We start from the raw sequence: 42,192 nt of genomic DNA, 5'->3' as shown, positions 1-42,192 counted from the left end.
ACGAAGACGCGGCCACCCGCTACGATTACTATCACGACGGCAACGGGCACGCCAACGTGGTGCCCGTTGCCATTGGGCAACTGAAGGTCGACGCGGCGGTTACCGACGTGCTGTGCTTCGGCGGCAGCACCGGTGCCATTCAGCTCACACCCAGTGGCTTGCCGGGGCCTTATTCCTACCTCTGGAGTGACGGTGAGACTGGTAAGGATCGGTATGGGCTGAAGATTGGCAGCTATAAGGTGAAAGTCACGGATGTGCCCACTGGCAAGTCCGTGGAGTTGACCAGAACCATCCTGCAGAACTCGCGCCTGGAGGTGCTGGTGCGCAAGATCGAAAACAACGTCACGCTGGAAGTCAGTGGGGGCGTCGCGCCCTATACGTTCCTGTGGGACGATGGCCCCACCACGGCCACGCGCCCCAACCTGGACGAAGGCACGTACTACTGCGTGGTCACCGACGCCGCCGGCTGCCAGGCGCAAACCATCGAAGTAGAAATCATCGGCTTCCGCTTTTACTGGAGCGGCAACCCCATCACGCTCTCGCTCGACGCCGGCGACGACTACCGCGCGGATCCTACCACCAAACCGGACCTGACGTTCCTGTGCGAGGTGTGGCTGGAGCCGGTGTACGGCAGCAATGAGTTTATTCAGATCGGTACCGTGCTGGAGCAGCCGGCCGACGCGGACGGCCGCACCGTGTTCCAAGTGGAAGAGCTGCTCGACGACTACCTAGGTTGGCACGTGCCGGCCGTAGGGGACGTGTACGTGCGCCTGGCCACGCCGCTGTTTCGCCGCTTTTATTTGAAGTATGCCGAGTTGTACGGCGACCCGCCCGTGCGCGCTGCCACCCAAGTGCTCACCCAGCATATGGTGCTGCGCGGCGGCCTGAGTAGCTACGAGCACGTGGCGCAAACCTACCAGGACGTGTACCGGCCGGCCGTGCAGCCATTTCTCACCTGGCAACCCAACCAGAAGCCAGTGGCGCTGGATCAGCCGGAGTACTTGTACTTCCTGGTCGATAGCGCCGCCACGTCGCTGCAGCTGTGGGTGCGCTGGTTCTACGACGATGGGACCAACGCGGAGCGCAACGTGGCCACGCACACCGGGCTGAGCCGCTACGAGGTGCACTGCCTGCCGGCGGGCTACCTGCAGTTAGGGCTTAACAACGCGGAGCAGGCTGACCGCCACATCGAGCGCTACCAGGTGTGGGTCACCGATAGCGACGGCGTGCTGCGCAGTGAAGTGCGCCATTACCTGCTCGACCGGCGCCCGGTGCTGCAGCGCCGCTACCTGGTGTTTGCCAACTCGCTCGGCGGCATGGATACGGTGGCCATGGTGGGCGAAGGCCAGCTCGACGTGGAAGTCACCGGCGAAGAAGTGCAACGCTCGCCGGTGCCGTTCCCGGATCCGCTCGATGGCGACCAACTCGTGCTCGACCGCACCCTGCGGCCGGTGCTCAAGCTAGGTTCGGGCGTGCGCGACAATGCCCGCGAGTGGATGGCCGTGCAGCAGGAGTTGCTGCTGAGCAAGCGGGTGCTGCTGCTGTATGGCACGCGCTGGGTGCCGGTGACGGTGAAGGCCCAAACCAGCACGCTCAAAAAAGACAACGACTTTCTGCCGGCGCTGGATATCACGCTGCAGCTGCCGCGCGAGCGATTCTACACGCCACGCTTGGGGGCCGCGGCCGTCACGCGCCAAGACGTACTGCTGCCATGATTGGACTCAAAACTGCCCGCGGCTGGCTCGACCTGGCGCCGGGTACCATCGGCATCGAAATCGGCAATCCGTTCTTCCGCTACGATGCCGTGCCAGGCGTCACCACGTACCCGTTCAACTTGCCGCTCACGCCGGGCAACCGCCGCCTGCTGAACGTGCCGCACGTGCGTGCGCTGCAGGGCGAAGCGGTGGCCCCGGAGCCGGTGGAGTTTTACCTGGATGGCGTGCTCTGGCGCGTCGGCAGCCTGCTCTACCAGGACTGGCAGCCCGATAAGAACACCTACACCTACCAGTTCGCCGCCGGCGCCGACGACTTGCAGGCCCGCATCGACGGCGTCACGCTGGCCTCCCTGGACCTAGGTACCGTGCCGCTCATCGATAGTCCGCTGCAGCCGGACTATGCCCTGCGCAAAGTGTACAATCCGGACTTCTACGGCGACAAGTATCCGGGCTTTTCCGGCTACCTAAACGACGGCCGTGAGCTCACGCCACAACCTAGGTTGGTACCGTTGCTGCGGCGCGTGCTGCAGCAGTTCGGCTACAGCCTGTCGGGCGAGTGGCTGCTGCGGCCAGCGGTGCAGCAACTCATGGTGTACTCCGACCGCGCGGCCGAGGACGACGGTGGCCGGCTGGCTAGCCTCGCGCTCAGCCAGCACGTGCCGGCGAGTCTGACCGTGCCGGAAGCGTTGGTGGCGCTGCAGAGCTACTTGGCCCTAGGCTACAACTTCGACCCGGTGCGGCGCGAGATGCGCATCATTCCGCTGCGGGACGTGGTGGAGGATGACGCCTACCTGGTACGCCAGGCGGGCGCCCTCACGCGCGCGCTGCCGGCCGGCTACCAGGGCTATACGCTGAGCCTAGGACTGGAGAGTGACGATGAGCTAGCCAAAACCATGGACACCAACTGGGCCTCGCTCGTGCTCGATGCCGGCAAGACGGAAGTGAGGACGGAGGCTGGCACGCTGCAGTCTATCAACGGCGTGCCTTCGATCCGGACGCGCGGCGCCACGCCCCGCTTTGACTTAGGGGATGACTCCCGCTGTGGGCTGCGCCTGCTGTTCGATCGGCCGGATCAACTGGCCGGCGACCTGGTGCTGCGCTGGGCCGGCGACAACGGCCTGTATGCGCAGTGCCATAAGCCCTGGCTCGACTTCCTGAAAACGGCCGGCACTGAGGAGCGCACCATGCCCTTCCGGGTGGCCGACTTGCTGGCGCTGAACCCAGCCCGCAAAGAGATGGTGGGGCCACGAAAATATTTATGGGAAAAGATTTCGGTAACCGTGTCGACGTCGACGCGCCTGGAGTCGGCCCGCTTTACCTATCGAAATATCCGCCGATGAGTGTCGACAATACAGCCCAGCAAGAACTGGAGCTAGCCACCAAGTGGCTTGATATCACCATTACGAACTTCATCGAAAACATGCGCAAGCTGCGCATTGAGGACACCGGCACGCTCATGGCCAGCTTCCAAAAGCAAGTGGTGGGCTCGGCTGAGGGCCGGCTGCAAATGCGGCTGAGCTACGCGCTGTATGGCAAGTTCGTCGACATGGGCGTCGGCCGCGGCATGGGCGCCGGCGTCACCAAAAAGGACGATGGCTACGACCGCATCCGTATGAGCCGCGGCCGGCTAAAGCGGTATGCGCGCAAGAAGCGCAACTGGTACGCCACCGAGATGAGCTACCAGACCCGGCGCCTCAGCGAGCTGATGTACGAATTACACGGCAAGCTCCTGCTCACCACGGTGAACTCGGCCTTGCCATCAGAAACCACTATCACCTTCTAAGTGACCCTATTTATGGATGCTACTGCTAACCAATTTCCTAGTTCCCTCAGTGACTTATGCTTTGCCCAGGCCGTGCTGACCAATAAGCTGCGCCGGCAGCGACCTGATTCTGATGATTTTAAGCAATGCCAGTTAGAGCTGCAAGTTATCACGGGCAAAATCACCACTATCAGACGCGACCTCGGTAACCTAGATACTCTATAAGCGATGGCTACCGAGAAAGAAACCAGAGAAGTAGAGATTATTCTCAATGCGCAGCAGGCCAACGCCAGTCTCAAAGACATGGCGGCTGGTGCCGCGTTGATGAATAATCAGCTCAATAAAATGAGCGCCGATGATCCGCGCCGGGAGCAACTGAAGCAAGATTTTCAGGAGCTGAAGCAGCGGATCAAGGAAACCCGCGACGAAATCAACGGCACCGTGCTGTCGCAGGAGCAGCTGCGTGCGAAAACCGAGCAGCTCAATCAGGCCAACGCCGCCACCGTGCAGCAGGGCCAGAAGCTGACGGCCTCCTACAAAGAAATAAAGGAGGCGGCCGGCGTGCTCGAGAAGCAGCTGGAGGAGTTGTCGGGGGACGATCCGGACCGGGAGAAACTCATTGAGGACTATCAGGAGCTGAAAGCCCGGATGGTCGAGATGAAAGCGGAGTTCACCGAAACGGCAAAGTCGGCCCATGAGCTTCAGCTTGAGCAGCTTTTGCTGGCCCAGGCCAACAAGGAGTTGGTCGAAACGGGGCAGCAGGCCGGCGCGTCGATGAACCAGATGAAGGCCGCGGCGTCCATCCTGGAGCAGCAACTGAATGAGATTTCGCGCGACGATCCGGGCCGGGCGCAACTGATCAAAGATTATCAGTTGCTGCAGCAGCAGATGGAAGCGGCTAAAGACGAGGTCAAAACCTACGTTAAGTCGGAGCAGGAACTGCGGGAGGAAACGGCGCGCCTGAATCAGGAAAACCAGCAGGTGATCCTGAATGGGCAGAAGGTATCGGCTTCGTTCAACGAAATGGATGCGGCGGCCAAAAAGCTGGAGGCTCAGCTGAAGGACTTGTCGGCTGACGATCCGGACCGCAAGAAGCTATTGGCCGACTACCATGAGTTGCAGGAGCGGCTCGGCTTGGTGAAAAAAGAGCTAGGTGAAACCGCCAAAGAAGGCTTCACCATGAAAGATGCGCTGATGTTCGCCGGCGTGGACCTAGGTTTAGAAGCCGCGGTCGACCTGGTGAAGGAGATGGGCGCGGCGATTGCCGAAACCGTCAAGGAGTTCGGCACCCTGCGCAGTGAGATCAACAGCCTGACCGGCGCCACTGGCCAGGAGCTCGATGATCTGACGGCCGGCATCGCCGCGGTGGCCAAGACCTTCGGCAAGGAAAACCAGGAGGTGCTCACGGCCAGCAACGCGCTGGCCAAGCAGATGGGTATTTCCCAAAAGGAGGCCCTCGACCTGATTCAGAAAGGCTTCGTTGCCGGCGCTGATGCCAACGGCGAGTTCCTCGACCAGGTGAAGGAGTACCCGGCGCAGTTCAAAGCCGCCGGCGTGAGCGCCTCGGAGTTCATTGCCATCGTCAGCAAGTCTCAGACGGATGGCGTGTTCTCGGATAAAGGCGCCGACGTGGTGAAAGAGTTCGGGTTGCGGATCCGGGAGCAGACCAGCGCCACCAAGGATGCGATGTTCGCCGCGTTTGGGCCCGAGTTTACCAACACCTTGTTGGATGGGGTGAACAAGGGTACCATCACCACAACGGAGGCTCTGAAGCGCATCGCCACCGAGATGGATGAAACCAAGCTCACGGCCTCGCAGGCGCAGACGGTTATCGCCGACGTGTTCGGTGGTCCGGGCGAAGATGCCGGCCTCGACTTCATCAAATCGATGAAGAACGTCGGCGTTGGCATCGACCAGCTCATCGACAAAAATAACGTGTACGTGCAGCGCCAGCAGGCACTGCTCGACTCCAACAAGGAGCTAGCAGCGGTGCAGAACGACCTGGCCAAAGAGTTCGAGGGTGGCACCGCCATCATCGACACGCTCAGCAACAAGGCCATGACCGTGCTCTACTCGCTGCTAGGGCAACTGGTGGTTATCTTCAAGGAGCTATTCCAGCCGGTGCGCGAAATATGGGATGCGTTCCTGGACCTAGGGGAGTCGATGGGCCTCTTCTCGAAAGAGGGCACCTCGGCCCGCGGTGTGGGCGAGATGCTCGGCAACGTCATCCGGGCGCTGCTCACGCCCACGCGCCTGTTGTGGGGCGCGATTGCCGACGTGGTGAAGGCGATCGTCGACTGGGCCAAGCACTCGGAATCGGCGCAGGGCTACATTCGCCTGATGATTTCGCCGGTGCAGGCGCTGTTCGATTTGCTCCGAAACGGGCCGGCGTACTTCGCCGGCTTCTCGGCCGCGGCAGAAGCTAGCTTCGGCGCCATCGGCCGGGCCTGGCAGCGCATTAAGGACCGTGACTTCTCCGGCGCGAAGGATGAATTCATGAACATCGGTAAGAATGCCGGCGACGCTTACTCCAAAGCTTTCGCCGACGCGCTGGCCAAGAAGGTGACGGTGGCCGCTCCGGAGCAGGCTGCTGCAGCCCCGGATGCGCCCGAAAAGCGGGCCGCTGGGGGCGATGGTACCACCGCAAAAGACCAGGCCGATGCGGAAAAAGCGGCCGCTAAGTTGCGTAAGGAAGCCCGCGACAAAGCCGACCAGGAGCACCTGGATGCGCTGAAGGCCATGGGTGATCAGGAGCTAGAGTATCGGGATGTATTGGCTAACCGGGCCACGAGTGACGCCGAGAAGCAGCGCGAGCAGGAGCGCCAGAAAATCTACGACGATGCCGATAAGAAGTACCAGGCCCTCACCGGCAAGGAGATCGACTATCAGCAGCGCGTGCAGTCCATCGTCGATGAGCAGCAGCTAGCTCTGCGCACCCTTGCGGCCAAGTACACCGAGGAGGAGGAGAAGCGCCGGCAGGAAGCCATCGATAAAAAGATCGAGCAGAACGCGGCCGACGCCGAGGTAGCCGCCGCTGAGCTAGGGGTGAAGCTGGCTAACGGCGTAATCGATGAGCAGGCGTATCAGGATGCCATCTACCAGGTGCAGCTGGAGGCCTCGCGCCGGGAGCTAGAGCTGGTGAAGCAGAAGTCCGGTGCCGAGTCGGCCGAGTACAAGAAGGCCCTCTCGAACAAGCTGAAGGAAGAGGCCGATTATGCGGCCAAGAAAAAGAAGCAGGACGATGACCTAGCCAAGTTCGAGAAGGCGTTGTCGGCGGTGAAGAAGGTGGTGAACTCGCAGGAGGTCGACGCCCTGGGCGAGATGCTCGGCAAGAAAAACGCCATCTACAAAGCAGCGGTCGTAGCACAGAAAGCTATTGCCATTGCTGAAATCGGCATCGGCCTGCAAAAGCAGTGGGTGGCCAACGCCGAAGCCGGCGCCAAGATATCGGCAGCCTTCCCGCCGGTGAGCATTCCGCTGGGCACAGCCTACACCTTCGGCATGAACGCGCTGGCTGCCGCCGGCGCGGCTGCCTCGACGGCGAAGGTGCTGGGCTTCCGCACGGGCGGTGCCACTAGTGCCGCAGCCATGGGGCGCGAGATTGGGCTGAGCGTAGGTACTAACGGCAAGCTGGTCGACTCGGATGGCTACGCCGTCGCCGGCGTCGTGCACGAGAATGAGTACGTAATTCCGGCTTGGCTGCGGCAGGACCCGACTGTGGTGCAGATGGAGCAGTACCTGGAGGCACGCCGGGTGCGCGGCTTCGCTAGTGGCGGCGCCACGTCGGGCGACTCGTCGGCTGCGGTCGCGGCGCTGCCGGCGTCGTCAGAGGTGGTGGACTTACTGCGGCAACTCGTGGCTAACCAGCAGCAACAAGACGCGCGCATGGATGCCTGGGCGCGCGAGCTGAAGGTAGTGCAGAGCCTCTACGACTTCGACCAAGACTACGGTACCTATAAGAAGGTGAACAATGAAAGTGGAATTCGGAAATAATTATGAATTAAAACAGGCGTTGGCTGTTGTCCATGCCTGCATCAACCTGTATGAAGCTGCTTTACAGCAAATGCAATAAGAAAAGGTCAGAAGGAAGACACTCAGTTATACCGTAATTTCCAATGTCTAACATCTTGGCGGTAAGATTTAGCATCATAGGCTTGATCTGATCCGTAGTATGGAGAACGTTCCGGAACATTCTGCCGCGATTTAGCAGCACGCTTCTTCTCAAATAACCATCGGGTGTTGAAGCTAACTTTGATGGCCTCTTTTGGAAAAGGCATCTGCTGGGATTTAAGATCTGTGACAAACTGATTAATAGCTGCTTGACAATCGCCACAGGTGCCTTGTGGCCCCACCATCTCTACTCGTAACTCATCCCCCTTTTCAGTTACGAATTCTGTTGCATAATTACCTCCAGACTTCAGATTTTCTTCTACAACACGCCGAGCCTCTTGTTCTGCTGTCGCTAGCTCGTCTTTCTCTGCAGCATTTGCTTGCTTTCTATGCTTCTCCTTTGTTTTCTTAGTTGCAGTAGAGCTATTCTGTATGTCTAATCGTATGTTATCATAATTCTGCTTAATCCTCGTTTCTTCAGTTGAAAGAACTTGGTTCACCTTATCATTGAAAAAGGAAATGTACTCTTGCTTCAATCTTGCGACGATCCCACCGAAGCACTCTAGGATTGGGCGTAAACCAAGCATTTCTGAGTCTTCACTGTTGTAGTGACTTGGCTGATTTGATTCGCGAAGCTTAGCATATTCTCCTACAACGGTCTGAAGCAATGGATCTCTATCTGCTCTCCGGTCTGCTATTTTTTTAGGAGCGATTGACTTCAATAGACCACGCTTACCGGAGAATATAAAGATGCTCAAGTAAGAAGCATCGCGCTCGTTTGAGTCTGCAGTACTGATCAAAGAATTTAATACTGTCGCCTTACGTTCCTGCATTCTACGATCGCTTTCGCCCATCACCTCTCTCTGGATAACTACAGCTGTCGAGGGAGTACTGAAAGACCGTTTCTGAATGGCGTCTTGTATTTTTCTTTGCTGAATTGTACTGGGTCTGTTGTCAACTATTGCTCTCTGATTAGAGGAGGTAGATTGCAGTGCAACAGCTCTGCTGCCAATTGGGGCCGCATTTGTTTTGATACTCCTCATAGTTAGTTGCTGCAAAAATTATGTGAAGCTATAAGCAGAATGCTGGGTATTGTATGCTGGTAAGGTACTGATTTTCAATGAAAGGAGTGTTGTTTAATTCTTTTTCTGGTGCGTTTCATTAACAGCTTAGTTAACAAACTGAGCTGGCTTATAAATCTGTTCGAATTAGAGTTCTTTTTTGAACGGTTTTAGCACCCGCCTAAACGGCCCCGAAAACGCGGTTTTTCGGGGCCGTTTTTTGATAAGTAATTTGAACACGGGAACGTATGCCTTCCGCAAACAGCCGTTTGTAACTGGTTTGTTCGCCTAGGCTCAGGCATGACTGCTATTAAGCGTGCACGGCTGGAGTTTCCGCACAGCCCGTCCTAACGCGTAGCCCGCGCTAAGCCAGAGAATGGCGCCCGTGCCCCAAGCTACCCCAGCTTGCCACATAGTAGGGGGCAGCAGCAGACAGCCTAGCGTCCACAGGACCATGGCGCCGCCCGTCAGGTAGTGGCCGCGGTAGCGAAAGAGGCGGGCCAGGGGAAAAAAATGCAGGCCCACAATCAGCGCCATGGCGGGCAGCACGTACTGCGCCAGCCCGTGTTGAGGCAAGAGCTTATTCACCAAAAAAATGGCACCTCCTTCTCCCATGCCCAAAAAGGCGAACAGTCGCCCTTGGCGACGCGCTTGCGCCGCTTCTTCAGGGCCGCGCGTTTGCGGTCGCCAGGGCTTGGTCTGGCGCAGCACCCAGCCAGCGGTGCCTACCAGCGCGAGCATTGCCAAGCCGAGTGCGAGGCCGGTGGGGAGTGTGAGCCAGTGGGTAGCGGCGAGCCCGAGGGCGAGCCAGCCGCTGCCAAAAACGACAAGAAAGAGGGCGCCCGTCGCGCGACGAGCTAACGCCTCAGCAGTAGAGGGGGACATGAGGGCAAAGATAGGCTCCTACTGTCGAGATTAGCAGCCCACATGAAGTAAGTTTCTAGAGCCAGGAGCAGATTCCGCTAAGACCGCTAGCGGCTGCTTCCAGCTACTTTCTGGAGGTGCGCAAAAAACGGTGTCCTAAATAGGCCCGAAAAACGGCGTTTCCAGCTTGATTTCGCAGGGGCTAAAACTGCGTAGAAACCGTTCGATATTTCAGCAGGTTGATAATTGTAAAGGTTCCTTTTATGCGCAGGGTTCATTACGTTTGTAAACAGCCATTCGCTATCTCGTTTCTGAAATTTGGATTTTTCTTATGTATATGAGTAAATCAAAGGCAATCTCGTCAGTCAAAACAGGCAATACCATACAATCAGTTTATATAGAAGACTTGTTTGGGTACTATACTTATCACTTACGAGTTGATAGTAGTAATAATCTTTATATTATATACGGAGATAATGGTTCTGGTAAAACAACAATATTAAAACTCGTATTTTATATTCTGTCCACAGATTCTTCAAAGGGGTATAAAACAGCACTAGCAAATACTAAATTTAAAAGCATAGTGGTGACCCTAAGTAATGGGATAGAAGTCTTTGCTAAAAGAAATGAAAGTGCAAAGGGCGGTTTTTTATATGGAATAAGATCAAATGGCAATACTTACGAATGTAATGTTGGTGTTGAGATGGAGGGTGGTAAGCCTAATGGAAATATTATAGTCAATCGCGATGAAATAATAAACAATAAAGGGTATGCAGCTTTAACACAAAGAATAGATGAATTAGAAATGTCTGTTTATTTTCTTAAAGATAACCGTGAAGTTATGGCTAGCTTTAAGAATCAGTTGAGAAGTAGATACAAAAGAAATAGAGCGATCTTTGAGCAAGGATTAGATTATGCTATTGATGGAGAGTTGTTGAGAAGGAAGGCTAATTTAGAAGATGCTAAATCAGAAATAGACAGAGCGTTTGAAAGATTTTCTGATTGGATTAAATCTCGCGTCTTTAGATTTTCTAATATAGGTGAAAAAAATAATAAGACAATTTACATGGAGCTTATTAAATCAATAGCTGATAGTAATAATAACGAAGATGACAGTGAAAATAAATTTGATAATAAGGCTAATATATTAGAGCAATTAAAAATCTTATCGGTTAGAAATAAGGAGCTTTCAAACTTTGGTTTAATATCTGATTTTGATTATGAGTCATTGGCGACAGTGCTACGTGGAATTGCTAGTCCTAGTAAATTAGATATAATTAGTAAAGTTTTATCGCCATTTATAGATGGTTCTAATGCAAAAATACTCGCATTAGATGAAATTTATAATGTTATTATATCATTTATAAATTATGTAAATGAGTATTTTCATGATAAAGAAATTCGTTATAGTTTCCATGAAGGATTTTGGATTACTCACAAGAATGGAGAAAATGTTCCATTTAATGAATTGTCATCAGGGGAAAAGCATTTATTGCTGTTATGGGTAAATACTATAACAGCAGATACTGCTACTATATTTATTATAGACGAACCTGAAATTTCGTTAAATATAAAATGGCAGAGAAGATTATTGAGTAGCTTATTGCATTTTAGTTCAGGGAGAGATATACAGTTTGTTGTTGCTACACACTCTGTAGAGTTATTAGCTAATAACATGGATAGTGTGGTCAGACTTGTTAATGAGCATGTGTAAATTATGTTGAATACTGATTATAAAAGAACGCCAAACGAACTAATAGCTAGATATACATTAGAGCCTTCTATAAAAGATATATTTGTTGAAGGAGATTCTGATAGAGCTATTTTTGTAAACTATATTAAACGTAGGAACCTTTTGTATAATGTGTATACAATTGACACGATTGACACGCGTGATTTAAAAATTATTTCATTAGGCAATATAGGTCATAAAAATCGTGTGGAGTCACTCTCTTCTTTTTTTGAAGAAAAGTTGGGTATTAGAAAAATATGTTTGTTTTGTATTTCTGATAAAGATTATGATTTTTTTTATGAAGATACAATAAATAATAGCTATTTATTAAAAACTGATTTTTCGAGCATTGAAAGCTATTCTTTTAATGTAGAGGTTATGCAAAAATTAATAAATGCAAGTTTTTTCAAATCAGCTTTTTTAGCTAATGAATTTATAGGTAAAATAATCCCCGCTATTAAGTTTTTATATTTGGTTAGATTAGTCAGATATCAAATGAATTATACATGGGCTAAAGTTGAGGTTGAAAAGGCAATCGAGATAGATAAAAAAGGTAATATCTCTTTTGATTTGATGGGATACATACTCAAGCTTGCAAGCCGTAATCATGAAGTTTATTCTCGTCAACAAGAGTTTATAGAAAGGTACAATGGATTAGAACATATTTGTTTGAATTTTGATTACAGAGATAGTATGCATGGGCATGATTATACTGCTTTATTGAATTATTATTTCCAAAGATTAGGAAGAGAAAAAGTTACTGTTGATTTTTTTGAAAAAACTGTAATAATGAATATCGAGGCAGAAGATTTAGATCATTATCCTTTGTTTATAACTCTTGCTCAATGTTAGAGTAATAGCTCGTATGAAAGCTGCCATATACGCCCGGGTGAGCACCCGCGACAAAGGTCAAGATAACGAGAACCAGCTGCGTGAGCTACGGGTCTTCGCCGAGCGGCTAGGATACACCGTCTATAAAGAGTACACCGACCAGGACAGCGGCAGCAAAGCCGAACGGCCGCAGTTCAAGCAGATGTTTCTCGATGCCCACCAGCGCCGCTTCGAGGTGGTGTTGTTTTGGGCCCTCGATCGCTTCAGCCGGGAAGGCGTAGCAGAAACCTTAAGCTACCTGCAAAACTTATCGGTTTCTGGAGTGCAATTCAAAAGCTTCACGGAGCAATACTTGGATAGTACCGGCATCTTCAAAGATGCCATCATCGGTATCTTGGCAGCCATTGCTAAGCAGGAGCGTGTGCGCTTGAGCGAGCGAACCAAAGCAGGCCTGGCGAGAGCGAAGCTGAAAGGATCGAAGATCGGCCGGCCGGCTGTTGATGCGCCACTGGTGGCGCAGGTGAAGCGACTAAAGGAGGCCGGCACCTCTGACCGGGCCATCGGTAAGGCACTCGGCATATCTGCCGGCAGCGTGAAGAAGTACGCTAGCAACTAATAACAAAAAAGCCCCTTCACACAGCGTAGAGGGGCTTTTGATTTGTTTACAATACGTCGTAAATCGCCGCGGCGGCTTCGTCGAGTTCGGCCGTGCTCAAGCTTTCTAGGTATGCCTCCGTCTGCTCGATGCTGCGGTGGCCCAGCATGGCTTGCGCCGTGTACTTGTTCACCTTACCAGCATGGCCCGCCAGCGTATGCCGGGCCGTGTGGCTGTGCAAGCTCACCGAGAGACCTAGGTGCCGGGCAATGACCACCAGGCGCCCGTTGACGCGCGCCGTGGCATTACGTCGGGCAATCCAGCGGCCCGCTTTGTCCAGGCTGAAGTAGTCCTCCGGGAGCAGTGGGAACACCAGGTCACTACCTACTTTTAGGTAGGGCGTGAGCAGTTGCCGCAGGGGCTCCGTCAGCGCCACGTCCTTGTACTTGCCTCGCTTCACGGCCTTAAACTTCACCCGCCCTAGCTGCCAGTCGATATCCCGCCAGCGTAGCTCCAGCACGTTGCTGATGCGGCACCCGTGCAGGTGATACTGGCACAAATACACGGCTCTAGCTAGCTGCTGCTTCTCGGAGCTAAGCGGCAAGTCACGGAACTGCTGCAGCTGCTCCCGCGTCAGGTGGGTGCGGGACTTGGCTTGGTCAGCCGCGTTCTTGGGCGCCAGGTCGTTGAAGGGATTCGGCAGTAAGGTAGGAGCGCCCTTGTTGAGCATCGCGCGCAGCGCGTTCAGCCACGTGGCCGCACTAGTGGGCGCGTAGTGCTCGGCGAGCCAGCCGGCGAAGCTGCGCGTCTTGGCCTCGGTGAGTTGCGAGAGGCGCACCGGGTGCTCGGTGCACCAGCGCTTCCACACGGCGATGGCCGAACCGTGGCCCCGATACGTGGCCTCGTTGCCGGCCGCGTAGTGCTGCTCCCGGACGCTGCTGAGCAACTCACTCACGAGTGGATCCACGCCAGGCGTCGGCTTGTTGGGCATCATCGCCTGGCGTACATCCTTAGCCGTGATGACCTGGTCAGGTGTAGCCAGTGCCAGCAGCTGGTCGAGGGTGGTGCGCGCACGACCTTCGAGCGACTTTAGGCTGGCATTAAGGTCAATGCTGGCCTGGCTGGTACCGCGGCATTTGCCGGCTTTTGGATTCCACTCACTAGGTAGTAAGCGGATTTTGGTGGAGTACTCGCTGCGCTGGCCATGAATGGTGATGCGCATGGAGATCGGCGCTTTGCCGGCTGCGTTGGCTTTGTGCTTTTTTTGCCAAAACAGCAGTTCCATCGGAATAGAATGTGACATTTTCCCGTGCCGCAGGAATAGGGCGGCCGGGCGTTGCAGAAATAAGTAGGGTGGCGCATAAAATAGATAGCGTACTAGTCCATAACAGCACGAGAATATGCAGTTAGGGAATAGACACTCGCTAAAAAGGGGGTGTCTCGACAGTAGCCAAAAAAGGTGTGTTGCTACTGCTATATAGACGACTGAGCGACCAGGAAGGGTAACCGTAGAGGTAACCGCGCCTGGGGCTCAGAAACGCATTTGGTATGGAAAGGGCGGAAAAAGAAAAAGCCCCAAACCAGCCGAAAACTCAGCTAATTGGGGCCGCAAACCACTTCAGGTTACCTTTGCACAAATATACACTGTTTCGTCTTTCCCATGTTGTTGTTTCCGGGTCGTTTTGCTAGCTTTTCCTCTGCTTTGCTCATCGCATTAGCTAGCTGTAGCAGTCCGGGCGAGCCTGCCAACGACCATCGTGTTTTTCGCTACAACCAGCCTGAGGCGCTAACTTCTCTGGACCCTGCCTTTGCTAATAAGCAAGCGAATATCTGGGCTGTTACGCAGCTGTATAATGGCCTCGTAGAGCTAGATGACCAAATGAAGCCCGGTCCGGCCATAGCACGCCGCTATGACGTCTCCCCCGATGGCTTACGTTACACTTTCGTACTACGCCCCAACGTCTACTTTCAAGATTCAGAAGTATTCCCAACGGGTAAGGGCCGGCGTGTGATAGCGCAGGACTTTGTCTACAGCTTCAAGCGCATTCTCGACCCTGCCACAGCTAGCCCCGGCGGCTGGGTGTTTCGGGGGAAGGTGCTGGAAAACACAAAAGGAGAAATTAGCGATACTGCTTTTGTTGCTCCCAACGACAGTACTTTACGCGTTTACCTTAAAGAGCCATTTATTCCATTCCTGGGCATTCTGACGATGCCGTACGCCTACGTGGTGCCGCGTGAAGCGGTGCAGCGCTACGGCAAAGACTTTCGAGAACATCCGGTGGGTACTGGGCCGTTTCAATTTAAGCTGTGGGATGAAGGCAATGCTATTATCTACCATCGCAACCCAAACTATTGGCGCCACGACGCGCAGGGTAAATCGCTACCCTACTTAGAAGCGGTACAAATCAGCTTCATCCAGGACCGCAAGACGGAGTTTTTGACCTTTCAGCAGGGCAAGCTCGACTTCCTGTCGGGCATACGCGAAGGCTCCCGCGACTTGATTCTGTACCCTGATGGGACTGTGCGGGAGGACTTCAAGGGAAAGTTTCGGTTTGAAAAGGTGCCCTATCTAAACACCGAATACCTAGGTTTTCAACTTGATCCGGCCAACTTGCGTGGCAACGGCGCCAACGCAGCCTTGCGTGACAAACGGGTCCGGCAAGCGTTGAGCTACGCCCTTAATAAGCCCGAGCTGATCGCCTACTTCCTGAACAACGTGGGCGTGCCGGGCCTTTCGGGCTTTGTCCCCTCCTCGTTGCCGTCGTATAGCGCCAAGCTGGTGCCGGGCTACACGTACCAACCTGATAAGGCGCGCCAACTGCTGCGGGCCGCTGGTTACGGGCCAGGTAAGCCCCTTAGTCTGCGGCTATCGACGGTGCAGGAGCGTAAGGAGATTTGCGAGTACTTGCAGAAAAAGTGGGCCGAGGTAGGAGTGCAGGTAACCATTGATGTAAACCAAGCCGCTGCCCACCAGGAAATAGTAGATAATGGCCAAGCGGCGTTCTTTACCAAGTCGTGGCTGGGCGACTATCCCGATGCTGAGAACTACCTAGCGCTCTTTTATAGTCCTAATTTCTCGCCCGCCGGCCCAAACAAGACGCACTTTAAAAGCGCCGCCTACGATAAGCTCTACGCACAGGCTAAGCTGGAGCAAGACCCGCAGAAACGCTATGCCCTCTACCAGCAAATGGACCGCATTGTGGTAGAAGAAAGCCCCGTTATTCCCCTGTATTACGACCAGGTAGTGCGCCTAACCCAGAACAATATCCACGGCCTCACGCCAAATCCAATGAACCAGCTCGTACTGGAACGCGTGCGGAAGGAATAACAAATCTGCTTTATGAGAGCCTACAATAAGAAAGCCCTTCTGCTTAGAGCAGAAGGGCTTTCTTATTGTAGGGAATCTAGGTTTTACTTGTTGCCTTTGGGCTTGGCTTGACCTGGTTTTTTAGCTTCGGCTTCGCGTTCCTGGGCTGCTTTCATGGCCTCAGCAAGGCGGGCTTGGAAGCCGCTCGGTTTTTTATCCTTGTTCTTAACCTTGTTGGCTTCGAGCTGGGCACGCAGTTTGGTATCATCCACAAAGTTGCGGGTGATGAACTGCTGACCGAAGGTGATGACGTTTGACACAAAGTAGTACCAAGTCAGGCCCGACGCGTAGCTGTTCAGCACAAACAGGAAGATAATCGGCATCAAGTAGCTGTAGAACTTCATGGGGCCCTGCATGGCCGTGTTCAGCTGGTTGCTCTGCCAAGTCATGAGTAGGGTAGAGGCCGTCATCATCAGGGTGAACATGCTTACATGGTCGCCGTACCACTTTAGGGTGAAGGGAAGCTTGATGAACACATCGTAGCTGCTTAAGTCTTTCGCCCACAAGAAGTGCTCTTGGCGCAGCTCAATTGAGTTCGGGAAGAAGCTGAACATGGCGAACAGGATGGGCAGTGTGAGCAGCGTGGGTACGCAGCCACTCAGTGGGCTTACGCCCATCGACGAATAGAGCTTCATCGTTTCGCTCTGCACCTTGGCCTGGTCGTCGCCATATTTCTCTTTAATCTCATCTAGCTCCGGCTTCAGCACCTTCATGCGCGCCTGCGACACATACGTTTTGTACGTGAGCGGCCAAGTCACCAGCTTAATCAACAGAACAAGCAGCGCGATGATGATGCCGTAGGAGCTGATGAACTGCTCCAGGAAGTGGAAAACTGGAATAACGATGAAGCGGTTGATCCAGCGGAACAAGCCCCAACCTAGGTACACGTTGCGGTCAAACTCGGGCGCGACGTCCTTGAGGATATTGAACGAGTTCGGGCCGAAGTAGAATCGAAAGCTAGCCTTGCCCTGCTCCACATCGGCAGCAGGAATGGTTAGCGTGCTGGTCAGCGTTTTGATGAAAGTAGGGTCCTCGTCAGTGATAACCGAGTTGAACTGACCGTTAGAAAACTGCTTTTCGGCAATGATGCCAGCCACGAAGAAGTCGTGCTTGTGCGCGGCCCACTTCAAGGGATCAGCCACTTTCACTTCCTCAGGTTTCTCTGAGGCTTCCGCAATTTCGCCCCGGTCGCCGCTAGCTAGGTAGTGGTTGATGGTGCTGTGGTTACGGTTTTGCTTGCGGTCCTGCTCCGTTTGGCGCACGCGGTCGATAAACGTGAACGTTAGTGGCTCCTGCGCCAGCACTGCATTCAAGCCTGTGAAATGCAGGTTGTAAGCAAGCTGAAAGGAATTATCAAGCAGCGTGTATACCTGCTCAATGCGGCCACCCGCCACGTCGGCGGCGAAAGTAACACGTTGGCCTTTCTGTTCGCCTTCAGCGACAGGCTGAGCGTCGCCAGCCGGTTGGAAATACAAGTCTGAAAGTCGAACGGTGCGGCCGTCGGTTGTCCGGAAGCGTGTATCGAGTTGAGCGCTCTGGCGGTCGAGCAAGTCGAACGGTTGGCCGAAGAACGTCTTGTACTTGTTCAGCCGAACTGCTTCGATGCGGCCTCCTTTGGTCGAAAACGTAACGGTGAGGTTCTCGTTTTTGAGCTGCACTTGCTGCGCCGTGCCTTGCGCGGCCGTGGCAAACGTGCCGAGGGTGCGCGCTGCCGTCGTAGAATCGAGAGGGGCGGCGGCCACTGGCGTAGCGCTTTTCGCAGCAGCGGTAGTCGTGGTGGGTTTGGCGGCCGGTTTGTCTGTCGGCGCTTTAGGCGCAAAGAAAAACAAATAGGCGAGCAGCAGGGCCGAAATTAGAAACAGGCCGGTTGCTTGGTTCTTGTCCATTGACGGGAACTGACAGGGAGAAAGATGACGAAGCGTTAACGGCTTCAGGAAGTGGAAATAAAAATAGAACCGCCTCAAAAAACAGGCGAGCCAACGGCAAAGGTAGCGTGTGGCAGAGGAAATGTTGAATGTTGAGTGCTGCGTGTTGAATAATAGACAACTTGGCAGGTAAATTATCTTGGCGCGCAACTGCTGCTATCCAAGAAAAGAACGTCAATCCAACGCTAGGAAAAATCTCGCCTGTGCTGGTAACTCTGCCTACTAGGTTACCATTGCACGCGGGATTCCTCCTAGCGTCGGACTGACGTTCTGTAGGAGCTCAGCTCGAATTAAGTGTTGGGTAGCATTTTGCTCTTACCCATTGACACGCAATACTTCCTAAATTTCGTTTTTGTGGTGCTGAATGGCTGCCCGCACGAAACGCACAAACAGCGGATGCGGATTCTGCACAGTGCTCTTGAGTTCGGGGTGAAATTGTCCGGCTACAAACCACGGATGGTCGCGCAGCTCAATCACTTCTACTAGGCCCGTATCGGGGTTCACGCCCGATGCCAGCAAGCCAGCTTCTTCAAATTGGCCTAGGTAGTCGTTGTTGAACTCGTAGCGGTGCCGGTGCCGCTCGCTGATGTGGTTGCGGCCGTAGGCTTTAGCCGCTTTTGAGCCCTTGCGCAGCTCGCAGTTATAAGCACCTAGGCGCATAGTGCCGCCTTTCTGGGTGATGGCTTTCTGTTCCTCCATCATGTTGATGACAGGGTGCGGGGTCTGGGCATCCATCTCTGTGGAGCTAGCTCCTGGCAACTGAAGCACGTTGCGGGCAAATTCTACCACGGCACATTGCATACCTAGGCAGATGCCAAAGAACGGAATGCCCTTTTCGCGTACGTACTTGATAGCCGCCACTTTGCCTTCGAAGCCCCGCTCGCCAAAACCTGGTGCTACCAGCACCCCATCCACGCCGTGCAGCAGCTGGGCCACGTTATCCACGTTGATGTGCTCGGATTGAATGCTGCGCACCGTTACCTTGCATTCGTTGTAGGCACCGGCATGAATAAACGACTCGTTGATGGATTTGTACGCATCGGGGAGCTCCACGTACTTGCCCACCAAGGCGATGGTCACTTCCTCGGTCGGGTTCTTCAGGCGACCTAGGAAGTCTTTCCACGATTCTAGGTCAGGGGAGGGGGTGCCACCCGAGAGTTTCATCTTCTTGATAACTCGGTCGTCGAGCTGCTCCTTGAGCATGAGTAGCGGCACCGAGTAGATGCTGTCGGCGTCCAAAGACTCGATAACGGAGTTAATCTTCACGTTGCAGAATAGCGCAATCTTCTTGCGCATCTCCATCGGGATGGGGTGCTCGGAGCGGCACACCAGAATGTCGGGTTGCAGACCAGCTTCGCGCAAATCGCGTACGGAGTGCTGGGTAGGCTTAGTTTTCAGCTCGCCGGCCGCGGCTAGGTAGGGCAGCAGCGTGAGGTGAATCACGAGCGAATCATTCGGGGGTAACTCCCAGCGCAGCTGGCGCACGGCCTCCACGAAAGGCAAGCTCTCAATATCGCCGATGCAGCCGCCGATTTCGGTAATTACCACATCAAACTCGCCGCCCTGCCCGAGCAGCAACATGCGGCGCTTAATCTCGTCGGTGATGTGCGGTACTACCTGCACCGTTTTGCCTAGGTAAGCGCCCTCACGCTCCTTGCGGATAACGTGGTTGTAGATGCGGCCGGTCGTAACGTTGTTGGCCTGCGAAGTGGGGGTGTTTAGGAAGCGCTCGTAGTGACCTAGGTCGAGGTCTGTTTCGGCGCCGTCGTCGGTTACAAAGCATTCGCCGTGCTCGTACGGGTTCAGCGTGCCAGGGTCGATGTTGATGTAGGGGTCAAACTTCTGAATAGTGACCCGGAAGCCACGTGCTTGCAGCAGCTTGGCGAGAGAAGCGGAAACAATTCCTTTTCCGAGAGAGGAAGTCACCCCGCCGGTGACAAAAATGTACTTGGCCGTTGCAGCCGCGGAAGTTGGAGTTCGGTCTGGCATAACGGGAAACAAAGGTACGAAAAGAAGTCGGGCCTTTCCCGTTTTACTTGCCAAGCTTTTGGCAGGACGTCGTGTAGCCAGGCTAGGTTGGCAGTTTTAGCAAGGCAGTTGCGAGTGGTCAATAGTTGTGGTAGAGGGTGTCCGCGTTGATTCGGGAGTGAAAAACGGTAAGCCGCTTGGAGCGGGCTTATACCTGTACTATCCGCCAGGAACTGAGCGTAATGCCGCTAGCCCAAGTGGTTGCACGATCCTGGTCTGGAATGCCGGGGCTAGCGCGCCAAAACCTAGGTAGAAGTTGATGAGCCTAGGAAAAGCTGCTCGAATCCTTGCGATACTTGGGAATGACAGCGCTGTTCTAAACTTTTCGGGGCAGCAGCTTTCTTTCTAACCTGCGGCGGCTGCATCTTGCAACATATGCTGCTTTCGTTTTTTCGCCGTCTGTCATTGCTAGGCTTCCTGTTGGCCACCACCCTCACCTTTGCCGCCAGCGGGGGCGATGAGGAAGCCGAAACTTCCCTAAATCGTGGTCGTGGGCCGCGCTGGCTAAACAAGCTGATCACCGAGTCGCCGGTATTGCGTCAGCATTTTGTGGGCGTGTGCATCACTGATGTGGCCAGCGGCGAGAAGCTGTACGAGTTCAACGCTGATCGTTACTTCACGCCTGCCAGCAACATGAAGCTATTTAGCTTCTACACCGGGCTGCACATGCTTGGCGACTCGTTGCCTAGCCTGCGCTACGTAGTGCGCCACGACTCGCTGCTGTTCTGGGGTACCGGCGACCCCACGCTGCTGCACGGCGACGTACCAAGCCGCCGCGCTTTCGACTTCCTGAAAAACCGGCCCGAAAAGCTGTTCTATTTGCCTGTTCCGTGCGTTGATGCGTTTGGGCCGGGCTGGGGCTGGGAAGATTATAACTACTACTACTCGCCCGAGCGCGGACCTTTCCCGGTGTACGGGCACACTGTTCGCTTCTACGGTGGGCCCGGCAAACGGCCACGTGTGGGGCCGCGCTTCTTCAACCCGATGGTAACAGCGGCCTTGCCCGGTACTACCGACCCGGAGCATGTGCGGCGCGCCGTCACGGAAAACCAGTTCACGTATTTCCCAGCTACCAAAAACTGGGTGGATGAAACTCCCTTTCGGACTAGTCCGGCGCTGTTGCAACAGTTGCTTCAAGATACACTACGGCGCGCCGTAACGGTGCTGCCCTGGCGCATGCCACGTCTCCAAGATTCGGTTCGCATCCTTGCCGGCTTACCCGTCGATTCGCTCTACCGGCGCATGCTGCAAGTGAGCGACAACTTCCTGGCCGAGCAGCTTCTACTGATGTGCTCCAGCAAGCTAGGTTTCGATTCGCTCGATACGGGTCGTGTGATCCGGCTCATGCGTCGTCAGTCCCTCGCCGACCTGCCCGACGCGCCACATTGGGTAGATGGCTCTGGCCTCTCACGCTTCAACCTCGTGACGCCCCGTACCATGGTGGCGCTGCTACTCAAGCTGCACCAAGAAGTGCCTGAGCCGCGCCTGCTGAGCGTATTGGCGGCGGGCGGCGGCCATGGTTCCTTACGGCGCGTGTACCACGATAAAAACGGCACCTGGTTTTGGGGTAAAACGGGCACACTTAGCAACAACCACAATGTATGCGGCTACCTGCGCACGCGCAAAGGCCGGTTGCTGGCGGTGAGCTTCATGAATAACAACCACGTTGTGACGACCACAGAAGTGCGCAACGAGATGGAGCGGGTACTCGGGCAAGTGCGGGAAAGGTTATAAAACAAAACGGCTCCAGCAGAAAGCTAGGGCCGTTTTGTTTACTAATTGTTGTAGCGCGTGGCTACTTAATAAACTGAGCTAGGGTAGTGCGTAGCTCATCGCCGTGCAGGTTGTGGGCTACAATCTTGCCGCTCGGGTCTACCAGAAAGTTTTGTGGAATCGCTTCGATGTAATAGAGACGGGCAGCTGCATTATCCAAACCTTTCAAGTCGGATACCTGGGTCCAGAGGACACGGTCATCTTCAATCGCTTTTACCCATTTGTCACGGGCTTTTTCGCCATCTAAGGATACACCTAGGATATCGAAGTTTTTGCTCTTGTACTCATTGTACACTTTAATCACATTCGGATTTTCGGCCCGGCAGGGGCCGCACCACGAAGCCCAAAAGTCCACCAGCACATACTTGCCACGGTAGTCCGCCAAGGACACTTCTTTGCCGTCAGGCGTTTTCTGCGAAAAGTTAGGTGCCGTTGCGCCAATAGAAATTGCCTTGATTGCTGCTAACTTCTCTCCAAACTTCTTCCCATCTGGACTACTTTGAATCGCTGGGGTTAGTGTCTGGTAGAGCGGAGCTACTTCCGCATACTTAGGTGCCGGACCTGCTACTTGTGTCAAGGCATCAAGACTGACAAAAGAACTAGGATTAGCCTTGATATAAGCTGTGAGAAGTTGATTGGTCTCATCAGTTCTTGCCGTGCGAAGAGCAACAAACTTATTTTTGATCTCCGGCGACTTGCGCTCCTCTGCGGTGGCGCTCTGCCACACGTTTTTGTTGAGGTTATGATACTTCTGATCAATGGGTTGCAGCGACGCTTGCAGCTTCTGGTACTCAGTCGTAAGCTTCGAACCGGTAATAGTGGCCGTTTCCAGTGAATCGGCGCCCATTAGAATAATAGGGCCTTTTTCCAGAAACAAGCGGACATGGTCCTTGCTGTTCTCTGCCTTAAGATAGTCACTGTCACTCTTCTTACCGCTTCGAAAAAGCAGCAACGTGGCTACTTTCGGAGTATCCGTAGTGCCTTTCAGCTCAAATTGGCCATTCCGCACCGCACTCGAATCCATAATGCCATCATGCTCCAGGTAGACTTTGGCCGGGGCGTTTGCCTTCCCAACTTGCCCCTTGATGGTGAAGGCAATAGGCGCCTGAGCATGGGCCATTACGGCAGTAATTAGTAAGCCACCAAGCAGATAATTCTTCATATACGTTTAGGTTAACTATGGAATCACTACGCAACTAGAAGCACTCTAAATCAAGTCGATATGACCCTGGCAGCTATTTAATAAACTGCGCCAGCGTCGTCTTGAGCCCGTCGCCGCGCAGGTTCGTGGCCACGATCTTGCCGCTGGGGTCCACTAAGAAGTTCTGCGGAATGGCTTGCACGCTGTAGCTCCGAGCGGCGGCGTTGTCCCAACCCTTTAGGTCGGATACCTGGGTCCAAGCGAGCTGGTCGTCTTGGATGGCTTTCAGCCACTTCTCGCGGGCTTTCTCCGTGTCGAGCGACACGCCTAAGATGTCGAAGTTCTTGGCTTTGTATTCGTTGTAGACTTTCGTGACGTTGGGGTTTTCCTGCCGGCAAGGGCCGCACCAGCTCGCCCAGAAGTCAACCAGCACATATTTGCCACGGTACTCGTTTAGGCTGACGGGCTTGCCCTCGGGCGTATTAAGCGTGAAGTTGGGCGCTTCGGCTCCGATGGACACACTCTTCAGCGCAGCTAGCTTTTCTGCGTACTTCTTGCCCTCGGGGCTAGCCTGCAACTCCGGCGACAACTGCGCGAATAGGGGCGCTATTTCCTCGTATTTCGGTACGGCGCCACCCATATCTTGCACCGCATTGAGGCTGATCAAAGAGCTAGGATTGGCGCGAATGTGAGCTGAGTACACTTGGTTGCGCTCCTCCGTGATAACCTTATCCTGCTCGTCGATGCGCTTCTCGAACTCGGGTGATTTGCGTTGTTCGGGGGAGGCGGCGCGGTATTCCGCCATAAGGGTATTCATCTTCGCATTACTCGGTTTGAGGGCCGTTTGCAACTGTGCAAACTCGTTGGTCAGCGCCGAGCCTTTCACCTTCGCATTCACCAGGGAATCGGGGCTAGTGAAGGTGGTTTTGCCTTTGTCGAGGAAGAAGTTGACGCGGTCGGCTTGCCCGGTGCGCATCCGCATGCGGTTGCCTTTCTGCACCAGAACCAGGCGCGTCTGGCCGGGTTCCGTGAGGGTGCCTTCCAGCTTAAACTTGCCATTCTTCACCGTGGCCGAGTCGGCAAAGCCTTTGCCGCTGCGCCACAAATAAACCTTGGCGGAGTTGTCCAGCTTACCTAGCTTGCCTTGCAGCGTGAACGGTACGGGCGCTTGCGCGTGCGCCGTCCAGGTGGTAGCCAGCAGGCAACCGAGCAGATAATTCTTCATACGTGTGTTGGTTGAGGATGCGATTGTGACAGAAATATATTCAGATTGTTACTCAGCACAATAGCGCATCCTCAACCAACTGCTACTTGATGAGCTTGGAAAGTGTGGCGTGCAAATCTTCACCGCGCAGGTTGGTAGCCACAATCTTACCGCTCGGGTCGATCAGAAAGTTTTGGGGAATGGCCTGCACGCGGTAAAGCAGCGCAACCTGGTTTTCCCAGCCTTTGAGGTCCGATACCTGCGTCCAAGCTAGCTTGTCGTCCTGAATAGCCTTAAGCCACTTCTCACGCGCCTGATCTTTATCAAGCGACACGCCTAGGATGTCAAAGTTTTTGTCTTTGAACTGGTTGTAAACTTTGATGACGTTTGGGTTTTCAGCTCGGCAGGGGCCGCACCACGAAGCCCAAAAGTCAACCAGTACGTACTTGCCGCGATAGTCCGCCAACGATACTTGTCGCCCATCAGGGGTTTGCTGGGTAAAGTTGGGCGCCTGCTGCCCCACGGCAACAAGCTTAATCCGCTCTAATTGCTCTCCGTAGGCTTTGCCAGCCGGAGTGTTACGAACGGCAGCGGAAAGAGCATTATAGAGCTTCGTTGTCTTCTCATAATCAGGAACTTGTCCAACTGCCTCTTTTAGCGAGTCCAAGCTTGCGGGCACGTCAGGATGGGTCGTGACATATGTAATCAGCCGCTTCTTGCGCCTTTCTTCATACAGGAATGCTAGTTCCCCTTTGTGCTTCGCGACAGCTAACACGATAGCCTCCTTCTGTTCTTCAGGCGACTTGGTACTATTAGCGGCGGTAGCCTCCTTCACAACTTGCAGCAGCTCTCCATATTTCCGGCCATCTACGCTATTGCGAAGCTCCGGGCTCAGCGCGTCGAACAGCGGAATTATCTCGGCATAATTCGGATTTGGATTAGAACTACTCATCCGCTGCACCCAATCCAGGCTCACATAGGAGTTAGGGTGAGTTTTGATAAAATCTATTGTCCGACGGTTACTCTTTTCCAGAAGCGTCTTCCGCTTTGCTTGCAACCGACTTGCTAGCTTCGGAGATTGAGCCTGTTTAGCTGCTTTCTCCTTGGCTTCCAATTTCATAAACTTGGCATCTAATGGTTTGCCAGCCGCCCGAAATTTCTCGACTTCTGCTGTCAGAGGTGAGCCAGTGATAGTTGCGTTCTGTAGGGAGTCGGGGCTGGTAAAGGCTGTAGTTCCTTTTTCTAGGAAGAAGAAGGTGCGATCTACAGATGGTCTACCCCAGGCCTTATAAAGATCGCCGCCTGGTATTAGAAGGAGCATGACCTGCTTAGGCGTGTCCGTAGTGCCTTTCAACTCAAACTCGCCGTTGTGTAAGGGGGCAGAGTTGTCAAAGCGGCCATCTAGTAGCAAGAAAACTCTGGCCGGCGCATCGACCTTTCCAATCTTACCCTTCAGCACAAAGGGAATAGGCGCCGGAGTCGGCATCTCTACCTTCTTATTCTGGGCCTTCGCTTCATACGAGATAGGAGCCTGAGCTTGCGCCACGAATGGGGCAAGCAGCAGCAAGCGGAGCAAGTGTTTTTTCATGTGCTTTCAAGGTGGATGGTGTGCCTGAAAGTAAATGAAAAAGAGATTGTTAGTTGATGCGCTGCCTGAAATTCATTGTACGCACCACGTGACGCGTTTTGTTGATCTTTCGTTGCTATCAGTACACTTAAATAGGTTATTTTAATCTCGAAAATTGGCTTTTGGTGAAGGTTACTCATCACTTGCCTCAACCGCCTCGCGAAATAATTCAGGTTGTGCTTTGCTCAAGGTTAGATGTTGCTCGGAGGTGAGGAAAATGTAGCCTTCACCACCTAGACACTCATAAAACTTGCCGACGGCGTGTTGCTCTTGTGTAGCGCGCTGGATCAGTTCAACAAAAGCAGGGTCTAGCCAATCTGAGTCTGCCTTTAACTGGGTGCGATACGTGTGATTGTTTAGATCGAAGCTAAACGGAATAGTCGTCGGCAAGGACTGATCGAAGGTGAAACCATCTTGTACGTGCTCAGGAGCAAAGCCCCCACGCGAAATGACTGCTAGCTCCTTCGTATGCCGCACGTAGACGTGCGGAGAATCCGCCGACTCCCAATCGAAAGCGTGAACGACGTGCGGAAAACTCATCAGCACCTCGGCAAAACTTATTTTTGCTCCGCTTAATGCTTTGCGGCGGCCCTGCGTAATCTGCTCCGGCGAGAGATGCGAGAACAGACCTAGGTGCTGATACCAAGTCACGAGCTTTTCAATATTCGGTGAACTGAATCGGTTGTCGTGCGACTCAATGGAAACAAGGTCTTGATTGTTGCCCAATAGTTTGCGCTGTTGCTCCGTCATAGCAATCAGGCCTAGGTATTCGTCGCCGTGCACGGATTGCGCGTCAGGCTTATATGCCCGGTAGAGCCGCAAAGGAGAATTTTGGTCTGCTAGCCAACGATTAATACTTCGGTAAAAATTCTCTCCTACTTGAGCACCAAGGGACGGAGCAGGATCGGTGCCGTCTTTACGAATAAAGTCTTGCCAAAATGTATTTTCATAATGCCGACCATTGGCTTGGAAGCTCAGCGTGACGTTTTGCTGGCGCAGATCAGAGCCCATGTCTTTCTCTGTTACTGTCACGCGCAAATCGGTGTAGCGGAAACCAGGTAGAATGGCCGGTAACTGCGCAAAGATGTGCGGGTACAATCGTTGCGGCTCGTGGCTCAAATGACGCAAATCGAGTACTTGGCCACGCTGACAATAAGCTAGGACCTCGAATGGCTTCTTGAGTTCATAAGGACGATAGTCCCGGAGCAAGCGTTGATGCTGAGTAGCACTGAGCAATCCAGCTTGTCGTAAGCTGTCTAACCATTGCAGTTGCTTTACTTTGTTTTGGTCGTAATTGGCGCGGTACTGCATTTCGCTGGCCGCCTTTGTGCACACCTGCTCCTCAGTGATCAACTGACCATTACGCAGCAGTTCTTGCAAGTGCTGGTAAACTGCTACATCTATAAGTCCTATCTCTCGTAAGTCGCGGGCCGTGCGGGTACGGGTTTTACCGAACACACTGCGCTGGTTGTTGATCCAATGATGACTTGCCGGAAGGCCTCCGATAGGCGGATAAATAGTCCAACCTCCTTGAAGCAAGGAATCTTCGGCTTTAATAGCATTCTCAATCTTAAACCTAGCAGGAAGCTGTCGGTAGTACCACTGTTGAAAAGCGACGGTATCACCTTTGAACCGCGCAAGTGCTTGCCGGTATTTGTCAAAAATCGCCGAAGATTTTTGAGTATCAACGTAGCTAGAATCGCCGGTTGCTGCGGCTACTTCCACGTCAAGCTCCTGGGTTCGATAGTTAAACTCGGCTTTGAAGGCTTCTACGCAGAAAGCTAGGATAGCAGCAGGGCTGTTGCTTTGTTGCTCCGTAACAGTTTGGTGAAGTTCGTCATACTCTTGAATGCGTAGATCCCCATGCCGAATGCGGCGGAGCAGTTCGTCCCGGCCTGCTAACGATAGAAGGTGTCGCTGATAAAGCTGCTCCGCTATGGTGGAAGCACCCACGGATTGGACCGGAGATGTTTTTGTACAAAACCAAACAGCTAGGGCTAGCAAAAAAGCTAGCCCTAGCATGAATAACGCTTTCACTTTGGAGCGTATTTAAGAAGTTTAAATGCTTAATACAGCACCCGGAACTTAATGGTATGCTCTACGTGGCGTAGCTCGTCGATGAGCTCCGGCTCGTATTGCTTGTCGATGTCGGTAATCACGTAGCCGATGTGCTCGTTGGTTTTGAGGTACTGACCTAGGATGTTCACGTGGCGGTTGGCCAGCACGTTGTTGATGCGGGCCAGTACGCCGGGCACGTTGGCGTGGATGTGAATGAGGCGGTGGGCCTGCTGATCGGGCAGTTGGATGTTGGGGAAGTTGACGCTCTGCTGGGTGTTGCCCGAGTTGATGTACTGCATGATGCGCTCGGGCACAAACTCGGCAATGTTGCGCTGGGCCTCGGCCGTGCTGCCGCCGATGTGGGGCGTGAGCAGCACGTTGGGCAAGCCGCGTAGCTCGCTCTCAAACGCTTCGGAGTTGGTTTTGGGCTCGTAGGGGAATACGTCCACGGCGGCGCCACCTAGGTGCCCCAAGCGCAGGGCGGCCGCCAGGGCGGGCACATCCACCACGTGGCCGCGGCTATTGTTGAGGAAGATGGCGCCCGGCTTCATCAGGGCAAATTCTTCGGCCCCGAAGAGGTTGGTGTTGCTGGGGCGGCCATCCACGTGCAGGGTCACGATATCTACTTGCTGCAACAGCTCGTGGAGCGTGCGCACCTTGTGGGCGTTGCCGAGCTGAAGCTTTTCGGCAATGTCGTAGTAGAAAACCTGCATGCCGAGCGCCTCGGCCACCACCGAAAGCTGGGTTCCGATGTTGCCGTAGCCGATGATTCCTAGCTTTTTGCCCCGCACCTCAAATGCACCCTTCGCCGACTTATCCCATTCGCCTTGGTGCATCTTCTCGCTTTTCTCGGGTAAGCGGCGAGCCAGCGCAATGATCTCCGACAAAGCTAGCTCCACCACCGAGCGGGTGTTAGAAAATGGCGCGTTGAACACGGCCACGCCCTTTTTCATGCAGCCCACCAAGTCGATCTGATTGGTGCCGATGCAGAAGGCGCCCACGGCGATGAGGCGGTTGGCGGCGTCGAGTACGCGCTGCGTGACGTTGGTTTTGGAGCGAATACCGAGGATGCTCACGCCTTCGATGCGCGCTACCAGCTCGTCTTCGTCGAGGCCACCTTGCACGATTTCCACTTGGTAGCCTTCCTCGCGGAACAGCTTTTCGGCGGTGGGTTCAATGTTTTCGAGCAGCAGCACGCGGATGCGGTTCTTCGGATAGGAGAGCGTCATGGGGAGTTTATTCTGGTACAGAAATTCGTCGAAAGAAGGCACCACTTCGTCGGCGCGGGCCACCACGGCGTCGCGCGTCACGTTTTCGGTGAAGGCGTAGAAGCGGTTGGCAAGGCCCGCTTCGCGGATCTGATAGTCGGTGTAGCCGTCGCCGAGCACGTACACATCGCCGGGCAGGTTGAGCTGGCGCAGCTGCTCGATTTTGCCCCCGTCGCGGCTGAGCACGTTGCTCGGGTCGAAGCCCGTGATGTTGCCGGCCTCGTCGTAGGTGAAGGTGTTGGCCAGCACGTAATCGGCGGGGATGCCAAAGTCGGCCACCACCGGCTCGATAAACTCGCGGAAGCCGCTGCTCACGATGTATATGCGGCCCGGAAACTGCGCAAAGAAGTCGCGGTTGCGCACAATGCTGTCCGACACTTTCGTCTTGAGCTGGGCCACCAGCAGCGGCAGATGCTCGCGCCGGGCGCTCAGCAACCCTAGCCGCCGCCGTAGCGACTCCGAGAAAGAAATACTGCCATTCATGCCCGAGTCGGTGAGGGCGCGGATGTCGCCTACCACTTTTTGGCGGTCGGGATGGCCTTGCAAAGCAATGTCGGCTAGCTCATCGAGCCCTTCTACTTGGGTGAAGGTGCTGTCGAAGTCAATAATGAGGTACGGAAGGTCACGTTTGGCCATAGCGGCCGCAATATCGGGCGGAAACGATGGGTTTGGAAAGACCTTTTTTACTTTGTTCGGTAAAGGTTAAGCAGTTGAGCTGCTTTTGTCCTGGCTATCTTCACGCGTCAAGCTCCTCTTTTAGCTCTCATGAAGCTTCCTCTTTTCGCCGCTGCCAGGTGGTGGCTGCCTTTTAGCTGTTTGTTGCTAACGAGCTGTGCGCTACACCCTTCCAGCGGCCGCTTGCGGGTAGAAGCCGGCTACTGCGACCCGCCCCAGGTGTACCGTTATGATGCGGCCACCGCGCCACTTCCAAGCATTCAGCCGGTGCTCGATAGCGCCCTGACGGCCCACTACTTGCGGCGCAACTTGCTGATTGCTAATGCCGCGGGCGTGCTGCCGCAACTCAAGGCTCTGACCCAACTGGAACGCACGGCACAGCAACAACCCTCACCGGCGCATACGCTAGCCGCCCTCGCCCAGCGCCAGCAGGTGCTGGCGCGCTTGCAGCTAATGGCCACGAGCATTGCTAGCACGGCCGCCGAACTAGATTGTGAGGGCGAGCGGGCCGACCAAGTGGCAGGTTATCTCGCCGAGCAAGAGGATCGGTATGAACAGCGGCTCACGGTACTGTCGATTGGGGTAGGCGCCGTGGCAGGCGTCGGTACCACGGTGTTCGACCAGAAAATACCGCAGTATGCGTTTGGCATTGGGGGCGGCTTGCTCACGGCCGGGCTAGGGCTGCTCACGCTCACCTCGCACCGTACCATTGCGTTCGAGCACCCCCGCAACTTGCTCACTGATATTTGGGAGGAGAAGCCGACCTCGGCCTTGTACCCGCCCAGCGTGTGGTACTGCTTGCAGGAAAAAGCTTTCAGCAACCAGGGAGAAACCTCCGTGGGGCACAATACGCGCCAGCGGTGGCAGCATTACGGGCAGCTAGCCCAACCCAATTCGCCGAAGGGCCGCCAGCAGCAGGCGCTACTATTTGGCCAGGGTGGCAAGTACAGCGTAGAAGAACTGCGCATCCGGGCCAATATGCTCAACGAGTTACAGGCTGCCGTGCGCCTGATCGAGCAGGATCTACAAGCGCTTTTGCTGGCGCTCACGCGAACTTCCTAGCAGGTCTTCTACTGCTTTCTCAATCGTCGGCCAGGCGGAAGAGGCAGGATAAACCAAGTCGAAGTGGCCAGTATTGGGGAGCAGCAGCACGCGGGTATCATCCCCCTTGGTCTGCGCTAGCGTAGCAAAATTTTGAGCTTGGCTCACCGGCACAATAGGATCTTGAGCGCCCTGCACAAGACGCACGGGCACGCGCAAAGGCAACAGTTGAGAGGGTGAGCCAGCGGCGTAGCGTTCAGGGGTTTCCGTAGGCTGTCCGCCTAGTAGCTGCGCAACGGCCTTGTTACAGCTGCCAGGGGCGGTGCTATAGGCTGCCAGGTCGGGGATACCCGCCAGTGCTACCACCCCTTTCAACTTCAGCGGCTTTGGGGAATAAAGCGGACTGGTGCGGGGTAGGTTACGCCGGGCCGCGAGCCACAAAGCTAGGTGGCCGCCCGCCGAGTGCCCAAGCACCACTACCTTTTTGGGGAGCAGAGGGTAGGCTTTGGCCAGCTCGCGCACATAGTCAGTGCCTTGGGCGACGTCCTGAAATGTACCAGGAAACCCCCCGCCAGCGTTGCCAACCCGCCGAAACTCTAGGTTCCACGTGGCATAGCCTGCCTTTGTGAGAGCCGCGCTGAGGTGGCTCATATAAGCAGCATTGTATTCTGAAAGCCAGCAGCCCCCGTGAAGAAGCACCACCACCGGAAACGGACCGGTGCCCTCCGGCAGCCGCAGTTCGCCGACCTGCAACGAATCTGGTCCGTACGAAATGCGCTTGCCAGCCACCGGGGCAGGTAGTCGCACAATATCCTGCCAAGTAACTAACCTAGCATCTTGAGCACACGCCAGGTTCGGGCTGCCGCACAGAGCGATGCCGGTAAGGAAGAAAAAGAGAAGGCGGGTCATGCTGAAGAAGGCGAAGAAGCGGCGTGCGACCAAGGGCCCAATTAAACTTCGTAAAACTCCAGCGGCAGATCGTCGGGGTCGGCGATGAATGTGAAGCGTCGACCGGTAAATTCATCTACCCGAATAGGCTCGGCAACTACCTGATGCTGAGCTAGGCCCTGCACGGTAGCATCCAAGTCCGACACGGCGAAAGCTAGGTGGCGCAAACCAATGGCTTCGGGGCGGGAGGGGCGCGGCGGGGCCCCAGGGAAAGAGAACAGCTCGATGATGTAGTGGTCGTTCAGCGCTAGGTCGAGCTTCCACGACTGGCGCTCGGCCCGGTACACTTCCCGAATGACGCTCAGGCCGAGCACCTCGGTATAGAAGCGCTTCGAAACCTCGTAGTCGGAGCAGATGATGGCGATATGGTGAACGTGAAGCAGCGGGAGCATAAGGCAACAAAACAACAGTGAGCGCGCAAAGCTACGACCGTTGGACCACAGAGCCGTTGGCTCGTAGCGACGAAAGCTAGCTAGGTACGCTTACTGGTACGCTTATGCCTGGCGCTTGGCCGTGGAGCTAGGTAGCCAGTGCTGGTTCTGGCAGACGGCGCAAGTGTGCTTGCCCGGCGTAAGCTCGTGGGTATACCCGCAAACAGAACAGGCGTACGGCCCGGCAGCGGTGATTTCTAGTTGAGCCTTCTTCAGCAGCTCCGGCCAAATCGGCAAGCCTGGCCGCACTTCCTCATCGGGGTAAAAGTACACGCTCACGTTGCCGGTGGCTTCCATGTACAGCTTCCGAACCTGCCCCAGGTGCTCCACTTGATGCTGACGCAGCTCCCCGAACAGCTCTTTTTGCGTCAGGTTTTGTTTCGAGAAAGCCTGCATTTCTATGCGGCCTTCGTCGATGAGACAAATGGTGGCACCTTCCAGCCAATCGCTGAACCGCACCGACTTTTCCGTGAGAAAATTGAAGCCCACGTACATCAGGCCGACTACCAAAAATACCACGGCAATGTGGGTGAGTGGCACGTCGGAGTAGAACATGGCGTCGCCGGCTGCCGAACCTAGGGCTAGGATGATGCTAAGCTCGAAGATGGAAAGCTGACGTACGCCACGGCGGCCCGTGAGGCGCAGCACGCCCAGCACCAACAAATAGGTGATGGCACAGCGCAGCGCTACCTCGCCTAAAAAAGCGGGAGGTGCATCTTCCGACCATAGAATGCGGTGCCAATCGAAGGGTTCTACTTGCTTAGCTTGGGCCATTGGGAGAAACAGAATAAAGATATTCCTGCTGCACTGGCTGGGGCCGGGCAGGTAAGAGAAAAACTCTTCTGTTCTTAACGCAATGGTTGAGTTAGGGTTAAGGAAATAGATGTAGGTACAGGGAAATAACAGTTGCTGACGGGCACGCTGCTGAGTGCTAGCAACCTCAGCTATATCTAATTTGGCCAAATGTAGTACACCGTTGAAAGCAACTACTACCATGGCAAAGCAACAGCAGCAAGAGTACGTACTAGAGGCAGTTACCCTCGAGCAGGTTGTAGACGGGATAGAAGAGCTTGTCTTTCACACCAATGCGGGCCGAATGCCGGCGCGCTTGCACCCCGCCCCGGCCGGAGCCCCGGCGGTGGTATGGGTAGGTGGGGCGGGAGGGGGCCTCGATGGACCCGCCTGGGGCATGTACCCCCGATTGGCCGGCCAGTTAGCTGTCCACCATATTGCTTCGCTCCGGCTGCATTATCGTCAGCCCAATCATTTGGAAGAGTGTGTGGCCGATACGTTGATGGCTGTGCAACACCTCGTACAACAACGCGGCTATGGCGCCGTGGCGCTGGTTGGACACTCTTTTGGCGGGGCCGTGGTAATAAGTGCGGGTGCGCTCAGCAACGACGTGAAAGCCGTAGTAGCAATGAGCAGCCAAACCTACGGCACCAACCTAGCTCCGCAGGTAAGTCCGCGGCCCTTGCTGCTGCTCCACGGCACTACCGACGAAATTTTGCCCGCCACGTGTTCTGAAAACATCTACGATCGTGCCCGGCAGCCGAAAGAGCTAATCTTGTATCCTAATTGTCGCCACGGCCTCGACGAATGCCGCGACCAGGTAGATACAGATGTGGTGCGGTGGCTCCAGAAAAGCCTAGGCGCAGCCTAACCGGCTGCGTTCTGGAAGTAGCTCGTTTGCTTGCTCTACTTTTCCTACTCAGGTACGCTTCGGCGCGTTGGTGCGCTGGCCCACTCAGGGTTGTAGCGCACGCCGCCAAACAGGTACAGCATAATGGTGCGGGAGTAGCGCAACGAAAGCGTGCAAGTGAGTAGCACCCCGATAGAAACGCACGTGACGTACACCCACGTGGCGGGGTCGCCGGCCAGGTAAAACAGCAATACGCCCACTACCAGCATAATGCCGGTACCAAAGGCAAAGCTGATGTACATGGCGCCCCAGTAGAAGCCCGGCTCAATCTCGTAAACCAGGCCACACACCGGGCAGCGCTCCGGCATGTCGGTGAAGTGCGCTAGGTTGAAGGCGCTGTGGGTAAATAAAGGTCCTTGGTGGCAACGAGGGCAACGCTGATCCAGCATTGCCAACGTGGAAGATTCGATAGGTTTCATAACGGGAACGGCAGACAATGACGTGGGCATCATACGGCTCGGTAGTTAGTGTACGTTCCGGCGCCAGGCAGGCTGCCTTCTGGGGCAACTTTTCAGAAAATACCTTCCGGAAACGTTGCAAAATTAGCGCGTGCCCAGGCGCGCCGCACGGACCACTTCGCGGTTTGTACAGGACAAATCAACGCTGGTGGCGGTAGGCCTCCGGCGTGAGGGCAGTGTACTTGCGAAAGTAGCGGCTGAAGTACGAGGCATCGTCGAAACCTAGGTCGTCGGCTATCTGCGCCACCGATTGGGCAGAGTGGGAAAGCAGGCGCTGAGCTTCCATAATTACCCGCTCGTGGATGAGTGTGCTGGCGGTTTTGTTGAGCACGCGGCGGCACACAGCGTTTAGGTGGTTGGCCGAGAGGTGCAACAGGTCCGCGTAAGCTCCCACCGTGCGCATGGTGCGAAAGTGCTGATTCAATAGTTGCCCAAACGCCCGAATCTGCTGCTGGCCGTACAGGGCTTCGTGGCGGGTGGTGTGCTGGTAGTGGCGGGCGGCTAGCTCTAGGCAGAGGTACAGGTACGACCGGAAAACGTCGGCCTGGTTCTCGTATGGGTTGGTGTTCTCGCTGAGCAGGCGCTCAAACAGCGCCACAAACTCGTTTTCTGGGCTAGGCATATACAGCACCGGCGGCTGGGTGGTGTCGAAGAACGGGTAATCGTAGAGGCGGCTGCCAGGGTAGCGAAACAGGTAAAAGCTAGGGTCGAAAAACACGATAATGCCCTGCGTATCGGCTTGCAGCTGAAGGCTGTGTACCTGGCCCGGCGTCATAAAAAACAAGCTGCCCGGTTGAAGCTCGTAAGTGATCAGGTCAATGGTGTGGGTGCCGTGGCCCTGGGTTACGTACAGCAGCAAGTAGAAGTCGTGGCTGTGCGGCAACCCGAGACCCGGAAACTTGGCCGCGTGCGCGGGTAACTGCTCCACGTAGTAGGGCTTGCGCTGCGCCGACTGCTGCGGAAAGGAAGTAATAGCCAGAACAGGTAGATCGGACGCCTTCATGCCGCAAGAAAATCACGGAAACCGAATGATGTCCGTATCGGCTGGCTGATACCCTAGCTGCCGACTCATGGATAGCACCTGCCCTTTGTGGTGAAACTCGTGGGTGATGACGTGCAGGAGTAGCTCCAGCGGCGTGGTGCTGACCAGGGTAACGCGGTTGGCTACCGGGCCAGTCACCGTATCGTCCCAGCGCCCGTGAAAGTGGCGCGTAAATTCTTCCACGAGCATGTTCACATCGTCGTACAGCTGGCGTACCTGGGCTAGGTCGTACGCGTGCTCTGCCGCAAACGCCGGCGGCTGATGACGCAGTGCAAAAGTGCCGAGCCAAAAGTGGTAAGTGCCAGCCACGTGCACGAGAAGCTGGCGAATACCGCTGCCGTCAAATTGGGCGAGCGGCTCCCCAAAGTGCGCGGGTGTTAGGGTAGCGCAGTACGCTAGCAACGCTCCGCGGGCACTTTTCACAAGCTCGTACTGCTGCGTGGGGAGTGATGTCATGCGTGAAAGAACGTTGGTCTCTGTGGGGGCACGCAGCAGCCACTTCTTCCGATGCGCGGGCTAGGTGCCCGGCTGCGGTAAGGATACAAGCTACTACATGCGCAAACGAAGGTAAGCCATTCGGCACCCGCGAGCAGGCTAGGTAGAAATAATAAAAAGCCCTGCGCGGCGCAAAGAATTGGAGCACCCAAGCAAGATGGCCGGACATACGTGGCCCCGGCCCAAGCTAGCTTGGGCCGGGGCCACGGTGCTACTGAATACTACTGCTTCCTAGGCTTGGTTTACTTGGTCGTTACCTCTAGCTCGCCACCCTCGCGGAAGAGGGCATGGTCGACGAAATAACCCTGATTTGTTTTACCGTTCACCTTGATAGGACCTAGGTTCCGGCTCGGTCCAGACTTCTTGATGGTCACCACTTTGCCGTTGTTCATCTTCCATCGGACCTCATCAAAGACCGGCACACTCACGATGTACTTGGCGTCGGCGGCGGAAAGGGGATACAGGCCCGTCGAACTGAATACGTACCACGCCGACATCTCGCCGGCGTCGTCCATGCCGGAGTAGCCGAGGCCATCTTTGCCCATGCCGTAGAACTTCTCCATAATCTCATCGAGCCGGCGCTGCGATTTTTCGGGCTTGCCCACAAAGTAGTAGGAGAAGGGCGTCTCGTGGTCGGGCTGGTTGCCGTGGCAGTACTGCCCGATAAAGCCCGAGACGTTGCGGGCAATGTGGTTCGGGTTCCAAGGCACCGTGAACAACGAATCGAGCTTGGCCTCGAAGGGCTGCGCGCCGCCATACAAGGCAACCAGGCCCGGCATGTCGTGGGGGGCGAAGAAGGATACCTGCCAGGCGTTGGCCTCCCGGTACATGTACTCGTAGTAAGGATACTTGGGGTCGAAGGGCTTCACCCAAGTGCCGTCGGAGCGCCGGCCGCGCATGAACTTCCGGTTGGGGTCGAACACATTTTTGTAGTTTTTCGAGCGCGCCATCATCACCCGGTAGTTGGTGGTGTCACCGAGGATTTTGGCGAGCTGGGCCACGGCGTAGTCGTCGAAGGCGTACTCCAGCGTTTTCGACACGCCCGCCTTGTCCTTGGTCTCCACTTCGGGGTTCGACACCTCGTTGGTGGAGATGTAGCCTTTCTGAATGTACTCGGTGATATGCGGGCGCGTGCCGCCTTCCACGTTTGCGTTGCGCAGCAGCAGCCGGTACACGTCTTTCAGGTCGAAGTCCGTAATGCCGCGTTGGTAAGAGCCAGCCACGAGGGCCGCGGCGTGGTCGCCGTGGAAGAAAGTCGGGATAAAGCCCGTTTTGTCCCCCACATCTTGCAACGACTTAATCACGTCCGTCGCTACTTGGGGCTGGAGCATACCCACAAGCAGGTCCTTGTTGCGGTAGGTGTCCCACAACGACGGCTCGGTGTAGTAGTTGAAGCTAGCTTTCACCACGTTGCCCCGCACGTCGCGGTATTCGCCGTTGGCGTCGCTGCGCAAAGCGGGCCACAAGAACGAGCGGTATAGGCAGCTGTAGAACATTTGCTTCTGCTTTGTCGTGCCGCCTTTCACTTCTACGCGCGACAGTAGTCCATCCCAGGTTTTGGCGGCTTCTTGGCGCACCTCGTCGAAGGAGCGGTTTCCTAGCTCTTTTTCTAGGTTCTGCTTGGCGTTTTGTACGCTCACAAAAGAGATTCCGACTTTCAACTCCACGGGCTTGCCGCCGTCGGCCAGGTGCAGCAGGGCTAGGCCTTCTTTCGTGCCTTTGCCTTGCACGTCGAGGTTCTGCATGTTCTCGCTAAGCTCCGCGTAGAAGTACACGGTCTGGCGGCCGGTTTCCTGAAAACCTTGCACGGCCGCGTCCCCGGCTTTCTCGATGCTCCAATTCGATACCCGCTCATTCGACTTGGCGAGCTTAAACACAATGCTGCGGTCTGTTTTCTGACTGTAGCGGTACTGGTGGTAGCCGCAGCGCAGGGTGGAGGTCAGGCGAACCTGCACGCCGTAGTCCTGCAACGTAACGCCGTAGAAACCGGGCGAAGCGCTTTCGGTCGATTTGGAAAAGCGGGAGGAGTAGTCGCCTTTGGCATTGGCTGCGCCCACCACGGGCAACACGGGCAAATGGCACAGGTTCCAGTGGCCTTTGTTGGTGTGGGTGAAGGCGTAAATAACGGAGTCCTCGTAGTCGTAGCCAGCGCCGGTATTGAACTCGGTAATGGGGCTCAGCTGCACCATGGCGTTCGGCACGGAGCTGCCCGGAAACACCAGTCCGGCCCACACGCCGCGCCAGTCTTTGGGCGGCGCGTAGCCAATGGTCTTGGGGTCATTGAACGGCGCCGTGCCCATAAACGGGTTAGCATATTGCAGGGGCCCGCTGGGCGCTTTGCCGTTGCTTACCTTGTCGCTGCCGTTCTGCGGAGTGGTTTTGGCGCAGGAGAAAGCGCTCAGGGCCGATAACAGAATCAAGTAGCTCTTCCGCTTTATCATGGAGTTAGGGTAAAATGGTAATGGGATAGGTACGCTGACGGCGTAGCAACACAAGAGCTGTGTCACTACGCCGCCAAGAAAACCTAGGTAGTAAGGCCTACAGCACCTTGCGCGCTTGCAAGTCAGCCATAACTTCCAGCATCATCACGCCGCTCATTTCAGTAGAGCCATCCACCGAACTACCGGGGAGGCTGGTCCAGTTGGTGTTGAAGATGAACTGCGGCTTGCGGGTGCCCCGCTTGTACAGGCTTTCGCCGTTGAACTTGAGAAAGGACACATAGCTAGCCTTGTTGGCTGCGCTAACCGCTGCCTCTGTTGACAGCAGATTTAGGTAACGTATCAGGATGCCCTTGAACAAGCCACCGTCGCCATTGCCTTCGTCCTTGAGAATGCCGCTGGGCGAGAGCTGGCTATCGTTGAGCACGTAGCTGGCTGTGCGCGTCGCGTCGTCGAGGTAGCTAGCTTGCTGGGTGGCGCGGTACAAGGCTAGCCCCGCCCCGATGAAGGTGCCTTGGTTATAAGTGAAGCGCCAGTCCTTGTCGATCTGGTTGTCGCCCTGCCGGTTGATGCCGTCCCACACGGCCCCCGAGGTAGGATCTACCAGCTTGGCTTTCTCCCAAGTATAGATTTTTTGGGCCCAAGCTAGGTCGTCGGGGTTGCGGTCGAGGCTATAGAGGCGGGCGGCCAAGATGGCGGCGGGCGCATTGGCGGGCGTGTTCTTGTAGCTGCGCTGCGACTTTTTCCAGGCAATGCCGCCGCCTTGCTGCTCGTTCCACCCTAGCTTGATGTCGGCCCAGAGCAGGTTAGCGGTGTTCTTGTAGTCAGGATCCTGGGTTAGCTCGAAGGCGCGCAGACAGGCCAGCGCCTGCCACTCCATGTCGTCGTAGAACTCGTTGAGGTACGTGTTGCCGTTCTTGGCTTTGGCCCCCTGTTGCAGCTGCCGCATACGAGTTAAGTAGTCGGCGCTCTTGGTGCGCTGATAGGCGTCACTGAGCACGTCGAGGCCGTGGGCCTGCCACCAGTAGTTGAAGGAGGCGTCGCCAGAATTATTTTTTAGATAATACTGGGCCGTAGGTGACCAAAAGCCCTGCTGTAGGGCCGCCTGCGCCGAGTCGGCGCGGGCGGCCCAGTTGGCCACCACCGCAGTGGGTGGGGGCGCGGGTGGCGTGACATCGTCATCCACAGGGTCTTTGCAGGCGGGCAGCAGGAGCAGGCTCAGCAGAGCGCAGCTACTAGCTCGCAGCAGGGTAAGGGGGCGCACAAAAAAGGTGGACTGACTCATACCTAGCTAGCGCACCACTATTTGGTGAGTGTAAGGGCCATCCGGCTGCATCTTTACTGTGATGTCGACACTCTTCTTATCGGCTTCCGTCTGGAACTTGAAGGAGTAATCGTACTGCACATCGGGGCCGGGCACTAAGTAGAAGTAGGCCGCTGGCGAGGAAGCCGTAGCGCGCTGGTTGTCGGAGTTGGTGCTGCCGAAGTACTGCTTGCTGCTAGTACCGGCTGCGTTCTTCTGGGTAAACAAGAACTTGTAACGCTCATCGCGGCCCCAGCTTTCCTGGTGGAACTCGATGGGCGTGTTCTCAATTTTCCAGAGGCCTTTGCCCACGTATGGTATCGTAACCAATACCTTGTTTTCGGGCGCGAACCACAAGCCAACCGACTGGATTTCGGTCATGGAGGCGGCGGCGTTGTTGAAGTCAACCTTGATGAGGTACACCTTGGGCGTCGTGGTGGGGCTGGTGCCTTGGTTGCCTTCCAGCAGCTTGGCGCCATCAATGTAATAGTACGTTGGGGTGCCGGTGGTCTGGTCGATCAGCTTCACGTCACCAGCGCTCAGGCGGGTATAAATTTCAAACACACCAGACGACGTGCTCTTGAAGGGCACAGCCTGGCTGATGTTAGCCCCGCCTTCGGTACCGGAACCCGTGATGTAGAGCTTGCCGGGAGCCGTGGCAAAACCAGCAGGGCGCTCCAACGTCATCACGCGCGATTCGGCTGCGGGCACCACGTTCAGGCCTTTTGAGGCGTTCACCGTCCACTTCAACTTGCCTTGCGCCGAGGACTTGATACCGGCTAGGTTAGCAATCTTGTTTAGGTCGCCGTGGGTAAGTACAAGCTTGGTTTCGAGGCCGTTGGTGCCCGAAGTGGTGCTGTACAGGGGCTTCGAAAAGTCGCCGTCTTCTTTATCAAACAGTACTTCATAAAGCACCAGTGTGCCATCGGCAGAGCGCGCTTGGCCCCACTCAAAAGTTACGGCCGCATTGGACGGCGGGTCGAGGCGCACGAAGGTATTGGCGGCGGGCGAAATCAGGTTGCTTACGGGCGTAATCGTCTCGTTCAGTTTGTCGTCATCTTTGTCGCAGCCCGAGAGCAGGCCCATAACGAACAGTAGTAGCACCAGAGGCCAAGAAAACTTTTTCATAAGTATTGGGAGTAGAAGCAAGGATGGGAGAAAAGGGGCTAGGCTTACCAGCCTGGGTTTTGCGTTAGGTTCGCGTTGATGTCACGCTCCCGCTGGGGCACGGGCCAGAGGTAATGCTTGGCCGGATCGAACGTGCGCTGATCCACGCGGATGTAGCCATTGTCCACGGCCGGGTCGCCCGTCTTGATGCCGTGCGCATAGCCGTTGAGTACCGTTTCGGCAGTGCGCCACCGGCGAATGTCGAAGATGCGTAAGCCTTCCATGGCTAGCTCGGTGCGGCGCTCCCGGCGTATCACGGTGCGCAAGCTAGCTTGGTCGCCGCTCGGGAAAGAGAGCGCAGCGGCATCGCTAAAGCCGGCCCGCCGCCGCAGGGCAGCAATGGTGGTGTTCCAATCGGCCGCACTGAGCTTGCCCTGCTCGTTCAAGGCTTCGGCGTGCATGAGCAGCACATCGGCGTAGCGGATCAGCATCAGGTTCAGGCCCGAGTTGAGGTTGGCGTCAGCGGTGGGGTCGAAGTACTTCGCGGAATAGTAGCCGGTGGGGCTAGCATCGGCGCGGTCCACGGAGTTGTCGCCGGTGCCGGGGAAAGTGCGAATCGTGATGTTGGAGCCGTCGGGACGCTTCCACACGTAGCCGTCGTACACGATCGTGGCTCCAAAGCGTGGGTCGCGGCCTGTGTACGGCGTGGCTTCGTTGTAGCCCGAGCCTGCCTCATTGATGGCCTTACCATTGGCCATCACATAGTTGTTTACTAGCTCCTGCGTTGGGGCAATGGAACAAACCAGCTTGCCCTCAGTACGCGGAATAAATTGGCGCTGCACCGAATACGTCCGCAAGGGGAAGGCATACTGCATATCAAGGATGTCCTCGCTGCTATTCTCGTTGGTCGGAGAAAACACGCCCGCGTAGTTTGGGAACAAGCTGTAGGCACCTGCCTGACCACCGATCAACTGTGTCGTGATGGCCGACACATCAGCCCACCGTCCTTCGTAGAGCAGCGCGCGGGCTTTCAGCGCCAGGGCAGCGCCTTTGGTAAAGCGGCCTTTATCCTCGGCGCCGTAGGCCGTGTTCACGGGCAATACGGCGGCGGCGGCATCTAGCTCGCTCAGCACAAAGGTTAGCACGTCGGCACGAGAGGCGCGGGGCAAGGCATTGGCCTCAGTCACACTTATTTCCGTGGTGATGAGGGGCACATCGCCGTACCACGTCATCAACTGAAAATAATGGAAAGCCCGGATGGCCTGTGCCTCAGCAATGTAGCGAGCTTTCAGACCAGCATCTAGGCTCGTAATCTTGTTGATGTTATTCAACAGCCGATTGCAGGCGCGGATACCGCCGTAGTGGAAACCCCATTCGTTGGTGATACGCGACTGGTTGGTGCCGTAAGCGCCCTCGGCAATGTTGCGGGCGTTGGAGCCGTCCACATCGCTCTTGTTGAAGGCGTTGTCGGAAAGCGTTTCGTTGAAGAAG

At 55.4% G+C, this 42,192-nt stretch carries 32 protein-coding genes (1 of these 32 cut by a window edge); 12 read left to right on the top strand and 20 right to left on the bottom strand.

What is annotated here, in order from left to right; all coding sequences use genetic code 11:
* The 5 genes from BXP70_RS20415 to BXP70_RS20395 form a co-directional block, all read left to right on the top strand.
* Positions 1 to 1,715: SprB repeat-containing protein (locus BXP70_RS20415; RefSeq protein WP_179197768.1), on the top strand; the 1,715-nt coding region annotated here is incomplete at its 5' end.
* Positions 1,712 to 3,055: a hypothetical protein gene (locus BXP70_RS20410; RefSeq protein WP_086595971.1), complete on the top strand. Its 1,344-nt coding sequence runs from the start codon at positions 1,712 to 1,714 to the stop codon at positions 3,053 to 3,055. The genes BXP70_RS20415 and BXP70_RS20410, both read left to right, overlap by 4 nt.
* Positions 3,052 to 3,498, top strand: coding sequence for a hypothetical protein (locus BXP70_RS20405; RefSeq protein WP_086595970.1), 447 nt, complete (start codon positions 3,052 to 3,054; stop codon positions 3,496 to 3,498). Before BXP70_RS20410 ends, BXP70_RS20405 begins: the two co-directional genes overlap by 4 nt.
* Before the next feature lie 12 nt (positions 3,499 to 3,510).
* On the top strand, positions 3,511 to 3,702 hold the full coding sequence (locus BXP70_RS20400) for a hypothetical protein (protein ID WP_086595969.1): 192 nt from the start codon (positions 3,511 to 3,513) through the stop codon (positions 3,700 to 3,702).
* Between the two features lie 3 nt (positions 3,703 to 3,705).
* Positions 3,706 to 7,470, top strand: a complete 3,765-nt coding sequence (locus BXP70_RS20395; RefSeq protein WP_086595968.1) for a phage tail tape measure protein — start codon at positions 3,706 to 3,708, stop codon at positions 7,468 to 7,470.
* 101 nt (positions 7,471 to 7,571) lie between these two features.
* Here the strand turns inward: BXP70_RS20395 and BXP70_RS20390 are convergent, their stop codons facing one another.
* Both BXP70_RS20390 and BXP70_RS20385 read right to left on the bottom strand, forming a co-directional pair.
* A complete protein-coding gene (locus tag BXP70_RS20390) occupies positions 7,572 to 8,441 on the bottom strand; it encodes a hypothetical protein (protein ID WP_143436595.1) in 870 nt (289 codons plus the stop codon).
* A gap of 501 nt (positions 8,442 to 8,942) precedes the next feature.
* Complete coding sequence (locus BXP70_RS20385) at positions 8,943 to 9,533, bottom strand: hypothetical protein (RefSeq protein ID WP_086595966.1); 591 nt, start codon at positions 9,531 to 9,533, stop codon at positions 8,943 to 8,945.
* A gap of 316 nt (positions 9,534 to 9,849) precedes the next feature.
* On the opposite strand from BXP70_RS20385, the gene BXP70_RS20380 reads away from it, so the two are divergent.
* From BXP70_RS20380 to BXP70_RS20370, 3 genes are read left to right on the top strand one after another with little or no spacing between them, the layout of a single operon-like run.
* Positions 9,850 to 11,226, top strand: a complete 1,377-nt coding sequence (locus BXP70_RS20380) for an ATP-binding protein (RefSeq protein ID WP_179197767.1) — start codon at positions 9,850 to 9,852, stop codon at positions 11,224 to 11,226.
* Between the two features lie 3 nt (positions 11,227 to 11,229).
* Complete coding sequence (locus BXP70_RS20375) at positions 11,230 to 12,096, top strand: hypothetical protein (protein WP_086595964.1); 867 nt, start codon at positions 11,230 to 11,232, stop codon at positions 12,094 to 12,096.
* A gap of 13 nt (positions 12,097 to 12,109) precedes the next feature.
* Entirely contained in the window at positions 12,110 to 12,691 is a 582-nt protein-coding gene (locus BXP70_RS20370) for a recombinase family protein (protein ID WP_086595963.1), read from the top strand.
* A 46-nt stretch (positions 12,692 to 12,737) separates the two neighbouring features.
* Here BXP70_RS20370 and BXP70_RS20365 read toward each other — a convergent pair whose 3' ends face one another.
* Positions 12,738 to 13,973: a tyrosine-type recombinase/integrase gene (locus BXP70_RS20365; protein WP_086595962.1), complete on the bottom strand. Its 1,236-nt coding sequence runs from the start codon at positions 13,971 to 13,973 to the stop codon at positions 12,738 to 12,740.
* A 357-nt stretch (positions 13,974 to 14,330) separates the two neighbouring features.
* Between BXP70_RS20365 and BXP70_RS20360 the strand changes: the two genes are divergently transcribed.
* Entirely contained in the window at positions 14,331 to 15,998 is a 1,668-nt protein-coding gene (locus BXP70_RS20360) for an ABC transporter substrate-binding protein (protein ID WP_086595961.1), read from the top strand.
* Positions 15,999 to 16,081: 83 nt separating this feature from the next.
* Here the strand turns inward: BXP70_RS20360 and yidC are convergent, their stop codons facing one another.
* Positions 16,082 to 17,923, bottom strand: coding sequence for a membrane protein insertase YidC (gene yidC, locus BXP70_RS20355; protein ID WP_086595960.1), 1,842 nt, complete (start codon positions 17,921 to 17,923; stop codon positions 16,082 to 16,084).
* Between the two features lie 378 nt (positions 17,924 to 18,301).
* On the bottom strand, positions 18,302 to 19,951 hold the full coding sequence (locus BXP70_RS20350) for a CTP synthase (protein ID WP_086595959.1): 1,650 nt from the start codon (positions 19,949 to 19,951) through the stop codon (positions 18,302 to 18,304).
* Positions 19,952 to 20,365: 414 nt separating this feature from the next.
* On the opposite strand from BXP70_RS20350, the gene BXP70_RS20345 reads away from it, so the two are divergent.
* Entirely contained in the window at positions 20,366 to 21,724 is a 1,359-nt protein-coding gene (locus BXP70_RS20345) for a D-alanyl-D-alanine carboxypeptidase/D-alanyl-D-alanine-endopeptidase (protein ID WP_086595958.1), read from the top strand.
* A gap of 61 nt (positions 21,725 to 21,785) precedes the next feature.
* On the opposite strand, the gene BXP70_RS20340 is transcribed toward BXP70_RS20345, so the two are convergent.
* The 5 genes from BXP70_RS20340 to serA all read right to left on the bottom strand — a co-directional run bounded on the left by BXP70_RS20340 (position 21,786) and on the right by serA (position 29,697).
* A complete protein-coding gene (locus tag BXP70_RS20340) occupies positions 21,786 to 22,925 on the bottom strand; it encodes a TlpA disulfide reductase family protein (RefSeq protein ID WP_086595957.1) in 1,140 nt (379 codons plus the stop codon).
* 73 nt (positions 22,926 to 22,998) lie between these two features.
* Complete coding sequence (locus BXP70_RS20335) at positions 22,999 to 24,129, bottom strand: TlpA disulfide reductase family protein (protein WP_086595956.1); 1,131 nt, start codon at positions 24,127 to 24,129, stop codon at positions 22,999 to 23,001.
* 82 nt (positions 24,130 to 24,211) lie between these two features.
* Complete coding sequence (locus BXP70_RS20330; RefSeq protein WP_086595955.1) at positions 24,212 to 25,696, bottom strand: TlpA disulfide reductase family protein; 1,485 nt, start codon at positions 25,694 to 25,696, stop codon at positions 24,212 to 24,214.
* Between the two features lie 171 nt (positions 25,697 to 25,867).
* Positions 25,868 to 27,688 carry a hypothetical protein gene (locus tag BXP70_RS20320; protein ID WP_143436594.1) on the bottom strand — a complete coding sequence of 607 codons (1,821 nt, stop codon included), beginning with the start codon at positions 27,686 to 27,688 and terminating at the stop codon, positions 25,868 to 25,870.
* Between the two features lie 113 nt (positions 27,689 to 27,801).
* The gene (gene serA / locus BXP70_RS20315) at positions 27,802 to 29,697 is read right to left on the bottom strand and encodes a phosphoglycerate dehydrogenase (RefSeq protein WP_086595952.1); all 1,896 of its coding nucleotides are present in this window, start codon (positions 29,695 to 29,697) and stop codon (positions 27,802 to 27,804) included.
* 129 nt (positions 29,698 to 29,826) lie between these two features.
* Here serA and BXP70_RS20310 point away from each other — a divergent pair, with 129 nt between their 5' ends.
* Entirely contained in the window at positions 29,827 to 30,798 is a 972-nt protein-coding gene (locus BXP70_RS20310; protein ID WP_086595951.1) for a hypothetical protein, read from the top strand.
* Here BXP70_RS20310 and BXP70_RS20305 read toward each other — a convergent pair.
* The 3 genes from BXP70_RS20305 to BXP70_RS20295 form a co-directional block, all read right to left on the bottom strand.
* A complete protein-coding gene (locus BXP70_RS20305; RefSeq protein WP_086595981.1) occupies positions 30,760 to 31,686 on the bottom strand; it encodes an alpha/beta hydrolase family protein in 927 nt (308 codons plus the stop codon). The two genes, BXP70_RS20310 and BXP70_RS20305, sit on opposite strands and share 39 nt — an antisense overlap.
* Before the next feature lie 41 nt (positions 31,687 to 31,727).
* Positions 31,728 to 32,117 carry an SMU1112c/YaeR family gloxylase I-like metalloprotein gene (gene gloA2, locus BXP70_RS20300; RefSeq protein ID WP_086595950.1) on the bottom strand — a complete coding sequence of 130 codons (390 nt, stop codon included), beginning with the start codon at positions 32,115 to 32,117 and terminating at the stop codon, positions 31,728 to 31,730.
* A 102-nt stretch (positions 32,118 to 32,219) separates the two neighbouring features.
* The gene (locus BXP70_RS20295) at positions 32,220 to 32,930 is read right to left on the bottom strand and encodes a DUF421 domain-containing protein (RefSeq protein WP_179197765.1); all 711 of its coding nucleotides are present in this window, start codon (positions 32,928 to 32,930) and stop codon (positions 32,220 to 32,222) included.
* Between the two features lie 220 nt (positions 32,931 to 33,150).
* Here BXP70_RS20295 and BXP70_RS20290 point away from each other — a divergent pair, with 220 nt between their 5' ends.
* Positions 33,151 to 33,819, top strand: a complete 669-nt coding sequence (locus BXP70_RS20290) for an alpha/beta hydrolase (protein ID WP_086595948.1) — start codon at positions 33,151 to 33,153, stop codon at positions 33,817 to 33,819.
* 44 nt (positions 33,820 to 33,863) lie between these two features.
* On the opposite strand, the gene BXP70_RS20285 is transcribed toward BXP70_RS20290, so the two are convergent.
* From BXP70_RS20285 to BXP70_RS20255, 7 genes are all read right to left on the bottom strand, one after another.
* Positions 33,864 to 34,277 (bottom strand): DUF983 domain-containing protein, encoded by a 414-nt coding sequence (locus BXP70_RS20285; protein WP_245849699.1) that lies wholly within the window; start codon positions 34,275 to 34,277, stop codon positions 33,864 to 33,866.
* A gap of 178 nt (positions 34,278 to 34,455) precedes the next feature.
* Positions 34,456 to 35,319 (bottom strand): AraC family transcriptional regulator, encoded by an 864-nt coding sequence (locus BXP70_RS20280; protein ID WP_086595947.1) that lies wholly within the window; start codon positions 35,317 to 35,319, stop codon positions 34,456 to 34,458.
* A 12-nt stretch (positions 35,320 to 35,331) separates the two neighbouring features.
* On the bottom strand, positions 35,332 to 35,814 hold the full coding sequence (locus BXP70_RS20275) for a DinB family protein (protein ID WP_086595946.1): 483 nt from the start codon (positions 35,812 to 35,814) through the stop codon (positions 35,332 to 35,334).
* Between the two features lie 281 nt (positions 35,815 to 36,095).
* Positions 36,096 to 38,294 carry a GH92 family glycosyl hydrolase gene (locus BXP70_RS20270; protein WP_086595945.1) on the bottom strand — a complete coding sequence of 733 codons (2,199 nt, stop codon included), beginning with the start codon at positions 38,292 to 38,294 and terminating at the stop codon, positions 36,096 to 36,098.
* A 97-nt stretch (positions 38,295 to 38,391) separates the two neighbouring features.
* Positions 38,392 to 39,576: a glycoside hydrolase family 76 protein gene (locus tag BXP70_RS20265; protein ID WP_086595944.1), complete on the bottom strand. Its 1,185-nt coding sequence runs from the start codon at positions 39,574 to 39,576 to the stop codon at positions 38,392 to 38,394.
* Positions 39,577 to 39,582: 6 nt separating this feature from the next.
* Positions 39,583 to 40,722, bottom strand: a complete 1,140-nt coding sequence (locus BXP70_RS20260) for a SusE domain-containing protein (RefSeq protein WP_086595943.1) — start codon at positions 40,720 to 40,722, stop codon at positions 39,583 to 39,585.
* A gap of 44 nt (positions 40,723 to 40,766) precedes the next feature.
* Positions 40,767 to 42,192, bottom strand: partial view of a RagB/SusD family nutrient uptake outer membrane protein gene (locus BXP70_RS20255; RefSeq protein WP_086595942.1) — the 3' portion only. Its footprint extends 185 nt past the window's final position; only the last 1,426 of its 1,611 coding nucleotides appear in the window; its start codon lies off the right edge, out of view; it ends in the stop codon at positions 40,767 to 40,769.

The sequence above is a fragment of the Hymenobacter crusticola genome (assembly GCF_002154225.1).
GTDB lineage: Bacteria > Bacteroidota > Bacteroidia > Cytophagales > Hymenobacteraceae > Hymenobacter > Hymenobacter crusticola.
The sequence above is the reverse complement of the archived record's forward strand: the minus strand, read 5'-3'. Positions and strand labels throughout refer to the sequence as shown.

Excerpts from the sequence above, each read along its gene's own strand:
- BXP70_RS20370 (WP_086595963.1), top strand. The coding sequence starts at position 12,110 with ATGAAAGCTGCCATATACGCCCGGGTGAGCACCCGCGACAAAGGTCAA.
- serA (WP_086595952.1), bottom strand. The coding sequence starts at position 29,697 with ATGGCCAAACGTGACCTTCCGTACCTCATTATTGACTTCGACAGCACC.
- BXP70_RS20405 (WP_086595970.1), top strand. The coding sequence starts at position 3,052 with ATGAGTGTCGACAATACAGCCCAGCAAGAACTGGAGCTAGCCACCAAG.
- yidC (WP_086595960.1), bottom strand. The coding sequence starts at position 17,923 with ATGGACAAGAACCAAGCAACCGGCCTGTTTCTAATTTCGGCCCTGCTG.
- BXP70_RS20265 (WP_086595944.1), bottom strand. The coding sequence starts at position 39,576 with ATGAGTCAGTCCACCTTTTTTGTGCGCCCCCTTACCCTGCTGCGAGCT.
- BXP70_RS20275 (WP_086595946.1), bottom strand. The coding sequence starts at position 35,814 with ATGACATCACTCCCCACGCAGCAGTACGAGCTTGTGAAAAGTGCCCGC.
- BXP70_RS20260 (WP_086595943.1), bottom strand. The coding sequence starts at position 40,722 with ATGAAAAAGTTTTCTTGGCCTCTGGTGCTACTACTGTTCGTTATGGGC.
- BXP70_RS20285 (WP_245849699.1), bottom strand. The coding sequence starts at position 34,277 with ATGAAACCTATCGAATCTTCCACGTTGGCAATGCTGGATCAGCGTTGC.
- BXP70_RS20385 (WP_086595966.1), bottom strand. The coding sequence starts at position 9,533 with ATGTCCCCCTCTACTGCTGAGGCGTTAGCTCGTCGCGCGACGGGCGCC.
- BXP70_RS20280 (WP_086595947.1), bottom strand. The coding sequence starts at position 35,319 with ATGAAGGCGTCCGATCTACCTGTTCTGGCTATTACTTCCTTTCCGCAG.
- BXP70_RS20365 (WP_086595962.1), bottom strand. The coding sequence starts at position 13,973 with ATGTCACATTCTATTCCGATGGAACTGCTGTTTTGGCAAAAAAAGCAC.
- BXP70_RS20410 (WP_086595971.1), top strand. The coding sequence starts at position 1,712 with ATGATTGGACTCAAAACTGCCCGCGGCTGGCTCGACCTGGCGCCGGGT.
- BXP70_RS20310 (WP_086595951.1), top strand. The coding sequence starts at position 29,827 with ATGAAGCTTCCTCTTTTCGCCGCTGCCAGGTGGTGGCTGCCTTTTAGC.
- BXP70_RS20345 (WP_086595958.1), top strand. The coding sequence starts at position 20,366 with ATGCTGCTTTCGTTTTTTCGCCGTCTGTCATTGCTAGGCTTCCTGTTG.
- BXP70_RS20395 (WP_086595968.1), top strand. The coding sequence starts at position 3,706 with ATGGCTACCGAGAAAGAAACCAGAGAAGTAGAGATTATTCTCAATGCG.
- BXP70_RS20335 (WP_086595956.1), bottom strand. The coding sequence starts at position 24,129 with ATGAAGAATTATCTGCTCGGTTGCCTGCTGGCTACCACCTGGACGGCG.
- BXP70_RS20305 (WP_086595981.1), bottom strand. The coding sequence starts at position 31,686 with ATGACCCGCCTTCTCTTTTTCTTCCTTACCGGCATCGCTCTGTGCGGC.
- BXP70_RS20360 (WP_086595961.1), top strand. The coding sequence starts at position 14,331 with ATGTTGTTGTTTCCGGGTCGTTTTGCTAGCTTTTCCTCTGCTTTGCTC.
- BXP70_RS20270 (WP_086595945.1), bottom strand. The coding sequence starts at position 38,294 with ATGATAAAGCGGAAGAGCTACTTGATTCTGTTATCGGCCCTGAGCGCT.
- BXP70_RS20390 (WP_143436595.1), bottom strand. The coding sequence starts at position 8,441 with ATGGGCGAAAGCGATCGTAGAATGCAGGAACGTAAGGCGACAGTATTA.
- BXP70_RS20330 (WP_086595955.1), bottom strand. The coding sequence starts at position 25,696 with ATGAAAAAACACTTGCTCCGCTTGCTGCTGCTTGCCCCATTCGTGGCG.
- BXP70_RS20350 (WP_086595959.1), bottom strand. The coding sequence starts at position 19,951 with ATGCCAGACCGAACTCCAACTTCCGCGGCTGCAACGGCCAAGTACATT.
- BXP70_RS20290 (WP_086595948.1), top strand. The coding sequence starts at position 33,151 with ATGGCAAAGCAACAGCAGCAAGAGTACGTACTAGAGGCAGTTACCCTC.
- gloA2 (WP_086595950.1), bottom strand. The coding sequence starts at position 32,117 with ATGCTCCCGCTGCTTCACGTTCACCATATCGCCATCATCTGCTCCGAC.
- BXP70_RS20400 (WP_086595969.1), top strand. The coding sequence starts at position 3,511 with ATGGATGCTACTGCTAACCAATTTCCTAGTTCCCTCAGTGACTTATGC.
- BXP70_RS20375 (WP_086595964.1), top strand. The coding sequence starts at position 11,230 with ATGTTGAATACTGATTATAAAAGAACGCCAAACGAACTAATAGCTAGA.
- BXP70_RS20340 (WP_086595957.1), bottom strand. The coding sequence starts at position 22,925 with ATGAAGAATTATCTGCTTGGTGGCTTACTAATTACTGCCGTAATGGCC.
- BXP70_RS20295 (WP_179197765.1), bottom strand. The coding sequence starts at position 32,930 with ATGGCCCAAGCTAAGCAAGTAGAACCCTTCGATTGGCACCGCATTCTA.
- BXP70_RS20380 (WP_179197767.1), top strand. The coding sequence starts at position 9,850 with ATGAGTAAATCAAAGGCAATCTCGTCAGTCAAAACAGGCAATACCATA.